Origin of the sequence: Rhizobium sp. AAP43 (assembly GCF_001296045.1) — a bacterium.
Taxonomy (GTDB): domain Bacteria; phylum Pseudomonadota; class Alphaproteobacteria; order Rhizobiales; family Rhizobiaceae; genus Allorhizobium.
In genome coordinates, this window is sequence record NZ_LJHS01000041.1 from 1 (window position 1) to 55,389 (window position 55,389).

Genomic DNA, 55,389 nt, shown 5'->3' on the forward strand with positions numbered 1-55,389 from the left:
CCGAACAGGTTCGAGCGGCCGATGACGAGCGCGTTGAGGCCGGAGAGATCCGTGCCGTGGATCTGGCGGACCAGGATCATCGCGCCGGCCGGCGTGCAGGAGATGAGGCCAGTCTTCAGGTCGCCGGTTGCCAGCTTGCCGGCATTGACGATATGCAGGCCATCGACATCCTTTTCCGGCAGGATCGACTGGATGACGCTCTCGCTGTCGAGGGGCTTTGGCAGCGGCAATTGCACAAGGATGCCGTCAATCTCGGGATCTTCATTGAGGGTGGCGACGAGCGCCATCAGATCGGCCTGCGCGGTTTCGGCCGGCAGCGTGTGCTGGATCGAGGTGAAGCCGCATTGCTTGGCCATGCGGCTCTTTGCGCCGACATAGGCATGGCTTGCCGGATCGTCACCGACGATCACCACGGCCAGGCCCGGCTTGCGGTGGCCACGTGCCTGAAGATCTGCCGCTGCTGAAGTTACCGCTTCGACCACGGATGCGGCCGCTGCCTTGCCATCGATTACCGTCACTGTGCTTGATCCCCGTCTCAGACTGCCGGCAAGCTAATCCCGCATAGCGCGCGGCATTTGCCTGTATCCGTCCCCTATGCGGTCAAAATGCGCTGTATTGCAAGCGGCTGCGTTGCGAAGTCATCGCGACGTCGCTTGCGCGCGGCCCTTGGCCCGGTGGCGCCAGATGTGGAAAAGGAAGACAGGGATCCCGACGACATAGCGCCGCCACAGCCGCGATGGCTCCAGCCACAAACGATAGAGCCATTCGAGACGCAGGCGCCGGAACCGGTTCGGCGCGCGCGGCACATGACCGGAGACGAAATCGAGGAGTGCGCCGACGCTCATGACAACGCGCGCATGGCTTGGCCCGAGATGACGGTCGACCCATTTTTCCTGCAAGGGAGTTCCCATCGCGACGAGAAGAAGATCGAGTTTCGCCGCCGATATACGCTCGACGATGACACCAGGCTCGGCACGATCGAAATAACCGTCGGAGATCTCAACGAAGCTGTGCCAGGGCGCATGGCGACGAAAATTGCGGGCCGCGTCTTCAAGGACGCTCGATGTCGCGCCGATCAAACCCACGCGCAGCGGTGTTTCGATATAGGTCAGGAGTGCGGGGACGAGATCGGTGCCGTTCAGATTGGCGGAAAATCGTGCCCCATGCAGAAGCCGTGCCGCAATATCGACACCGATGCCGTCTGCGAGCACGATGGATCGCTCCAAGACGTCGCGATAGGCGCTGTCGCGGACCATGATATTGGCATTGTTGGCATTGAGAAAGGCGATATGCCCGAAGGATCCGGCCTCTGACAGACGCATATCGAGGAAGTCGAGCCCCTCGGACCAGCTAAGGTCCAACACCGGAAGGCCAAGGATTGGCAGGCTCGCAACCTCGGCAGCCATCATGCTTGCGGGGCGTTCCCCTTCCCGCGCAACCGCGCGGGCCCTGGCCTGTAAGGATGTGGAAGACATGGTGCAATCCCGATGCGAACTGAGGATCGCACCCTATCCGGAACTGCTGAAATTCAGGTAAAGGAAAGCCCTTTAATCGCAGGGGTCGGTCAACCTTGGTTAATCGACCCCCGACGGCAGTGTATGGTGCAACGCCCGCTCAGTGACCAGATGGGGCCTTTTCCTCAACCACTTTTTCTTCGGCGATCTTGGTGCGCTCCATCGGGCCCGGAGCGCCTTCGGCTGCGCGGCGTGCGGCGGCCTGCGACACATAGTCGATTTGCTCGATCAGAACCTTGTCGATGAATTCGCCGCCTAGCCGCGCATTCATTTCGGTCTTGATCTTTCCGCGAAAGGCCTCGAGGTCGAAATTCTCGACATTGTCGAGGTCGACCATCTTCTCACCGGTCAGCATGGTGAAGAGCTGGTCCGTCATCAACTCTGTCAAAGGCAGCGGCTCACCCTTCATCTTCTCCTTGTCAATCATGAAGGAGATGCGGGTCAGGAAGTAACCGGTCACGCCACCCTTGGCCAGAACCGGCACTGTGATCGCTTCGCCGGGAACGAGTTCGAGCGGCTTTGCGGCCTCCTCGGTCGTCTCCTTCGGCGCGGTGGCCATATAGATCGACCCATAGACCGCGCCGAGCGTCACGATGCAGACCCAGAGGCCAATGCCGAGCAGCTTCCCCATCAGAACTCGCTGAACGTGAATTGTTCCTGGGAATAGGTGCCGTCGCCGTCTGCTTCCTGCACTGCATTCTTGAGCAGATCAGCGACTGCGCGAACGGCGTTCAGATGCGCTTCGACGCGTCGGGCGTTGATCGCCAGCTTGCTCTTCAGCGCATGCAGTTGCTCGACATAGTTGACAGCAAATTCAGCCGGATCGGTATCGCGAAACAGCATGGTCAATTCGTAGAGGCAACGGCTCTTATGGGCATTCGACACCTTGAAATCGAACTCCGGATCCTTGCCGATGCGCTCGTTTTCATTGTCGATGATGCGCTCAAGCCGGCTCAAGACCGTTTTGACGCGATATTCGCTTGAAACCACTTCCATGAATTATCACCCTAGTCTTTTTTTGAAATCAGGAATTCTGTTCTTCGCTGGCAAAGCCGAGCGTGCGCCGCTCAAGATCGGTAACCCAGCTCATGGCAATGTTGCGGTCGACCGGGTCGGTCGATGTGTTGACGGCCTCTTCGCCCATGCCGCGCTCACGCTTCAAGGCGTCGGCATACATCTGCTTGGCAATGCCGACACTGCCGGAATCAGCGAGCACGCCACCGATCTGCTCGGCCATCATGCTCTTCCACATCTCGCCTGCATTGCCCTTGCCGTACACTTCCTCGCTTTCGGCGGGCAGCATGGACTGGACGAAATTGGTCAGATAGACGGCCTCGAAGTCGCGGTACGCCTTTGGCGGCTTGCCGGGCGCTTCCGGTCTCTCGGCCAAATTTTCGACCCTCGCCGCCGTCGTAGCGCGGTTGAGAATGTCGACCGTCGCGCCGAAGCCTGCGCCCTTTTCGGCAAGGCTCGTCGCAACGAAATTGGCACGGTTTGTCTTCAAGAGTTCCTGGGCTGCGGCAACTTGCGACGGGTCGGCGGCGCGCACAACATCCAGCACGAGATCGCTCGGAGGGGAAATGGCCACGGTAACATCCTCGATATTGATTTGGGCGACTATCGCTCTTCAACCTTGCTGGAGGCTGGTGTCGCGTAGCGGATATCGAGAAGGTCGTAGATGGCGTCGTCCTCGCCCTTTCGGTCTTCCTGGGCGCGGGCCTCCTTCATGTTTTCCTCGAGCCTGTCGCCTTTGGCACGCTCGCGCATGACCTTCATTTCCTGAACATGCTGAAGGCTGTGCAACTGCTTGTCGGTTGCTGCCAAACGGTCGAAACGGTCGGCATAGTTCTGTGCAAACATCCGGTGCAGAGGATCGAGCGAGCCGATCGCATTCATGACCGTGTCCATCGAGGCAGCGTTTTCCTCGATCCGGCTCCTCGTCAGCCGCACATCGCTTTCGGCCATGCGTTCCATGTGGCGCTGGACCGCAACAAGGCGCTTCAATTTATCGGATTTCTTTTGCGGACCCATGCAAGCCCTCCGGTCAGAAGTCGAAGATCATCGGGAAGTAGCGCGCGAACTGCATGACCATGGCCGAGATCGAGAAGTAGAGCAGCACCAGTCCACCCATCAGCAGATAGGGCGTGGAGATGTAGAAGATCGGAATCTGCGGGGCGAGCTTGTTGACCAGACCAACGCCCACATTGAACATCAAGCCGAAGATCAGGAAGGGGCTGGCGAGCCGCAGCATCAAGATGAAGGTGGCAGAGAGGGTGTCGGTCAGCGTGATCAGCATCTTCTGGGTATCGGGCAAGTCGCCGATCGGCATGACCGAATAGGATTCGGCGAGTGCACGAAAGACGACATGGTGAAAGTCGAGCATGAACAGGATCAGGAGACCGGCAAAGCTGATCATGTTTGTCAGCGCCGTTTCGCTCGTGTCTTCCAGGACGTCACCCGAGCCAGGAGAGCTGAGGCCGATGGCCATAGACATGGATGTCCCGGCAAATTGCAGGCCGAGAACAAAGAAGCGTGGAACGAGACCGTACATCATCCCGATCAGCACTTCCGCGACAATGACCGCGATCATGCTCGCGCCTGTGCCCGAAATCCGCGGATAGACCGTATCGAACAGAAGCGGCGTGAGCGAGATCGAGATGGCCACCGCGAGCAGCAGGCGGATATTCATCGAGATGCGCGCCGAGGAGAAGCCCGGCAGGGTCATGATACAGGCGCCGATCCGACAAAAGATCGCAAACAGCACCAGAACAGTCCCCTGCGGGTCGGCTATCATGAAATGGAACCCAGGATCTTGATCTCGATGCCCTTGGCGAGTTCGACATGCGACAGAACGGGCAAGGTGGCAAAGAGTCGTTCGATGATCATGCGCACATAGGACCGCGTTTCCGGCGACGTGACAAGTACGAAAGGCAACCCCTTATCCATGAATTCACGAACGACGCGGCTTGCCTGTTCGGAGAACTCCTCCAGGCTGCGCGGATCGATGTCGAATTCGACGATCTCGCCCTTGGCATCGCGCTTGAGCGCCTGGTGGAAGACGAGATCCCATTTGGAGCCGAGGCGCAGAACGCGCAACACGCCGTTGTCGGTCAGGTCGCCGCAAAGCTGCTGAGCCATGCGGACACGGACATGCTCGACGATCTGCTCGGTCTTGCGGACATGCGGGGCAAGTTCGGCCACGGCTTCGAGGATCAGATGCAGGTTGCGGATCGACACGCGCTCGGCGAGAAGCAGTTTCAACACCGCCTGCAGGCCTGAATAAGACATGTGCGACGAGCAGATTTCGTCGGCGAGCTTCTTGTATTCCGGGTCGAGGCGATCGATCAGGATCTTGACGTCCTTGTAGGACAAAAGTTGCGGCAGGTTGTTGCGGATGACCTCGCTCATGTGGGTCAAGACGACCGAGACGTTGTCGATCGGGTGGAAACCCTCGCGCTTCAGTTCCTCCGTGAAGGTTTCCAGAACCGAGACGGCCGGCATGCCAAAGGCGGGTTCACGGATCTCGTCGCCCGGCACCTTGGGCTTGCGCCCTGCCCCGGTGACAACAAGAACTTCGCCGACGCGCAGATTGTTCGAGGCGACCGTCGTGCCGTGGATACGTATCTGATAGGATTTTTCCGGAATACCGATGTCGTCGGTGACCTTGATTTCAGGCACGACGAAACCGTACTGGCTGGCGAACTTCTTACGCATTTTGCCGACGCGGAATGCGAGTTCCTGATGGGCTCCCAGAAGTCTTGTCGAAACCATCTTGCCAAGTGCAAGTTCGATTTCGGCGGTCTTGAGCACGGACTTGACGGAGTCCTTCTCGGCTTCCTTGCTCTGGATAACCTGCTTTTCCTCGTTCTCGCGCTTGAGCTTGTTTTCCGCCGCCAGCTGGCGCGGAATGAACCAGGCGCCGAAACCCATGATACCGCCAAGGGCTACAAAGGGGATGAAGGGCAGGCCCGGTACGAGCGCCAGTGCTGCCATCAGCGATGCCGCGACCAGGAGCGCCCGGGGATAGCCGCTCAGCTGATTGATAACGGCCTCGTCGGTGGAGCCTGGCGTGCCACCGCGCGATACGAGCAGACCTGCGGCCAACGAGACGATGAGGGCCGGAACCTGGGAAACGATACCGTCGCCGACCGAGAGCTTGACGAAGACGTCAGCGGCTTCGCCCAGTTCCATGCCGTGGCGGAAGTAGCCGATGATGATACCGCCAACGACGTTGATCGCCGTGATGATCAGGCCAGCGATCGCGTCACCGCGGACGAATTTCGAGGCACCGTCCATGGCACCGAAGAACGAGCTTTCCTGCTCCAGTTCCTTACGCCGGTGCTGGGCTTCCTTCTCGTCGATGATGCCGGCCGACAAGTCGGCGTCGATCGACATCTGCTTGCCGGGAATGGCATCGAGGGTGAAGCGCGCGCCAACTTCAGCGATACGCGTCGCACCCTTGGTGATGACGATGAAGTTGACCGTGATCAGGATCATGAAAACGATCAAACCGATGACGAAGTCGCCGCCCATGACGAGGTTGGCGAAGCCTTCAATCACGCCGCCGGCCGCTCCATGTCCCTCATGGCCGTGGGACAGGATGACACGCGTGGTCGCGATGTTGAGCGACAGACGGATCATGGTCGCGATCAGAAGGATCGTCGGGAACGACGAGAAGTCCAGCGGTCGCCGGATCCACAGTGAGACCATCAGGATCAGCACCGAAAAGGCGATCGAGAAGGCCAGTCCCATATCGATAAGGAAGGGTGGGATCGGCAGGAACAGGATGCAGAGGATGACGACGATGCCGAAGGCAAAGCCGATATCACGGCCCTGAGGGCTGACATTCGGAATTACGAGTGCAGGAGGTTGCGCCATGTCTTACCCGTCTCTTCATGAGAAGTCGGCCGGAATCACACTTTCCGGCAGTCTGCCCAAGACGTAGCGGCCCAAGCTTGCGCGAGGGTGGCAGACACGGGGCTCAGAAGCCCGATTGTATGCGCGAGAAGACGAGATTGGCGAAGAGCGAGATCTGCGCGCCGACAAAGGGGGCAGAGATCCCGATGGTGATCATGATGGCGAGGATCTTCGGAACGAAGGTCAGCGTCATTTCCTGGATCTGGGTGAGCGCCTGTATCAGTGCGATCACAACGCCGACCAGCATGCCGGCGGCAACCGCCGGGCCAGAGGCCACCACGATCGTCCAGATGGCGGCCTGCAGAATGTCGAGTGCATCTGCCTCGTTCATGAGACGGTTCTCCCGGAGTGGCGAATCATGCCCTCCACTCCGGAAGGCCTAGCACTTTTACGAGTCGGTCGTCTCGGTGGTCGTGGTGGTCGCCGGTACGGTTCCGACACGAACGCCGACCACGATCGGGATTTCCTTACCGTCCGTGGTGGTTGCCACCATCGTATCGGAATAGACGCGAACCGAGGCGACAACACCGGATGTCTTTTCATCGGCGCTGGTGATCGTCTTGCCGATGTAGTTGCTGGCATTCGTCAGCGCATTGCCGGTGATCAGCGTTTCCAGGTTCGAATTCATCTGGATGGACTGTTCGACCTGCGAGAAGGTCGCCAGCTGCGAGATCTGCTCGCTGGCATCCATCGGGTTCGTCGGATCCTGGTTCTGCATCTGCGCGATCAGCAGCTTGAGAAAGCTGTCATAGTCAACCGAGGCGCTGGCTGCGGCGGAGGCCGACGAGCTGGTCGTGGTCGTCGTTGTGCTGGTCGCGGAGGTAACTGCGTCTACCGCCATGGTGCAATCTCCTTGCGGATCTGTTCGATCGTCGCCGGCGTCATTTCCTGATTGTTCAGGATCTGATCCTCGATCGGATAAAGCGAGCGAATGGCCTTCAGGGCGTCAAAGGCGCGACCGGACGAAACCATTCCGTCGATGCGCTTCAGTTCGGCGAGGATTTCCTCGTTCTCGAAGCAGGACAGGAGCATGATGACCGACTTGCGGAACATCACGAGCGACTGGTCCTTGCCTTCCGGATTGATCAGCATCATCTGCGCGATGAAATACAGCTGCCGCAGCGGCGTGGTGGCCTGTTCCGGCTGCAGAACATGGTTCTCGAGCAGGAACGTGACATCATTCATGAATTCGAGAGCAACCTTGCGGTCGACGCGAAGAACCGCCCCGTTGATAAAGATACGTTCACCCGACTTGAGGGAGATGCGCAAAGTGCTCTTCATTTAAGTCCATCCCTGATGATGGTTGTCACGTCGATGATGCCCTGGAAATTGGTGGATTGGCGCTTCCGGATGCGGTCGCATTCCTTCAGGATCCAGATGGCTATGGAAATCAGATTGGCCCGAACAGCTTCATCAAGCTGGTTCTCGGGGTTCTGCAGGTCTTCAACAAGGCGGATCCAGACCCGGCGGGTATAGTAGATCGCCTCGATGGCTTCGCGAGAATAGCTGGTCGTGTCGCGGGCCGCGCCGAGAAGCTGGATACAACGGTCGAGGGCTTGTCGTTCGCGATCTTTCGCGTCGGCAACGCCATCCTCCATGATTTCGGCGTATGAGAACTGGTACATTCAGTTGCCCTTCAGTTTCATTTCACCCTTTGCTCATCAAAGGTAGTTTACAAGGGACAGCGCCTGGATCTTCGCGGTCAGAGTGTAGGAAGCTTCCACCATGGAAAGCAGAGAGTTAACGCGAGTCGAGGCTTCGTACGCATCCACTTCAATCTTGCTTGAAAGGCTCGTATCGATGATGTCGATCTGGACCTTGAGCGAGGCATCCGCCTTCTCGATCCGGTTTTCCGACAAGCCAAGTTGCGAGCGCGTCGAGTTGATCCCCGTAATCGCACGGCCGGTGAAGTCGATAGCGGCGTTGATCGCGACGGTCACGGCACTGGCCGGGGCACCGATGGTCATCAATTCCTGCGTCACGACGGCTGCCAGTGCGAAGTTACGGAAGCCGCTGGCGTTGGCCGAGGCGGATGTCGAGACCGTCTCGGACTGGGTGATGCGGCTGGTCATCACCTGATCGGTTGCGCTCGACCAGTCTGTGGTCCAGTCCGTGCCGGAATACATCGGCTCGAGGACGCTGGTGATGAAATCCTCCATGCTCGGCACGCCCGTCGCGGCGATCGTCGCCGTGCCGACCGTGTCCGTCGGCGGAAAGCCGAAATAGGCGGTAAAGGATGCATCGAAGGCTGTCTTGGCGGCAGAAGTCGCGTTGTATTCGGCAAGCGGCTGGACGTCGGTGTTGATGCCGGCAAAGAGAAATTCGCCGTTTGCCGACTGGTTTGCCATGCTGATCATGGTCGACAGCGAGTTCTTGACGGTCATGACGGTCGTCTCGACCGTATCCGTGTTTGACGAGCCGGAGATGGTGATCAGCGCGTTGTTCATGTCCTCGGCCGCCGAAGCGATCTGGGTCAGAGCCTCCTGCGAGGCCGACAGTCGCTGCGTCGCGATCGAATTGTTGCTGACCATCGAGGACAGCCGAAGGCTTTCCCGGTTGAGATCGACAACCGTGGACGTCTTGCTGCCGAGTTCCGCGCCGATGTCGTAGAAGTGCCCGGTGCTGACCTCTTCCTGTGCCTTCAGCAGCTCGGTCTGCGCCTGACGGATGGTCAGTCGCATGGAGGTCTGGATCGAGAGATTGGATACGCTGGACGTCGACATTAGGGATTACCCCGCCATTTCAAGAACAGCCGCCAACATCTCGTCCACCGTCGAAACGAGTTTTGCTGCAGCCTTGTATGACTGCTCTACATCGAGCAGCAGCGACAGTTCCTCATCGAGGCTGACAGCCGTCTTGGAGGAATAGGTCTGGAAGGTTCGCTCGTAGAGAGCGGCCTTGTTCTCTTCCGCCGCTGTCGCGTTTGAGCGCAGTTCTTCGAGCCAGCCGATCGAGTTGCTGGCGAAGGACAGGAGGCTGGACGTGGTCTTCAGATCGGCATCGGCGGAAAAGGCGCGGTCAGCCGAAAGCTGGTCGACATAGGCGTTGATCAGTTCGGTATAGCCGGAGGATCCGGCTGTGTTCTTGACATAGGCCGCGCCGTTGATCCCACCGTCGCGGATCAGGGTCGGATCGCCGCCGGCATCAGACCGGACTGCATCATTGACCTTGATCAGGGCTGCAAGACCAGGCTGAACGGTACCGGTCGTCGGAACGGTACCCGTCGGCCAGGTGAAAAGGCCCGGAAGCGGATTGAGGCCGCCAGCATCAGTTTCCTGGAAAGCTTCAATCAGACCGCGGGCAACTTCGTCCAACTGGTTCTGGAAGGTCGGGGCCACGACATCGCGCAGCTGCACAAGCGCTGCAAGCGAGCCTTCACCGTCGGTGTTGCCACCAACGCCAGCTTTGACTGCCGTGCCATCGATGAAGATCGAATTGCCGGTAACCGTCGCGTCATAGGTATAGGTACGAACGAAGCTGACTTCACGCGGATCGGTCTCGAACAGGGTCGTGCCATCAGACGTGTAGAGGACCATGTCGCTGTTGGCGCGCATGTTGACGCTCACACCGACGATGTCCGAAATTTCCTTGAGCAGGGTGTCCCGGCGATCAAGATAATCGCTGGCATCGCCCCCCGTCGCCGTCATCCGCACCACGGTGTCATTGACCGTCTTGAACTCGGCCAGCAGCTTGTTCAGCGATTCCACCTGCTCGTAGATCTGGGCATCGGATTCCGCGCGCAATGCCTGGGTCGACTTGGTCGCGTCATTGAGCGAGTTGGCGACGTCGATGGCGTCTGTCACCACCGTGGAGGCAAGCGCCGATTCTCCGGGGGCGGCCGCGAAGGACTGCAGACTGCTCTGCAGATTGGCCAAGTAGGTGGAGGTCGACAGCTCGTAGTCGTTGCCGCCGAGCGCGTCCGACAGGCTGGTCAGTCCGTCGAGCAGATTGGTCTGGGCGCTCTGCTGCGACGTGGACGAGGAGAGCTGTCGCAGCAGAGCCATCTGCTGCGAACGCTCGTTCTGCGTGGTCGATGCACCGTAGATCGTCTGGACCACCACCGACTGGCGACGAACATAGTTCTCGTTGCCGTCGTTGGCGATGTTCGTCGAGACCACCGCAGTCTGCTGCGATGTGTTCCGGAAAATCGAATTGGCCGTATTGAGCGACGATGCAAGCGACATAGGACTAACCTACTCTTTCAATTATCTCTTCAGGTTGACCAGGGTTTCCATCAATTCGGAACCGGTCTGAAATACCTTGGAGTTTGCCGTGTAGTTGCGCTGCGATTCGATCATGGCCGTCAGTTCTTCGGCCACGTCGACATTCGAATCTTCGAGAGCGCCGGAGATGATGGAGCCGAAGCCGCTGGAACCGGCATACCCCATAACGATGACGCCCGAGGAGTTCGACTGGGTGTAGAGGTTGCCGGCAACCGGGTTCAGTTCGTCCGGGCTCTGGACGCTGGCAAGCGCCACGCGGAACTTCGGTACCAGATCGCCATTTTCATAGGCGATAGAGACAATACCCGCTTCGTCGATCTCGTAACCCTTGACCTTCGACGCAGCATTACCGTCGACTTCACCTTCTTCCACGGAGAAGTCGGAGGCCAGCTGCGTGGTATTGCCGATCTCCAGCGAAATTCCAGGAACTGTTGCGCCATCAATCGTGAAGGAGGTAAGGCCGAGCGTTCCAGAAGCCGGCGTCGTCAGTTTGCCGTCCGTGTCGAAGACCAGCGGTGTGGAAGCGAGAACGGTGGCAGGCGTACCGGGACCGGTCGCCGTAACCGTCCAGTTGTTCGCGGCGGTCTTCGTGTAGGTGAACTCGATCAGGCGGCTCGAACCCTGGCTATCGAAGACCTTGAGCGACGTCGTCTGAACGAAACCGACGGCCTCGCCATTCGGCAGGTTGACGTTGAGCGTGCCTTCGGTCGACGCAACAGCAGAAATGCCGGAGCCCGACAGGTCGACTGCTTCCAGGCCGTCGAAGCCGTTGACGACGATGGTCGGGTCGGCAGCCGAATCATATTCGTAGCCCATCAGGGTGTAGCCGGCGGTGTTCTTCAGCGTGCCGTCATCCTGCAGCACGAAAGAACCGGCGCGGGTGAGGTAAGGCGTGCCGTCGGTCCCGCTGACGACGAAGAAGCCGTCGCCGTTGATGGCGAGATCGGTCTCCGATGTCGTGTAGCTGAACGTCCCCTGGCTGGAGATCGAGTAGCGGATGTCGGTCTCGACGCCGCCCGAATTGTAGGCGCCGTTGGTGGTCGGCAGAATCATCGAGGAAAACTGGACGGAGGCCTTCTTGTAGCCGACCGTGCTGGAATTCGCGATGTTGTCTGCAACGGTGCCCAGGCGGTTTGCCTGTGCATTCATGCCCGAGACACCTGTTCGCATCGTTCCGTAAAGGCTCATATCAAATCCTCGTTTCCGTAATTAAGGGGAGAGTATTCAGTGGGCCTTGCGTGAAGCTGTCTGACAAAAACGGCCCCGTCCGAACTGATCGGAGGGGCCGGTTTTCGGGGCCCGCATTGCAGGCAGCTTCAGCTCCAGTCGATGCAGTAGCCAAGGAAGCGCTTGGAATCGACCGGGTCGTAGCCGAGCTTCTTGCGCAGCTTCTTGCGCAGCTTGGAGATGTGGCTTTCGACGACGTTCTCTTCGACTTCTTCGTCGAAGATTCCGTAGATCGCATTGAAGATCTGGGTCTTGGAAACGCGACGACCGCGGTTGGCGACCAAATATTCCAGGATGCGGCGCTCACGGCGCGGCAAGGGGAAGACATCGCCGGAGATCTCGGGATCGCGGCCGTCTGAGAACACCTTGATCGGGCCGATTTCGGTGAAGTTGGTGATGGCACGCAGTCTGCGCCGGATGGCGGCAGCCCGTGCCAGGATTTCCCGGGGATGAACCGGCTTGCGCACGACGTCATCGACGCCGCAGTCGAAAAGCGCCAGCGTCGCCTCGAGCGACGGCTGATCGCTGACCGCGATCACTGGTGCCTGCGTCCGGTCACGGATCTGACGGGGCAGTTCGAGCAACATGTCGCCCTGCCCAAGTACAAAAGCCTCAACCGCCGCAATGTCGGAATCCGCCGCCGTGCTGACCCAATCCCCGAATTCTCGAGGGTCGAATCCTGTCGAGGGAATCCCCTCGCGTCCAAATAGAGAAGTATAGCCGTCCTTAACGAGCTCGCGCTCATCAACCACTACGATCATTCGTCCGCCTCCGAATCAGTGTGGTGTTTCGATAGCTATGGGTACGAATCGGGGGATTCACGAACAACTGGCGAAAATTAACCATGGATTTTAATAATTGATTAACCATTGGGGTCCGATTTGATCTACATGTAGTAGATAAGCGACCAATGCATCACTATTTTTCGGTGGAAAAGTTAACGCAAGCTTCGCGCAAGCTATTGGTCTGGTCGCCAGATCACAGTCTCGCCGCATTTCGCAAATCGCCATAATTAAGGCTGTCAATCAACTTTTGATTGTCATTCACCGCAAAATTGTCGCGCCGGCGGTGTCCATTTACCGTAACCTGTCGCCACCAGATTGGCGATGACGCGACAGACATAGCGCTTCTGCGCGGGGTCATTGTTGGGGCCAGCGTGATATCGCGCGACGGCCATGGTCCAGGTTTCATGGCGTCGATGGAGATTGTTGAGGAAGCTGGCCGCATATTCGACATTCTTCTGCGGGTCGAACATGGCCTCCACGGAGGTGAAATGCTCCCCGTGGAAGTGCTGGTTGATCTGCATGCAGCCGACATCGATCAGCTTCGCGCCGGATGAGCGCGCTGTTTCGAAGCCCTCCAATGCGGCGTCCAGATTGTCGAAGTAATAGGCCTTGCCTTCGACATTGATCGCATAGGGCTGAAGGCTGCCTTTGCGACCCGTCTCCGTCAAACCCACCGAATAGAGGATGCCAGCCGGAATGCCGTATCGTGCCGCCGCATCGGTGATTGCGCGCTCACAGGAACCGACATTGGCCAGCGCCGGAGCGCCCAGGTCAGAGGTAAAGCTGACCAGAAGACTGACCGCCAGCACCGGAAGCCTGTGCCGGAAGCTCCTGAGCGCTGCGATCATCGGCCGTCCTCGTCATGTTTCCTGCCGCTTCCCGGCGTTCCTGATTGCCTGCCTGGCTGCCTGATTGCTGTGCCTGCTGGCCAAGCTGCTGGCCGGACGTGCTGCCCTGCCCGGCGGTGTCAGCGCTCTTGTCGGTCGGCGCCAGTTGCAGGGTGACCTGCACCTGATCGACAGTCAGGCCCTGCGCTTTCAGTGCTTTCAGCATGTCCGACTGATCAGACTGGAGCTGACGCAAAGCGGCGTGGTTGTCGACTGTGAGCTGGACGCTCAATTCGTCACCGACGAGCTTCAGGGTCGCTGTGACGCTGCCAAGCTCGATGGGGGTCATCTGGAGCTTCAGCGTGTGGACCACCTTGCCCTGACTGGTTTGCGTGGCCGCATTGGCCAGCTCCGATCCGGGCTGCATGGCATTGACCCATTCGCTGTCACCCAGCATGGCGGCCGTGACCGCTGCACCATTCGACGTCGAGGCCGGCGCAATGAAGCGGCGCGCATCCATGACAGTGACGGTCTCGACCTTCGTCGGCTCCGTCTGCTCAGCCTGGCTCGCGGCCGTTTCGCTGCGCATCGTCAATGCCTGGCCCTTGCCATCGGCACGGACGAAGCGGAAAGTCCGATCTCCATCCGATCCGCCACCTTCAGTGCCAGTGTCAGTCGATCCGCCGGAGATGCGAGCTTCGGAGTCTGCACGTGCCATGGAAAGTTCGGCTTTAGCGTCAACCGCCGTTTTGCGGCCGTCCGCCGTATCGGCCTGCACCGCTTCCGAAACCGCCTCGCCCACTGCCGAGGACAGAAGCTGCAGAACATCGCCGATGCCATCTGTCTTTGCTTCGACGACGACCGTTTCAGCGGTCTCGACATCGGTACCGTCGCCTTCACCGATGCCTTCGAGTGCGCTTTCCAGATCGGACTTGGCCGAGGCATCCGCCTTATCGGCTTTTTCACCCTTGCCGGCGCGGACTGCCGTCTCGCTCTTCTGCGCCTTGCCGTCAGCGGCTTTCACCACCAAACCGGCGAAATGGTCTGCGACCTTTTCCTGAGCCGTCTGCGCGGCCTGCTGATGCTGGCCGGATATCTCGATGATCGGCTTCTTGCCCGTCGCCTGTCGGGTTTCGCCAGGAATTTCGCCGCCCTCGGCGCCATCCTCTGCATCGACCTGGTCATCGGCGGCCTTTTGGTCCCTGCTGTCGTTGCGACCAGCGCTGGACATGACCTTGGAGAAGCCGTCTTCCCCCTGACCATCTGCACGTCCCGCTGTTCCGGAGCGCGATAGGGCGGCATCCGGGCTGGTCGTGCGCGGGGCTACGAGTGCATCCATCATGGTCATGGGCCTTCCTCCTCCAGGAGATCGTCTATCGCGCCAAGTTTGGAGCGTCCTGCTTCCAGAAATGTTGCCAGTTGCGGATCGATTGCGGGGGCTTCCGCCTGTTCGGCAGGAGCTTTGGCTGCGGTCTGCGGCGCCTCGGCAGACGGGGTCGTGGCCGCGCCATCTGCAGCTTGCTTCTCGGCTGTCGGAGCGCTGTCCGGTGCTGCAACCGGTGCGAACGGGTCCTGCAATTCCGGATCAGCCGCAGCTGCGGCGGTCGCGGCCGCGTCTTGTGCTGCGGGCTCAGCGCCAGCCGCACCGTCCGGCGGGCTTTGTGGTGCTTCCGGCTTGCGCAGCACTTCCTTGGCGATGGTCTCGGCCGCCTGGCGCAAAGCCTTGTCGCGCGGAGTGAGCGCCGCCTCGGGGATTGCCGTCAGCGCTGCAATCGCATCACCGACGCCTTCGGTTGGCACCTTGACCAGCGTGCCGTAAAGCTTGGCCATCGCATCATCGCCAGCCGCATCTCCAGCCAGTTTACCGGCCTGTTCGGATGCAAGCAGCGCTAAATCCTTCTGGCCGTCAATGGCGGCACGCCGCGCCATACGCAGATAGACTTCACGGCGGCGGTCGACATCCATGTAGGACAGGGTCGCCTCGATATCCGCCGGCTGAACGGCGCCAACATTGGCCACAACCAGTTCGACAAACAGATCGGCGAACTGGCTCGCATAGGGCGAATAAAGAAAGCGGCGGGCATAGCGGTTCGCATATCCCTTGGCCTTGTCGACCATGCGCGCTTCCACGGCGACCGACAAGGATCTGCGCAAGGCGGCTTCCTCGACGATTGTGCCGGGAGCACTGAGGCGCGCCCAGTCGTAGTGTTTCAACGCTGCTGCCGGATCGAGCGCGATCGTGACATTGCCAGCGACAAGCGCCAGATAGGGGGCGATATCGGTATCCTTGTATTCAACGAGAATCTCGCCAAGCGTCTTTGAGATCAGCGTGCCCTTGCCGCTCAGATATTTGCGCAGGGCATCGGCGACGCGATTGTCGAAGTGGCCGTCAACGTCTCGGGCAACAAGGAATTCGAGCGTCTGGGGATTGCCGCCGCTCATCGCATAGATCAGGGCCGCATCGACATTGCGGGGATCGGCGAAGATGGCCGGATCCGCCTCGCGCAGACGCTGGTCGATGGTGCCGAGCATAAAGCGCTGCATGTCTGCAGCCGAATGGTCGCCCCGCACAACGCTATCCTGCACGAATTGCAAGGATCGCAACATGCGGTAGGGTTCGATATGCTCTGCTCCCTGCGCCATGGCCGGCAAGCTGCCCAAAAGGGCAGCCGCACAACCAGCCAAAGCAATGAGGGAGAAGCACCGCAGAACCATGGATCAGCCCTGCTCTGCCTGGACGAGGATTTCGATGCGACGGTTGGCATCGGCGAGCGGGTCGTCCGGCACCTGCAGACGACGGTCGGCGAAGCCAGAGACCTGCTCGACCCGATTTTCAGACAGGCCGCCACGGACCAGCATGTAATAAGCCGAATGGGCACGCGCCATCGACAGGCGCCAGTTGTCATTTTCCGTGCCACGGAACTGACGACCGTCCGTATGGCCACGGATGATGATCTGGCCGTCGCGTTCCTGCAATAGCTTGCCGATCGCCTCCATCGCGACAACGAGGTCGCGACGAGGAACCGCGGAGCCGACATTGAACATGGGATCTTCGCTCTGGTCGCTGATGGTGACCAGCACGCCGCCTTCGGCCGGGGTGACCACAAGGCCTTCCGGCAGCTTCCCGGCAGCACCGCCAATGGCCTCAACGATCTTTGCGCGCAAGGCTTCCGCATCCGCCGTCTGGGCTTCAAGCTTCTGCTCGGCCGTCTGGGCGGAGTCCTGCTGCGCCTTGTCACCAGCCTTGGCCTCGTCGGCTGTTTTCGCATGATCAGCCTTGGCTGGATCCTGCTTGGCCTCAGGCGCGACATCCGGCTTTTCTTCGGTCGGCGTCACCATTTCCGTCGGCGTCTGCCCATCGAGGATCGGCTTTTGACCGGGAATGACGAGCGCAACTTCGGGCTGGCCTTCGGGCGCAGTGACATCTGTAGTCGGCTGTGTCTGCTGGTCAGAGGGCGTGGCAGCATCGGTCGGCTCGCCCTTAGGGCCAACGGCCGTCTGAACCTGCTGTGTCCAGAAATCGGGATCGAAAGGGTCGCGATAGGCTTCGCCGCCCTGTGCGCCGGTTGACGGGCCAGAATCGGCGGCGCCCCCCTCACCCTTGGCGCTGACATTGGCCTGCTGGCCGACTTCCTGAGCAATTTCAGCCAGAACGGAGTATGGATTTTCGAAGAAATCCGCCTCGGAATAGTTGGAGTTCTCGCCCGACGACGCCGTCAGATCTTCGCCGGTGGCCGCAGCGGAACCAACCTTGTCCTGGTTTTCATCAACCTGGGAGCGCTCCTGCTTCTGCTCACCTTCCGCCTGATCAACGGGCTTCTTCAGCCCTTTTTCGGTTGGCTTTTCGTCGGCCAGCTTGATCGGGTTGAAATAGCTTGCGACGGAGGCCTTGGTTTCCTCATTGGCCGCGTTGACGAGCCACATCACGAGGAAGAAGGCCATCATCGCCGTCATAAAGTCGGCAAAGGCGATCTTCCATGCACCGCCATGGGCGCCGTCGTGATCGCCCTTGTGGCGCTTGACGATGATGATCTCGTTCTTGCCGTGGTGATGATTTTCGTCGCTCATTCCATAACCTTCTTCAGGCTGGCCGCAAATGCCGAGATACGCGTGACAAGGGCGGCGTCGCCGAATTCAGCCGAAAGGTCGAGATCGTCGCCCTCGACGTGGCGCAGCAGGGCTGCATGTTCCGGCATTGCTGCCAGCAATTGGTCAAACAGGCCGCGCGGACCCTTGACGCGAATGGTGCCCGCTTCCCCGGCGAGGATTGCGGCCTCCAACTGGTGGGCAAGTTCTTCGACTGCCTTGGCCGCGACGGCCTCGCTGAACAGCGGGACCAGGGCGCGTGCAACCTGCTCGCTGATGGCGAGCGACATCTGCCGGATCAGGTGCGGCAACTGCTCACCCAGTGTCGTGGAAAACTCTTCGCGCAGGCGCCGGTCGTGTTCGGCCAGCGTTTGCGCATTGCCGATTTCGAGTGCCTGACGATCGACTTCGAAAGCCTGTGTTGCCTCGATCCGTCCTGCCTCGTGACCTTCCGCATATGCCTCCCGTCTGATGGCTTCGACATCCACCGGCTCGGGTTCGGGCAGTGCAGGAAAGTCGAGATCCATACCCTCATCGATCGACAGGTCGAACACCGACGGCACCGGCGCAGGGGGCTCCGGTGGGGCAGAGAAATCCTTGAGGTAGCGTGTCAACGGCATGTTCATCGGCAATCGCCTCCATCGGCGACATGCATCGGCTGGAACAGCCTGGCCGATGCGTCGGGTAAATCAGACATCATGGCTTCCCGAAGGTCTTCACTCATCCTGCAGCCTCGATCTTACTTTCGGGTAAGCGACAGCAGCGCGGCGACTGTGCCATATTCATCCAGGAAGCTAGGGGTTCAAACTTGCGCGAGGGTGAAGGGAACCTCCGGCTGCGGCCATGAAAAGGACCGGCGAACGGGCGTCGCCGGTGCGCTTCCATTACTGCTGGAACAGCGTCAGGAGCTTTTCGGCACTGGTATTGGCAATCGAGAGCGCCTGGATGCCGAGCTGCTGCTGGGTCTGGAGCGCCTTGAGGCGAGTCGACTCTTCGTTCATGTCCGCATCGACGAGACGGCCAATACCCTTGGAAATCACATCCATGAGGTTGGAGACGAAGTTATCCTGCATTTCGATACGGCTGGTGATCGCGCCCAGGGTCGCGGCCGAATCGGTCAACTGCTGAATGAGATCGTCGACGACGCTGATCATGTCGGCCAGGTCTTCGCTGCTTGTCGTCTCATCAATGGCAATCTCGGTTGCGCCTGCTGGTGCCGAGCCCATGTCGAGCAGGAAGTACTCGCGTGGGACACCTGTCGCGGGGTCGATGAGAAGGTCGGCGTCAATCGCCTTGGTCAGGAAGCCACGGCTGGAATCCTGGATGTCGATCAGCACCGAGTCGGCCGTGTCGAAATCGAGTGTCGTGACCTGAACGCTGCCGTCTGCGCCGCGGACGAAGGAGGAGACCACCTGCTTCATGCCAAGGACGCCGGCATCGCTGTTGTAGAGCCAGTTTTCGCCGGAGAAGGACGCAGACTGGGCCGAGGAGACGAGCTGGTTCTTCAGCTGTGTCATTTCCTCGTTGATCTTGTTCTTGTCGACGCCAGGCTCGCTGGCCGCGACCAGCTTGGACTTAATCGTCGACATGACTTCGACAACGTTATCCAGGGCCGTGTAAGCGGTATCAACAGTCGCCGCACCAAGACCCAGTGCGTCCGCCACGGTGGAGAGTGCAGCATTGTCCGAACGCATCGTGGTCGCAATCGACCAGTAACCGGCATTGTCCGACGCGGTTTCGACCCGGTAGCCGGAGGAGACCCGTCTCTGGGTCGTCTCAAGGTTGGTGTCGATCGAACGAAGCGTCTGGAGCGCAGCCATCGCGGCTGCGTTGGTCATAATGCTGGTCATGCGTGATGCCCTTGAGAATTGTTTTGCGCATCCGGAAGCAAGCCGGTCGCGACGGGCGGGCATCATGCAGACCAGCTCTCATCCGAGCGGTCCCCGTCGCATGTTAACAAATCATTAACAGCGCCAGTTAACAAAGGGTTATGGATGATGGCAAGCGCTACGGCCGGGGAATTTTCCCATCGGCGGCAGCGCAGAAAGCCTCACGCAAGGCTCAAAAAGAAATCCGCGCCCCAAGAGGGGCGCGGATCTTGCCGAAAACACTGACGCGGTCAGGGCGGGACGAAGTCATCCCTAGCCGGATGCCGCTTACTGACGGAAGAGCGTCAGGATGCTTTCGGAAGCGGAGTTGGCGATCGAGAGCGACTGGATGGCCAGCTGCTGCTGGGTCTGCAACGCCTTGAGGCGAGTCGATTCTTCGTTCATGTCGGCATCGACCAGACGGCCGATACCGGAGTCGATGGAGTCTGTGAGGGCAGCGACGAAGCTTTCCTGCATCTCGATCCGCATGGAGATCGAACCGAGGGCCGCGCCGGCGCTGGTCATGGACTGCAGGCCGTATTCAACCAGGGCCAGAGCTTCCTGCATGCCAGCATTGGTCAGGGTGGTGATATCGAGTGTGTCGATGGAGACACCGAGGATTTCGACTGGGTTGACACCGGCCGTACCATCATTGTCCCAGTCAACTTCGGCATCGAAGGTTTCGGCAACGCTGCCGATGATACCAGAGGTGTAGTCGATCAGGCCGGTGGCGTCGCCGCCGAACAGGACGGTCATGCCGTCAGCGGTGGTCGCATCAAGCACGTATTCGGTGGTTGCGACCGAAACATTGCCGTTCGAGTCACGGATGAAGCCCGAGACGACCGTGACGTTTTCAGGCGCCGTGATCGTGTCTTCGCCGCCGGCTGCCCAGTTCTCACCGGAGAAGCTTGCGGATTCGGAGATCGAGCGAAGCTGCTCCTGCAGCTGATCGATTTCTTCCTGGATCTTGGACTTGTCGACGCCTTCTTCCGTGGCGGCAACAACCTTTGCCTTGATTTCCTTGACGACTTCAATGGCGCTTTCCATAGCGGCATAGGCCGTATCGATCTTGGCGGCGCCGAGGCCGAGTGCGTCCTGCACCGAGGAGAGCGCCATGTTGTCTGAGCGCATGGTGGTCGCAATGGACCAGTAGGCGGCATTGTCGGATGCATCGCCGACGCGAAGGCCTGAGGACACGCGCGCCTGGGTGTCCTGCATGCTCGAGTCGATCGTGCGGAGAGTCTGGAGTGCAGCCATCGCTGCGTTGTTGGTCAAGATGCTGGTCACGGTCGTGTCCCTTGAATGGCTAGTTTTCGGGGGGACATCCCGGTTCTTCCGGGGACGATGATTGTGGCCTAATGCCTTTAACCAGTTCTTCGTCTTGGTTAATTCATCGTTACATGAGCCCATGTAACGTGCTTATGGTTAACGGCTGGTTAATCGATGATAACAAAAAAAAGCCGCCCCGGAGGGCGGCTTCCATTTAGGAACTGTGCGCGTCTTAACGGAAGAGCGACAGGATGACTTCGGTCGAAGAGTTGGCAATCGACAGGGACTGAACAGCCAGCTGCTGCTGGGTCTGCAGTGCCTTGAGGCGCGTGGATTCTTCGTTCATGTCGGCATCAACGAGACGGCCAACGCCCGAGTCGAGCGAGTCAGACAGCTTGTTGACGAAATCTTCCTGCAGTTCGATGCGGGTGGAGATCGAACCGAGTTCAGCGCCGGCGCTGGTCATGGCAGCGAGTGCTGCATCAACGAGCGTCAGGGCTTCCGCCATGTCGGTGTTGGTGTAGTTGGTGATGTCCAGCGTGTAGACAGATTCGCCAGAAACGGCACCGGCAGCAGCCTGCACACCAGCGGTGGACTGGTCGAAGTCGACGAGTGCCCAGTCGGTTGCAACACTACCGAGGATACCGGTTGCCGTGTCGATGACGCCCGTGGCATCGCCACCGAACAGCAAGGTCATCTGCGGGTCACCAGCAGCAGCCTGCGCGGTTGCGTTCAGGTTATAGGACGTGGTCTTGACCGAAACGTTGTTGTTGGCGTCACGGACGAAGCCGGAAACAACAGTCACGTCAACGGCGGCAGTTACGGTGTCGAGGCCACCGGCGATCCAGTTTTCACCGCTGAACGAAGCCGATTCGGCAATCGCCATCAGCTGTTCCTGCAGCTGGGCAATTTCTTCCTGAACCTTGGCCTTGTCGACGCCTTCTTCAGTCGCGGTGACCAGCTTGGCCTTCATTTCCTTCACGACTTCGATGGCCGATTCCATACCGGCATAAGCCGTGTCGACCTTGGAGGCGCCGAGGCCGAGGGCATCGGAAACGGCCGAGAGAGCCATGTTGTCGGAGCGCATCGTGGTCGCGATCGACCAGTAAGCGGCGTTGTCAGAAGCTTCACCAACCCGCATGCCGGACGATACGCGGCCCTGGGTTTCTTCCATGCCGCTGCTGATCGTGCGCAGGGTCTGGAGTGCCGACATTGCGGCCATATTCGTAAGAATGCTCGTCATGATTGTATTGCCCCTTGAATGGCTGAATAGGAAGGGACATTCCGGTCTCTCCGGGAGCGGCGCACAGCATCATGCCTGCTAACTGGCTGAATTTATTAGTTAGCTCGCTACTCTGATGAGACCTAGATAACGGTATCAAGGTTAATGAAGCGCTAAACGAAAATGAAACTTGGGAAAATTTGCGAGAAAATTTGCAACCCTCGCGCGCATGCGCGCGTAGCAGATTATGTTTAACAAAACGGAAAGGCCGCATCCTTTCGGATGCGGCCTTGTTCGTAGCCCCCTGCCCGGATTCAGCCACCGGACGTTCGAGCATTTCCCGATCCCGCCTCTGGTCAGCCACCAAGGCATACTGGGATGGGTCATTCGAAACCGACTGTTACCAGCCGGAATGCGCTTCCGATTAACGGAAGAGCGACAGGATGTTCTGCGAGTCGTTGTTGGCGATCGACAGAGCCTGGATTGCCAGCTGCTGCTGGGTCTGCAGGGCCTTGAGGCGGGTCGACTCTTCGTTCATGTCGGCGTCGACGAGACGGCCTACGCCCTTCTCGATGGCGTCAGACAGCTTGGACGAGAAGTCCGACTGCAGTTCGATACGAGCAGAGAGCGAACCGAGCTGAGCGCCGGCGCTGGTCATCTTTTCCAGTGCAAGGTCAACCGAAGCCAGAGCCACGTCGAGGTCGTCGTTTTCCACGTCCAGGTCGGTGATCTTGATCGAAGCAACGGCAGCAGCGGCGCCGGCGACGGTAACCTGATCCGTCGAGGTCAGGATCGATTCCTGCGTGTCATCAACTTCGCCCTGGGCGTCGAGACGATACAGCAGGTTGTCCTGGCTCTGGACGTAAGATGTCGTCTTGACACCAACGTTGCCCGAAGCGTCACGGACGAAGCCGGAGACAACGGTCTTGGTTTCAGGCGTTTCAATCGCGAGGAAGTTTTCGCCGTTGAAGGACGAGCTCTTTGCGATCGACTCAAGCTGTTCCTTGAGCTGAACGATTTCTTCCTGAACCTTGGCCTTGTCGACGCCCTGTTCCTGAGCTGCGACTACCTTGGCCTTGATCTCCTGCATAACGTCGATTGCCGATTCCATACCGGCATAACCGGTATCGACCTTGGCAGCGCCAACGCCGAGCGCGTCGGTGACAGCGGACAGAGCAAGGTTGTCAGATTTCATCGTGGTCGAGATCGACCAGTAGGCAGCGTTGTCCGAAGCCTTGGAAACCTTCAGGCCGGTCGAAATGGCGCTCTGCGTGGATTCCATGCTCGAGGAGATCGAACGGAGAGTAGAAAGCGCAGACATAGCGCTGGAGTTGGTCAGAATGCTGGCCATAGGTCTTGTCCCTTTGAACTAAATACTGATTGGGGACATACCGGACTTCAAGATTTACCGGTCAGCGACGGTTCGGCTTCATGCCATTTGGTATTTTCTATTTGGTACCAGACCCGTCGTGTGAGGACCAAATTCGCAGCCAATTCTTGCCAACCCCTTAATCTCGCAGGGGCGTGCCGGGATTCAAAAACCTATGGTAAACAAGGGCGTAATGGTTAACGCACCATCGTCCCAATCGTTAAACAAACGATCGGACGAGGCTCCCGACCAGGAGGTTCCAGCCGTCGATCAAGACAAAGAACAAGATCTTGAATGGCAGTGAAATTGAGGTCGGTGGAAGCATCATCATACCCATGGCCATGGTAATTGTTGCCACCACCATATCGATGACCAGAAAGGGCAGAATGATCAGGAAGCCGATCTCGAAACCGCGACGGATTTCCGAGAGCATGAAGGCCGGAACGAGGACGCGGTAGTCGACCTTGCCATCCACGACCGTCGTCTGGCCGCGCTCGTTGGCGAGGTCGACAAAGAGGCGCAAGTCCTTGTCCCGGGTGTTTGCCGTCATGAAGGTGCGGAAGGGCTCGGCTATGCGTGCCACTGCTTCGGCTTCGGTAATCTGATTGTTCAAGAGCGGTTGCACGCCATCGCGCCACGACGTGTCCATGGTCGGCGCCATGACGTAAAAGGTCATGAAGAGCGCCATGCTGGTCAGGATCATGTTGGATGGGGTGGTGGCCAGTCCCATCCCTGAGCGCAGGATGGCAAAAGCAATCAGAAAGCGCGGAAAGCTCGTGACCATGATCAGGATGCCAGGCGCTACAGAGAGCACCGTGAGCAATCCGAAAGTACGAATGATCCAGGCCGCCACCGATCCATCGATCGGGGTGTTGAAAATATCCGTCGGGAACTGCTGCGCGTGAGCCAGTTCCGGCGCCATCATCATGACGGCGACGAGGAGGAGGATTCGAATCATTCGATCACAAACGTTCTGAACATCACTTTCGATACGCGCCCTTCCGAACGAAGGTCAACACGCTCTTCTATGTCATCCTTGAGATATTGAAATCCGCGCGGCCCCTCGATCTGCTGGAGAGACACAGTGCGCAGATAACTGAGAATATCCTGGTGGACGTCCTCGGCGACTTTGACGTCCGGCGGGCCGTTGAAAAGGATCGCAACCTCAAGCCGGACCCAGTTTTCCGAAGGGTAAGCGAGATTCGTGGTGATCGGCTCCAGCGCGACCACCCCATTCGCTTCCGTCGAGATTGGAGGAATGCCTTCCTCCTCCTTCTTTCCAGCCTCGCCGCCTTCCGCAGCAGCCTTGGCCTCTTCCGCCGCCTTGGCTGCTTCCGCTGCCTGTTCGACACGCGGCGCCAGCATGCCGCCAATGACCCAACCACCGCCGGCGCCGACCACGGTCAACAGAATGAGCGGCACGAGAAGTCCCATCAATCCGGACTTCTTCTTGCCTGTGGCTTCCTGGTTTTCGTCCAAGCTCATGACGTCCCTGCCCTTCCGTTCGGATCAGAAGGGCGAGTAGATGTCGACGACCTGCTGGCCGATCGGCGGCTGCTGCACTTCCGTCAGGCGACCACGGCCGCCATAGGAGATGCGGGCTTCTGCGATCTTCTCGTAGGAGATCGTGTTGTCGGCATCGACATCCTGCGGACGCACAATACCAGCCACGTTCAGGATACGCAGTTCGTGGTTGACGCGCACCTCCTGCGATCCGCTGATCAAGAGATTGCCGTTCTCGAGAACGCCGGTCACGACTGCCGCCACGAGCAGCGTAAGCTTTTCGGAGCGTTCGGTCGAACCCTTGCCCGATGAACTGGTGTTGGAGTCCGTCGACAGATTGCCCGTGGTCCCGGTATCTGTCGAGAAGCCAAGGAAATTCGAAATTTCCGCACCCCAGGTCAGGCCGGTCGAATTGTCGCGACTGCGGTCCGTCTCATTGCTGAAGTTGGCTTTGTCATTGATCTGAATGTCGATCGTCAGGATATCACCCACATTGAGCGCGCGTGCATCCTTGAACAGGGCCGACTGGCTGTCGCTCCAGAGCGAATAGCCGCTGGCCGTTTGCGCGGCTTGCTTCGGGTACATGGCCATCTGTGGCGTCTGGCTGTAACGCAGGCCGGAGCCGATTGGGCTCATCGACGGCGCGTTGCCGATCTCCTTGACGGTCTGGCTCTGGCAACCTGCCAGAAGGAGAATGGCCATGAGAGCCGGGATGCGCTTCGTCATGATGGGTCCTTCGATGTATTGCGATCGGAAGCACTCGACATGATCGAGGCAACCTTGGCCGCCTTTTCGGGGCTCATTTCCGTGAGAATCAGGCTCGACTGGCGCGGCGGGAGCTTCATGATGATCGCAGCAGCCAGGATGACATCCGTCTGCTCCAGCTGCGGCGCGGCTGCGTCCGGTGCCATCTTCTTGTAGATCTCAAGAAGCTGCCCCTCCGCCTGCTTCATGAAATCGTTGCGGCGGGTCAGCCAGTCTTCGTATTCGGCGCGGCGCTTCTCCAGAACCGCGATGCGGCCATCGACATCCGCCTGGAGCTTGTCCAGTTCCTGTTTTTGCAAGAGGTAACGCTGGTCGCGTGCCGCATCGGCAATGCCGGTGCAGAATTGCTGAATTTCAGCTTCGGAGGCGCTTTCGAGTGGTGCTTGCTGGCCAACTGCCGTGCCGGCAAAGGCCGGAAGTGTGGCAATCAGGCCGACAATTGCCAGATTGCGCAGCGCCGTGGACGAGGTCACGATATCAAGCTTCTTGATCATTGCAGAACGAGCTCCGCTTGCATGGCGCCGGCGGACTTGATGCCCTGAAGGATCGCGATGATGCCATCCGGCTTCACGCCGATGCTGTTCAGGCCGCTGACAAGGGTTCTCAGGTCAGGACCGTCGACGATGGCGATCTTGTCGCCTTCCTTCTGCACGAAGATATCCGTCTGCGGCTGTACCGCCGTTTCGCCGCGCGAAAAGGGTTCGGGCTGAACAACCTGGGGCGATTCCGTGACCTGGACGGTCAGCGTTCCGTAGCTGACGGCAACCCTGGACACCCGGACATCGGCGCCGATGACGATCGTACCGGTGCGTTCGTTGATCACCACGCGGGCGGGCGAGTCCGTTGCCACGACCAGATTTTCCACATCGGCCATCAGCCGGGCAAGATCCGCCGTGCGCGGCTTCTGGACCACGATTTCCTGACTGTCGCGGGCTTCGGCAATCGGGCCACCGTAATTGGCAGCGGCATAGGCATTGATCGTGTCAGCGATCCTGAGCGAGGTGGTGAAGTCCGGATTGCGCAGTTGCAGGACGAGGTTGACCGCATCCTTGAACCGGGAGGGAAGCTCGCGCTCGACGATCGCGCCATTTGGCACGCGGCCCGATGTCGTGATCCCTTCCTGGACGCTTGCAGCATCACCCTGGGCGTTGAAGCCGGAGACGACCACGGAGCCCTGGGCGACGGCGTAGATCTGGCCGTCAGCGCCGGTCAGCGAGGTCATGACGAGCGTGCCGCCACGCAGCGAACTCGAATCGCCGAGCGAGCTGACTGTCACGTCGATACGGCTGCCGGGGCTGGCAAAGGGCGGCAGGTTCGCGGTGACCATGACGGCCGCCACGTTCTTGGCATTCGACTGACCGCCTTGCGTGGAAATGCCGAGGTTTTGCAGCATGGCGCGCATCGACTGGTCGGTGAAAGGCGAGGACCGCAGGCTGTCGCCGCTTCCCTGCAGGCCGACAACGAGACCATAGCCGATCAGCTGGTTATCCCGACCGGATTGCAGCGATGCGATGTCCTTGATCCGCGAATTGGCGGCGATGACGGGCTCGAGAGGCGCGATCACCAGAGAGAGCGCGCAGACTGCAAGACGCAAGAGAGCAAGCGGTTTCATTTCGCCATCACCTGTATGGAACCATCGGCCATGACCGTGCCGGTTACGACGGAGCCGGAATCGATGTTTCGGACCTTGATCAGATCGCCGACCATCGCGTCTGTGAGGGGTGTGCCGGAGGCGCTGATCAACATGTTGCCGATCGTGAAGGTCAAACGCACACTGGCGCCGCGCTTGATGGCGTAGGCTTCGCGCAGACCTGCAACCGGGATGGTGCGCCCCGGCAGAAGGGTCCGCTTGGCGACGCGGCCGACCACTTCGTCCTTGCTGCGGGCATAACCGCCAGCAAGGTTGGGATTGGTCACCGAGACGATATCGACCTGTTCGGCGGCAATGGTTTCGCCCGGATAGATCACCTGCTTCGGGATCACGGCGGTATCGGCCGCCGCAGCCGCGACGGCACCCATTGCCAGGAATGCGGCGGCGAATTTCACCGCACGCAGCCCGTTGCGGAATGATCGGCGAAACCTCATGTTTGCCTCCAGTTGCCGTTACTTCAGGTTCTTACTGACGATCTGAGCCATCTCGTCGGCGGTGGTGATGACCTTGGAATTCATCTCGTAAGCGCGCTGGGCAGAGATCATGTCGGTGATCTCTTTCACAGCGTCGACGTTGGACGCTTCCAGGTAAGACTGCTTGATGTAGCCGAAGCCGGGGTCTTCAGGGGCTGCGACGATTGCTGCACCCGAGGCGGCCGTTTCGGAGAAGAGGTTGTCACCGAGTGGCTTCAAACCGGCTTCATTGACGAAGTTTGCAATCGTCAGCTGACCCAGATCGGTGAAATCGGAATCATTGCCGATACGGGCCGAGACCTGGCCTGTGCGGCTGACGGTGACCTCGGTTGCATCGCCGGGTATGGTGATCTGCGGGGTCACGAGATAGCCGTCGATCGTCACCAACTGGCCTTCGGCATTCATGTTGAACGCGCCGGAACGGCTGTAGAAGGTCTGACCATCCGGGGTCTGAATTTGGAAGTAGCCGCGGCCGATCAGCGACAGATCGAGCTCGTTGCCGGTCTGGACAAGCTCGCCCTGGGTGTGGATCTGACGAATGGCGGACGTCTGAACGCCGAGACCGATGTTCGCGCCTTCCGGCACGATGGCCTGGTTGGCGCGGTTCGGCACGCCCTGAGCCCGCTCGGTCTGATAGAGAAGGTCGGAGAATTCCGCACGCGCCCGCTTGAAGCCGGTGGTGTTGATATTGGCGATGTTGTTCGCAATGACCTCAAGATTGGTCTGCTGGGCATCCATACCCGTGGCTGCGATGGCGAGCGCTCTCATAGGCGATACCCCTGCTAAATCTGCATCTTAGTGATTTCGAGATAGGCACTGACGATCTTGTCGCGGAAGGCAATCGCTGTTTGCAACGACTGCTCCGCCTGCATGACCGCGTCGACGACTTCGCGTGTGTTCGCCTTGCCGGTCAGTCCGTCGAACGACGCCTGTTCGCTGCGCTTCAGGCTGTTGGCCGCGTCGACCGCGACATTGCCGAGCGCCTGCATGAAGGTTTCGCCGGTCGCCGTGCCCGGCGTCGTTCCCTGCAATGTTGTGCCAGGGCTTTCGAAGAGGCTGGTCAGCGCTTCGGTCGACTTGGTCCCGGAGAGCGCGCTCAGTTTGGAAATGCTTTCAATCATTGCGAGGCCTTCAGCAGGGAAATGGTCTGAGAAATCATGTCGCGGGTCTGCTTGATGGTCTGCAGATTCGCTTCGTAGGACCGGTTGGACTCGCGCATGTCGCCCATTTCGATCAGGACGTTGACGTTCGGCATCTTGACGACGCCACGCGCATCAGCCGCGGGGTTGCCCGGGTCATACTCATTGATGAAATCCGACTGATCGACGCCGAGTTTCTTGACCTTCACCTCTTCGGCGCCCGATACGCGATCGAGTTCGCTGCCGAAGGTGATGGTCTTCCGGCGATAGGGATCTGCACCGGGGGTGTCTCCGGTGGTGCGCGCATTCGCAATGTTTTCGGATACGATGCGCATACGGGTGGATTGGGCCTCAAGGCCACTTCCAGCGATTTTAAGGGCTGCGCTCAAAGGGTCGGTCATCAGCGTTTCACCGTCATCAACATCATGCGATGGAAGGAGGACATCAGCGAAGTGTTCAGCTCGTGCTGACGCTTGATCTCGCCTGTCTTGGAAAGTTCTTCGGCAATGGCGACGGAGTTGCCCGATTCCTGCAGGCCGATCTCATCATTCAGTTCGGATTCTTCGATGCCGATGTTCTGATCGCTGAGGTCGTTCGAGGCCATGTGACCCGGCTGGGTCACCGCCATGCCCTGCACCATGGCCGTCCGATCCAAGACCGCGCTGAAGGGCGTGACGTCCTTGGCGAGGAATTTCGGCGTGTTGACATTGGCAATGTTGGTCGCGACCACCTGCTGGCGGGCCGAGAGCCACGCTGCCTGTCGCGATGCCAGATCGAACAACTGGATGGGGTTCATGGCGATACTCCGTCTAATACAATGCGGAGCCTAGGCCAGTAATCTTGCGTGGGACTTGCCCAGTTTGCCTTTTACTGATTTTCGTAGATTGCGCCGGTAGAGGTGACAATCACCCACTTGCCATCGCGCTGCTCCAGCGTGGCAACACGGCTTTCATCCGGCAGTATCGAACCAACCCGAACCAGGTACATGCCGTCTGTATCCTCAATCAGCGCACGACCATTGGCGACATGCAGAAGGCGGAACCCCTTCTGACCCGGGAACGGCTGGGACAGCTCCTTTTCAGGCCCGACGGCCTGCTCGCGACCCAGTGTCGGAACCGTAGCGGTAATGATCTGGTCGACAGGCGCCTCGGGCGGCGTGCCACTATCATCCTTGTCAACAAGCGCCAGGGGAGACACGCTGAACACATTACGCCCGGGTCCTTCGGGAAGGTCGCGCGTGCTGGCCCATTCGGCAGGACGTATGCCAAATTTCTCGGAATTGAAAAAGACGTACCAAGGAAACATCGCGGCGGCAAAGGCCATGGCGACGCCTGTCAGACCAAGCAGACGGTCAATCGTCGGAACGCGGCGAGATTCACGCGTCGACTTGATTGGCATCACGGGTTCATCGGCATCGAAATCGGTCATGATCAGCCCCTTTGTCTCATACCGGCGCCGCCCGCCGCCGCCTTCAAGGCGTTGGCGAGATCGGCATAGGCGTCGGCTGCCGGCTTGTCGCCGGGTGTCTGTTTCAGAATTTCATAGATCACCGGGACCTGCTTGATCGCCATATCGAGATCCGGATCGCTGCCGTTTCGGTAACCACCGATCAGGCGCAGGTCGCGTGTTTCCTCGAAACGGTGAATGAGTGCCTTCAGGCGGGAAACCAGCTTCTCTTGTTCGCCCGTCCAGGCTTTGCGGGCCAGACGCGAAATCGAGGTCAGCGGATTGATCGGCGGATAGCGGCCCTCATCCGCCAACGAGCGGTCGAGGACGATGTGACCATCAAGGATACCACGGGTCGAGTCGGCAATCGGGTCGTTGTGGTTGTCGCCGTCGACGAGGATCGAGATGATCGCCGTAATCGTGCCCGCCCCCTCGGCCCCCGGCCCTGCCCGCTCAAGAAGGCGCGGCAGCTCGGTAAAGACGGAGGCCGGATATCCGCGGGCGATTGGCGGCTCGCCGGCAGCCGTCGCGACCTCGCGGATGGCATGGGCAAATCGGGTGACGCTATCGACGATGAACAGGACGTTCTCGCCGCGATCGCGGAAATGCTCAGCGATGGTCATGGCCGTCAGCGGCGCCATCTTGCGCAGCATCGGGCTTTCGTCGCTGGTGGCCACGACCGCGATCGATTTCGCCATGTTGTCACCAAGCGTATCTTCGATGAATTCACGCACTTCGCGGCCACGTTCGCCGACGAGTGCAATCACGACCTTGTCGAAGGCATCCGCCCGCGCGAGCATGGACAGCAGGGTCGATTTGCCGACGCCAGAGCCTGCAAAGATGCCGAGGCGCTGGCCCAGGCAGAGCGGAGAGAAGATATCGATCGCACGAACGCCCGTCTTGAAACCGGTGTCGACACGGCTGCGCGTCATCGACGGAGGTGCGGTCGTGGAGATCGGCCTGCGTTCGGTACCGGGCACAAGAGCCGGCCCTTGGTCGATCGGGTCGCCGAGTGCATTGATGGTGCGGCCGCACCAGCTTTCGTCGGGTGCGACGCGGAAAGCGCCCTTGCGGATGACCACATCATGAATGCCGATCGGCTCACCCGGCTCGATCGGGCAGACATAGCAGACATCCGGTTCAACGCGAACGACCTCGCCGAGGTGAATGCCCGTGGCCGACCGATGAGCGACGAATTCACCGAGGCGCACATGCTTCGACAGGCCGGCGACGGTATAATGGCCCGCTGCAATCGTGCGGACATGGCCACCCTCTGCCACCGCGTGTTCCGGACGCGCATAGCGTTCCGCAAGCCCTGCCACCTGGAGGAGCTGGGCTGCGATCGGAAAGTCACCGGCGGCTGGGTCCGTTGTCATCAAGTTTCAGGCCTTATGTTCCACCGCCAAGGACCTTAATGGCCTCGCTCAACGAACTCTCGCTGTCACGGATCATCGCGCTGACACTTTCGAAGGCGCGATTGACCTGGATGAGCTGCGTCATCTGGCTGATGCCGCTGACATTGGAATTTTCGACATAACCCTGCATGACGGAAATCTCGGGATTGTCGGCGACCGGCTGCGGCGGGTCGACTGTGGTTACGCCGCTGTTTTCATAGCGCACGAAACCGTTGCGCACGTCAGCGGTAAAGACGCCGAGCGTTGCGACCACGCGTCCGTCCTGCATGATGCGGCCATCCGCGCCGACTTCTGGCGGGCCTCCATTGCGGTTTAGCTGGATTGCGCCACCGCCAGAATCGAGAACCGGATAACCGCGTACGGAGACGAGGTTGCCCTGCTCCGTCATCGTGAAGCGACCGTCGCGGGTCAGAACCTGTCCAACCGGCGTATCGATAGCGAACCAGGCATCGCCCTTCACCGCGAAATCGAGCGGATTGCCGGTTTCGGCAAGTTCACCATTCTTGGTCGAAAGATAGTCATTGCCTTGGCTGACGAAGGCGACCTTGGCGTTCAGTTCATTGCCGGTCCGGCTGAGCATCTCGTCGAACTTCACCTCCGTGCCACGAAAGCCAACAGTGTTCACGTTGGCCATGTTGTCGGCGATGGTGGTCAGTCGGCGCTCAAGCGCCATCTGGGACGACAAGGCTACATAAATTCCGGATTGCACTGAATCTGCCTCCGCACGTGATGAATTTCAGCAAATCATTATCCAAGGCGGAATATCCTGCCCTGACATGGCTCGTTCTTGCGGCAAAAGCCTTGCGCGAACCTGTCGGCCACGTTCTCTTCGAAATGGCTGGGTCGGTCTTGTAGCCGCGTCCCCGTGGATCAGCCTCACGCAAGGCACGAGCCGTATCGCTCAGGCTGCGAAGTAACGTTCAGGTGCGGGCAAATGAATATCATCATCGGATTTGTGATCACTGTCGGCTGCGTGATCGGCGGCTACATGGCGATGGGCGGGCATGTCGACGTGCTCTTTCAGCCTTTCGAGCTGGTGATCATCGGCGGCGCCGGCGTCGGGGGCTTCATCATGGCCAACCCGATGAAGGTGGTGAAGGATACAGGCAAGGCGCTGGGCGAGGCCTTCAAGTACAAGGTACCGAAGGAGCGCGACTATCTCGACGTTCTCGGTGTTCTCTATTCTCTGATGCGTGACCTGCGCACCAAGTCACGCAACGAGATCGAAGCCCATATCGACAATCCCGAAGAGTCATCCATCTTCACCGCAGCGCCGAACCTGCTGAAGAACAAGGAACTGACATCCTTCATTTGCGACTATGTCCGCCTGATCATTATCGGCAATGCCCGCAGCCATGAGATCGAAGCGTTGATGGACGAAGAAATCGACACCATCCACTACGACAAGATGAAGCCCTACCACGCCATGACCGCCATGGGTGACAGCTTCCCGGCGATCGGTATCGTCGCGGCGGTTCTCGGCGTTATCAAGGCGATGGGCAAGATCAACGAGTCGCCGGAAGTGCTCGGCGGCCTGATCGGCGCCGCACTGGTCGGTACCATGCTCGGCATCTTCCTGTCCTACTGCCTCTGCAATCCGCTGATCGCGCAGATCAAGGGCGTTCGGACCAAGCAGCACCGCCTCTACATCATCGTGAAGCAGACGCTGCTGGCCTACATGAACGGCTCGGTTCCGCAGGTGGCACTCGAATATGGCCGCAAGACCATCTCCTCGCATGAACGTCCGTCGATCGACGCCGTCGAGCAGGAAATGATGAACCCGGGCGGCGGCGGTGAAAGCAAGGCGGCTTGATCATGAGTGAAGCAATCACGTCCGAAACGGTACCGACCATAGACAAGTCACTTCTCGCTCGTCTCACGGGTGGTCTTGGCGACACAAAGACATTGCAGCGGATCTGCGCCGACTTCGGTCAGCTCTACACGGAATTCCTGCCCGACGTCGTTCACAGCGAAACCGGCATGGTGATCCAGGTTCACTATAACGGCTATGACAGCGGCATGATGACCGACCTGATCGCCGAACTCGGAGACAATGTCGTGCTGGCCGATGGCCAGTTGCGCAACTGGTCGCCCAATTTCGTCCTGGCATCCGGCAATGGTTTTGTCATCACCCTGATGGAAAACCTTCTCGGCGCGCTACCGGAAACCATCACCGAACCGATCGAGCGTCCCCTGTCGCAGATCGAGCTCGATCTTTCGGTCATGGTCTTCGACAAGATCGCCAATGTGCTGCGCAGCGGCGTCAATGCCGCGGGCGGTTTCGAACCACTTCTGGAAAAGCCGCATAATGCCGAGGACCGACCCAAGCTCGATGAGGACCATGTCGATGAATATGCCGTCACCATCAAGATGGGCATCACGCTCGGCCCGGTAACGTCGGAGTTCTACCTCGTCATCCCGCAGAGGGCTCTCCTGAAGACCGTCGTAACCCTGCCGAAATCGGCCGGACAGGGCGGTCGTGGCCGCAAGGAATGGCAGGAACAGATAGCCGAGCAGGTGCGCCGTTCACAGGTCACGCTTGAAGCCCGCATTCGGCTGGAATCGCTGACACTCGATACCATCTCGCGGCTGATGGCCGGCGACGTCATCCCGTTCCGCGACAAGGCCGACGTGATGGTGGACGTCAGCGCCAACGGCAAGGACCTTTATCGTTGTGAATTTGGTCGCGCGGGCGATCGCTACACGGTCAGGGTCAAGGACAATGTCAGCAGCGAAGACGACATCCTCAGGCATTTGATGACGTAAGCATTTGCCGAGGCGGGTCCACGGCAGTTTGACGCAAGTTTAAACAGGAATAATCACTCCATGGCTACGAAAAAGACCCCACAGACGGATGATGCGTTCGCAATGCCGGGCGCCAGCGACAGCGATTTCGATCAGGCCGTCGACGATCTCCGTGGTGTGCTGAAAGCCGATGCAGACGGTGGGCTGCCGGATATCGGTTCGGACTTCGGCACCGGTTTCGGCGGACTCGATGACAGCGCCTCGGACCCGCTCGCCGCGTTCGAATCGGATTTTGGCGGAAGCGCTGCGGCGCCCGCCGGTGATTTCGGCAGCGACGATTTCGGCGGCGGTGATTTTGGCGGAGGCGCCCTGGGCGGCGCTGGCGATTTCGGCGGCGGTGATCTTGGCGGCGACCTGGGCGGCGGCATGGATTTCGGCGGCGGCGCCAGCACGCAGCAGGCGCCGGGAAGCGGACTGACGGCCAATCTCGACCTGATCATGGACATTCCGATCGAGGTCCAGATCGTGCTCGGATCAAGCCGAATGCAGGTTTCGGGCCTGATGAGCCTTGAGGAAGGCGCGATCATCGCGCTCGACAAGAGGATCGGCGAGCCCGTCGAGATCATGGTCAATGGCCGGCGCATCGCGCGCGGCGAGATCACGGTTCTCGAAAACGACGATACCCGATTTGGCGTCAAACTGATTGAAGTGATGGCGACGAAGACATCCTGACCCATGAAGGGCCAGAGAGGAAAAGACCATGATGGACTTTGAAGATTTCGGCGGTGCACTCAGCGGCAAACCACTTTCCCAGGCAGACAAGGCGGCCGCCGTGCTGCTGGCCATGGGAAAGGGGGTCGCTGGAAAGCTGCTCAAATATTTCACCCAGGCCGAATTGCAAATGATCATCGCGTCGGCCCAGACGCTCCGGACGATCCCGCCGGACGAACTGACAGGCCTGGTGAACGAGTTCGAGGACCTGTTCACCGAAGGCGCGGGCCTGATGGACAATGCACGCGCCATCGAAGCCATTCTCGAAGAAGGCCTGACCCCGGAAGAAGTGGACGGCCTGCTTGGCCGCCGCACGGCTTTCCAGGCCTATGAAGCCTCCATCTGGGACCGTCTGCAGGACGCTGATCCGGATTTCATTGCCAAATTCCTCACGCGCGAGCATCCCCAGACGGTCGCCTATATTCTGTCGATGCTGCCGTCGACCTTCGGCGCGAAGGTTCTCCTGAAGCTGCCGGAAAGCCGGCGCGCCGACATCATGAACCGCACCGTCAACCTGAAGAATGTCAGCCCCAAGGCCGCGCAAATCATTGAGAACCGGGTTCACGACCTGATTTCCGAAATCGACGCCGAGCGCAACTCCACCGGTTCGGCGAAGGTTGCCGAACTGATGAACGAGCTCGACAAACCCCAGGTCGACACCCTGCTGCAGTCGCTCGAATCGATCAGCAAGGAATCGGTCAACAAGGTTCGCCCGAAGATCTTCCTCTTCGAAGACCTGCTCGCCATGCCGCAGCGCAGCCGCGTCATGCTGCTCAACGACATCGCAGGCGACATCCTCACCATGGCGCTTCGCGGTGCCAACCCGGAAATCAAGGAAATCGTGCTTTCCTCGATCAGCCCGCGTTCGCGCCGCATGATCGAATCGGACCTTCAGGCCGGCACGGCCGGAATCAATCCGCGCGAGATCGCGATCGCCCGGCGCGCCGTGGCCCAGGAAGCCATCCGGCTTGCCAATGCCGGCCAGATCCAGCTCAAGGAAACCGAAGGCGAGAATCAGGCGGCCTGAGACGCCGGGTCTGTTGAAAACACCACCTCTCGAACGCCCGCCGATTGAACCCCGATCGGCGGGCGTCTACGTTCCCGTCATGGCGGCCGTTGAAGGGCCAAGCCAGCGGATCGTGATTGCACCGGTCACCCGGCGGATCTAGCGGCCGTAAACGCCTTCGAGGATTGCGGCACATATGGCCGACGATGAAGACCAGGACAGCAAAACCGAAGACCCGACCGAGAAGAAGCTGCGTGACGCGCGCGAGAAGGGCAACATTCCATCCTCTCGCGAACTCCCTCTCTTCGCGACGTCGCTCGGTTTCTATGTCTATTCGGTGTTCTTCATGCCGGATGGGGTCAACCGTCTCTCCGAGACGCTGAGGGATATTTTTGAACGGCCTGAGCAATGGCGGCTCGGGACGGCCACCGACACGGTTTCGCTCTTCACCCATCTGGCATGGGAAATCAGCGCCTTTCTGGCTCCACTCATGCTGTTGGTCATGTTGCTGGGCGTTGCGGCGAATGTCGCGCAGCACCTGCCCGCCTTCGTGCTGGAACGTATTCGCCCGCAAGCCAACCGAATCTCGCCGATGAAGGGGTGGGAGCGTCTCTTCAGCATGCAAGGCATGGTCGAATTCGGCAAATCCGTATTCAAGATCGTGATCATTTCGACAATCATGGTGTTCATGCTGCGCCGCGACTACTTCGGCATGATTGATGCCATGTTCTCCGATCCGCAGGTCATCTTTGTCAAATTCTCCGAGATCCTGGAGAAGATGATGCTGATCATCGTTATGTCGACCGGACTGCTTGCGGCCATTGACGTGTTCTGGACCCGGCACCACTGGTACGAACAGCTCCGCATGACCAAGCAGGAGATCAAGGAAGAGTACAAGCAGGCTCAGGGCGATCCGATCGTCAAAGCGCGCCAGCGCTCCATCGCACGCGACAGGGCCCGCAAACGCATGATTGCCAATGTGCCACGCGCCACGCTCGTGATCACCAATCCCACCCATTATGCCGTGGCGCTGCGCTATGTGCGTGAGGAAGGCGATGCGCCGGTGGTGGTCGCCAAGGGCCAGGATCTCGTTGCGCTGAAGATTCGCGAGATCGCCCGCGAGAACGACATTCCGATTTTTGAAGATCCGCCGCTCGCTCGCTCCATGTTTGCGCAAGTCTCGGTCGATAGCGTCATTCCGTCGATATTTTACAAAGCCGTGGCCGAACTCGTTCATCGAGTCTACGCGTCGCGCGCCCCGAAGAGACGGATACGCTAGCGACAATGAAAAAGTGCTCCTATACCGACCAGCGTGAGCGTATCGTGGCCGAGGCAATCAGCCCGGTGGCCAGCGAATTGCGGCTTCTCGATGCGGCAGACCTGATTTCGCTGCTTCGGTTCGAGCTCAATGGCAATTTATCCGACCTCGTCTCGTCGGCAGCCGAACTTTATTTCCATCCCGGCACTGTGGTCTTCGGAGCAGGTGGCGAATATCGACTGGAATGGGGCGGACCGCCAGAAATCATTCTCGATATCGAGATCAAGCCACGCGACATCACCATCTATGCCCAGCTCGTGCTGACGGATGCCCATGCGGCGATCGACATCAAGCATATTGCTTTCCACAAGAGTGCCGGCGATCCGGATGCAAACACACGCATGCTCACCGAGCGGCTTCAGGAAGCACGCTTCGTCAAGGGACAGGCGACCCCAATCTACGGGTAAGGCAGGTGATCAGGTGATGTAGCCGAGGCGAATCGCCTTGGCGATTGCCTGAATGCGATTGACCGAATCAAGCTTGATCGTCGCCGAACCAAGATAGGCGTTCACCGTATGCACGGAGAGGCCGAGACGCTCGGCGATTTCCTCGCTGATTCGGCCATCACCAGCGAGCTGGAGGCAGGCAATCTCACGCTCGCTGAGCGTTTCGGCTGGCGCAGAGCGACGCTCGTCGAGCGAGAGGATTTCCGTCATGACGCGGTAGCAACGGCTATGCACGGCAAGGATGAGTTCGCCCGGAAGATCCGCGCCACCAGAGGTCGGAAAGACAATGAAACCATTGCCAACCGCGCCCAGCCTGATCGGAAATGCGATCCCCGAATAGGGCAGAAGCCGCTCGTCGAGCTGGGTTACAAAGGGCGTAAAGTCGGAGGCATCGAGAAAGCCGGTCTTCTCCTGGGCGCTCCACAGGATCGGAAGGGTCGATCCATCGATCTGATTGAGCAATGTCTCTCCATAGGCCGCGATGAAAGCGTCGCGTCCGCTTGCCAGCGCCGGGCTCCAGCTTTCGAATTCGGGATGGAGGCGCCGCTTGTGCGGCAGGCTCGCACCGACAATCCGGAAGGCAGCAAAACCGCGTGCATTCAGCGAGCGCTGAAGGGAGACAAGCTTGGGGAAAATGTCGGAGCGCGATGTCGGAAGGCGCTGACCGGTCCAGGTCGCATCTTCCAGAACGGATCCGCCCGACCTGCTCTGACTGGCCATTGCTGTTCCCTTATACCAGGTTGTTGCGGACGGCATAGGCAATCGCTTCCGACCGCGTCTTTGTCGCGGTCTTGCGCATGACGCTGGTGATGTAGTTGTTGATCGTGTTGCGCGAGATCCCGAGGATCGTCGCAATTTCGTCGCTCGTCTTGCCTTCTGCGATCCAGTAGAGGCATTCCAGCTCGCGCTCCGTCAAATCGAATTCGCGATCCGGCTTCTGCGATTTGGAGTAGGAGAGGCTCACAGCATAGCCGGTCAGAAGGCCCGTTTCGCGCAGGCGCTCCGGCGACAGGACGAGATCCTGGCGAAACAGCAGCAGCAGCGCCAGGCGATTGCGGCCAACGGTCAGCGTCAGCGTGCAGTATTGGCGGCTCAGGCCCGCGGGCACAAAGGCGTCATCCGGCAGGATCGCATATTTCGGCTGCAGGACGGACAGGCATTTCTCCAGTTCCGTGGACTGGGAATAGGTCGTCGCCAATTCGCTTTCGAGGCGCCGCACCAGATCGAAGGGCCAGTCAGAGGCAACGACGAAGTCCAGACCCATTTCCTGGACGAGATCGTAGCGCGCAAGCAGGTAATGGGATGCACCGACATATTCACAGAGCAACCGCAGGCAATGCGCGATGTCCCGCGACAGCGCAGGCGAAGCCAGCTTCCGGATCAACATGTCTTTTGACGACGCGCCGCCTAGCGATCCACCAGGGACCGCAGCCGTCGAGCGTCCATCCGCTTCACCTGTCGTGAGCTCGGCATCCATTCAATAGCCCCTTTGAACTGATCGCCTTGCAAGATCAATGCTTTTACGCGCCCCAAGCGGAAATCGAATCACTGCAACCACCGCTTTCACGCCTACCGAATCATGCGCATTGTAAAATATAAAGTGCCATAGATCACAGAGCAGGTCGGCATCCCACACTGCATCGAACATGCGTGGTCCACAGGCTCATCTCAACCATAATAATCTAGGGGTAAACGCAGAAAGCCGCACCTCTCGGTGCGGCTTGTACAATTTTTGCGAGTAGATCAGGCTGCGTTGTCCACCGCCCATTTGCGGAGAATCTTGGCGGCGCGCTCTTCGGAGATCTCCACCATGCGTGCCAGGCGGCGCTCCGGACCTTCCTTGACCCGGCGGTTGAAGCCACCATTCGGATCGTCGTCCATCGTCAGCAGGTCGTCGGTGGAATCGAAGCCGAAGTCGGCACCGAAGCCATCCATCAGGCCGCCGCCACCGCCGCCACCCAAAGCCGGCGAGAAGTCTGGCAACTCCAGGCCAGCCGCCTGTTCGCCGATACCGCCCGCCAAAGCGGTCTCTCCTGCACCGCCGCCACCGGCCGTGCGGATCATCGGGCGGATGCCCATCCAGACAATCAGGAAGGCGACGGCAACAAAGGCAAGCGAGTTGATAATGCCGCCAACGTTCCGGCTGAGGATTTCCATCACGCCGGGACCCGTGGCAGATTCTGCCAGAAGCTGGTTTTCGAGGAAGTCCATCGCCGTCAGCGTGACGACGTCGCCGCGGGTCGTGTCGAGGCCAGAGGCGGAGGTTACGATCTTCTGCATCTCTGCCAGATAGGCATCGATCTTGGCCTGGTCGACAGGCTCGCCGACCATGGTTGCAATGCGCCCGCGGTTGACCACGACAGCAACGGACAGTTTTTCGACGGTGTAGCTGTTCTTGACCGTAGCGACCGTCTTGCTGTTGATCTCGTAGTTGGTTTGCTCTTCCTTCTTGTCCTGTTCATCGGACGATTCAGGTCCAGCACCACCAGATTGCGGAGCAGCCTGGGGAATGTTCTGCTCGACGGTGGCTGCAGTGTCGGACTGACGCTGCAGCGACTTCTGTGCCTCTTTCGTCACACGGACAGACCGTTCGACGCGCGATTCAGGATCGTAGATCGTTTCCTGGATCTGCTGGCTGTCGGTGTTGATCTGGGCAGTCACGCTTGAGCGGAAGTTGTCCATGCCGAGGAAGGGCGCCAGCGCCTTGTCGATATTGGTCTCGATCTCGCGCTGGACCGACTGGACGACGCCGAGCGAGCGGGTCGCTTCGCCGCCGCTTTCGTCGCCGGCGGCCAGAAGCTGGCCGGTGGAATCCAGGATTGTTACGTCCTCGACATCGAGGCCGGGAACCGAGGAGGCGACCAGTTGCCGAATCGAGGCTGCGGCCTTGCGGCCGGCGTCCGATGAGGCGCGGACCATGACGGACGCGGTCGGCTTCTGTTCGCCGCGGCGGAAGTTTCCGACGTCCGGCATGACGATATGAACGCGTGCGGCCGCGATGCCGCTGATCTGCTGGATGGTGCGTGCGACTTCACCTTCCAGAGCGCGGACACGGGTCACTTCCTGCATGAACGAGGTCAGGCCGAGCGAACCGACATTGTCGAACAGCTCGTAGCCGGCATTGGCGCTGTTGGGCAGACCACGCTCTGCAAGGAGAAGACGCGCCTTGCCGGTCATTCCGGCAGTCACACTGATGCTCTGGCCGTCGCTACCAGTCTCGAAATCTATTCCGGACTCGGCAAGCGCAATGCTGATCTGATTGAGATCAACGGGTTCCAGGCCGACATAGAGCGTCTCGTAGGAAGGCTTGTTGACGTAGAGAGCGCCTGCAAGAATGATCGCAAAAGAAACAATAGTGACGCCGGCCATGGCGAGCAATTTCGCCTGGCCCATCGCGGCAAAATTCTTTGATACCTGAAGTAACTGATTTAACAGATTCATTCTGTCTCGCACCATCAACGACAAAGGTCAGGGCGTTCTTGCCCTCGGTGCGAACATAGAAACCGAAACTTGTGCGAGCGTTTCGCGGGAGGGGGGTGCCGAAATCATTTCGGCAAGTCGTCACCAGAGAGCCGGTTCTACCGGCATCGCGCTTCTTCAGAAGAAGTCGAAGTCGCCAGCCACTTTGGCCAGCGGCTGGGAATGGCCGTGGCGCAAGCCGGCGCCAAGGGCTTTCTGCATATCGGCAAGCTTGACCAGGCTCAATGCCGTGGTCATGTCGATCATCCAGTCAGACGGAATAGTTGCCGTAATCGTATCAATGAATTCCGCCAGGCCGCGCGCTTTCTGCACGGCCAGGTCAATACCTTGCAATACTTTGAGGCCGTCCGGGTGCTCAAGCACCTGGGGGCCACCCAGGTCGAGGAGATGAGGTTCCACACGCTCGATCAGGTAAGCTACGTCGTGCAGCTCGCTGACGATGCGCATAAGGATCTCCGGGAGCTCCTCTTGGAAAACTTGGTTCCCAGCAGTTGAATCTTTATGCATCCGATTTCCAGTTTTAGAAGAACTCGATTGATGTTTCCACGGGCTTCGACACAGGTGCGGGACGCTGCTCCATTGCGACCGTCTTCTGCGTTTCCGCGCCCGTAAGCGGGTACTGCCGAGCCCGGCCGCTGACGGGCCAGAACTCTAGCTTACGACCATGATCGCCACCCGTTGACGAACCGACAACCTTAATGCCTTCATCACGCAAGAATTGCATGGCAAAGGCCGCATTCTGTTCACCGACATTCGAAAAAGTCGCAATCGTCTTGGCGCCACCGAAGATCTTGGCTTCCAGACGATCCCTCCGTGCTCCCTTTTTCAGGAGGCCGTTGATCAGAAGTTCCATCAGATGGACCCCATAGCGGGTGGCGTCGCCGCCCCCGGCTCCAGGGACTGCCGAGCCCGGCAGGAGGAAGTGGTTCATGCCGCCCACCCCTGCAATCGGGTCCCGGATACAGGCAGCAACGCACGAACCAAGGATCGTCGACAAGACCACATTGGGATCATTGACGACCTTCCATTCGCCCTGAATGATATGGACGCGCTTTGCTGCACTGTCGTCAATCATTTTAGTGCTCCGAATACAGCCTCGATGGCCGCCTTCATCTTTTCGATTGTGAAGGGCTTTGCGAGAACGTTGTTGGCGCCGAGCTGGGCGGCCTTCTGAACCAGCGCGCGGTCACCCTGCGCAGTCAGAATGATGAATGCCGCCTTCTTGGTGTTCGGGTTGGTCCGAACGGCCTGAAGGAGACCGAGACCATCCATCTTCGGCATGTTGAAATCGGAAATGACCAGATGATGGGGCTGCTGCTCCATGATCTTCATCCCCTGCTCGCCGTCGCCGGCAGCGGTGATCTGCTTGAAGCCGAGCTGGGTCAGGGCGTCGCTGAGGAGGAGGCGACTGGTGACCTGATCGTCGACGATCAGAACTTTGATTTTTTCGGCTAGTGACATTATTCGATACCTTCTTTTCGGGCGGCAGTTAGCTTGAGGATTTCCTCCCCAATGGATCCGAGGGGTAGTTGGTGCTCGACGGCGCCGAGTTCGTAGGCGACGCGTGGCATTCCGTAGACCACACAGGTCTTTTCGTTCTGGCCGATGGTGCTCGCACCGGAGTGGCGCATCTTCAGCAGGCCGGACGCGCCGTCGCGTCCCATGCCGGTCAGGATGACGCCAACGGCATTGCGTCCGGCAAGTTCAGCAACCGAATCGAACAATACATCCACCGATGGCCGGTGTCCGTTGACGGGAGCGCGCTCCACCAGTCGGCAGCAGGGCGCAGATGGATTGGACACCTGCATGTGGCGGTCGCCACCAGGGGCCAGATAGATCTTGCCGATCTCGAGGCGTGCGCCATCCGTCGCTTCCTCGACAACCGGGGCGCAGAGGCGGTTCAACCGCTCTGCGAAGCTCTTGGTAAAGGTCGACGGCATGTGCTGCGTGATCACCGTCGGCGGGCAATTGCGCGGAAACTTCTGAAGAACCGAGATCAGCGCCTCGACACCGCCGGTCGACGAACCGATCGCGACGATCTTGCGCCCGACGCGGAAGTCTTTGGCAGGCGCCATCGGAGCGGCGGTCGGCTGTGTCGGCTGGACCCGCTGGAAGCGATGCTGCGAACGTGCCGCCGCCTTGACCTTGTCCGCAAGCTCGCCAAACGGGCGCGGCTCGCCGGGCTGCGGCTTGGCAACACAGTCGAATGCGCCGATTTCGAGCGCAGCCAGCGTCGCTTCCGCGCCGCGATGGGTCATGGTCGAGACCATGATCACCGGCATTGGCCGGAGCTTCATGATCTTTTCCAGGAATTCGAGGCCGTTCATATTCGGCATCTCGATGTCGAGCGTGACGACATCCGGGTTGAGCTGCTTGATTGCGGCCCGTGCCTCCATGGCGTCGCCCGCCTGCCCAACCACATTGACGTCCGGGTCCTGGTTCAAGACAGCCGTAATCAGACCACGCATGGTCGGGCTATCATCGACAACGAGGACGCGTGCCGGAGTTCCCATTATTTACGCCCTCCGTGCTTGCCGAGATAGCGATAGGTCGTGATCCCGATGTTGTCGAAATCGTTCTTGATGTCTCCAGAGACGCGCTCGGAATGGCCGATATAGAGATGGCCGCCAACCGGCAGAAGGTCAGCAAAACGGGTCCAGATCCGCATCTGTGTCGGCTCGTCGAAATAGATGACAACGTTGCGGCAGAAGATCACGTCGAACTGCCCCTTGAATGGCCACTGAGCCATCAGGTTGAGTTCGTTGTACGTAATCAGCCGCTTGAGACGATCATCGACCTGGTGCTTGCGCCGGCCGCCGATCTCGACCTCCGAGAACCACTGCTTGCGGATCGCGGGCGATACCGTTTCCAGGGCCTGGTCGTCATAGGCACCCTGCCGCGCAATCGCGAGGATCTTGGGATCGATGTCGGTCGCCAGGATCTTGAAGTCGTAGTCTAGCACCTGCGGGAAGGCCTGGAAGACCGTCAACGCGATGGAATAGGGCTCCTGGCCATCCGAACTCGCGGCCGACCAGATCCGGACCCGGCCGCCGGATTTCGCCCGGGCGATAAGCCCTGGAAGAACCTCGTCGCGCAAATGCTCGAAATGGTGGTTCTCGCGAAAGAACCGCGTGAAGTTTGTGGTCAGGTGCGACAGCATCTCACGACGCTCGGCCGCACCTTCAGGAGAAGACACGAGCTGGCAATAGGCCCGGAATCCGGACAGGCCAAGATTGCGGATGTGCTTCGATAGCCGCGAGTAGACGAGCGACGCCTTCGAGTCGTTCAGAGCGATGCCCGCATCCGAATAGATCATCGCTGCAATCTCGTTCAGATCGCGACGCGTCAGCGGATACTCGCCACTGGCCAACACCTCATCGTCCGAGAGGCGAGAACTTGGCATTTTAAGGTTCGTCGTCATGCGGCCTCGCTTTCGGTGTCGTTAAACAAGGCACTCAGTTCGATCAGACAGATCATGCGGTTCTCGATGGCGAGGATTCCGCGTGCATACTGCTTTTCGAGATCGGAGGAGACCTCGGGTGTCGGCTGAATGTTATCATCCGTCACGGTTAGAATGTCGGACACGGCATTGACCAAAAGCCCGACAATCCTCGATTTCACTTGGGCCACGATGATGACGTGGCGTGCTGTCGGTTCGGCCGGCTTCATGCCGAGGCGCAATGACAGGTCCATGATCGGAAGCACGGCACCGCGCAGATTGATCACGCCCATCACATAATTCGGTGCGTGCGGTAGAGGTGTGGCCTTCGTCCAGCCACGGATCTCACGCACCGACATTACGTTCACGCAAAATTCCTGGTCACCGATGCGGAATGCGATCAGTTCGCGATTCCCTGGCCCCAAGTTTTTTACCGCATACGACATCCTGTTACCCTGCTACGGCCAACGACATTTCCTGCCTCAGGGACTGACCGCGCGAGGCGGCAACGACCGCATCCACATCAAGGATCAGAGCGACGCGGCCATCACCGAGGATGGTTGCGGCGGCAATACCCGGAACGTGGGTGTAGTTGGCTTCCAGAGACTTGATAACGACCTGGCGCTGACCCTGGATGGCATCGACCATCAGAGCGCGCTGACCGCCGCCTTCGGACTCGACCAGCAGAGCAACACCCTCGACCGGATTGGCCTGTGTGCCGCGGAAGTTCAGGATCCGGCCAACATCCACCAATGGGCAGAAGGAGTTACGGATCGAGATCAGGCGCTGGTTGGCGCCGAAGGAGTGGATGTTCTGTGCCTCGGGCTGGAGCGTTTCGACGATCGCCGTCAGCGGGACAACCAGCGTCTGGCCGGCAACCGTGACCACCATGCCGTCGAGAACGGCGAGCGTCAGCGGCAGGCTCATGGTGAAGGTCGAGCCCTGGCCCGGACGCGAGGTGATCGAGATACGACCGCCGAGAGCCTGGATGGAGCGCTTGACCACGTCCATGCCGACGCCGCGGCCGGAAATGTCGGAGATCTTGTCCGCGGTCGAGAAGCCGGGCGCGAAGATCAGGTTGTCGATCTCTTCGTCCGTCAGGTTCGCATCGGCTGCGATCAGTTCGTTGTCGATCGCCTTCTGCTTGACGCGCTCGCGGTTGATACCGGCACCATCGTCGACCAGTTCGATGACGATACGGCCCGAGCGATGCTTTGCCGTCAGCTTGATCGTGCCTTCCGGCTCCTTGCCAGCGGCCGCGCGCTTCTCAGGGCTTTCGATGCCATGGTCGACGGCATTCCGGATCATGTGGGTCAGCGGCTCGGCGAGCTTGTCGATGACCGTCTTGTCGACTTCGGTGTTTTCACCTTCCGTGACCAGGCGGATCGACTTGCCGACCATGTCGGCGACTTCGCGAACGATACGCGACATGCGCTGGAAGACCGGCTTCACCGGCTGTGCGCGGATCGCCATAACCGAGTCCTGGATCTCGCGGGTGAGCTGCTGCAGCTCTTCGAGGCCCATGTTGACAGCGGAGGTGCCGGTCGCATCGTTTTCGATGACGCTCTGCGAGAGCATCGCCTGGTTGATGACGAGCTCGCCGACGAGGTTAATCAGGCGGTCAACGCGATCGAGATCGACGCGGATGGTCTGACCGGCGGTCGAATTCGCCTGGGCTGCGGCTGCGGCTGCGGCTGCAGCGGCGGCAGCGGCCGGCGATTCCTTCTTTTCAGCCTTTGCAGCACCGGACGTCACCTTCATGACGTTGCTTGCCGTCTGAGCGGCTTCTACGGCATCTGCAACGACCTGGCTCGGCGCTTCACTGGCTTCGGAGCCTTCATCCAGCATCGAGAGGTCGAAGGGAACGGCGACCATTGGCGGCTCTTCGCCCGGGGCCTTCTCTTCTACGAACGGCGTGACCTCAAGGTCGCAATCCCATTCGGCGAACTCAAAGACTTGGCGGATCGCGTCTTCACCCTTCTCGGCCGAAATCTTGATCTTCCAGCCGAAATAGGAGCCTTCCGGATCGATGTCGTCAAGCGACGGCAGCTCATCCATGTTGCAGTTGATGGTCATCTCGCCGAGACGAGCGAGATCACGCAGCAACAGGGTCGCTTCATTGCCCTTGGCATAGAGATCGCGGCGCGGCTTGAAGCTGACCTCGAATATTGAAGCAGCCGGCGCTTCGTCTTCCCCATCAAAACTGTCGAAGGTGAATGGAATCGGCTGGAAACCACTATCGTCGGACGGGGCCGGAGCCAGTGCAGCAGCCTTCGGAGCCGCAACAGGAGCGGCGGAAGCTGCAGGCATCTCACCATTGGCCAGCGCTTCCAGTTCCTTGACCAGTCCGCTCGAACGGCTTTCGTCGACGCTGCCGCCGTCGCGAGAAGCGGTGACCAGGTCGGCGAGCACGTCGGCCGACTTGAGCATCACCTTCATGACTTCCGGGCCGGGTTCCAGCTTGTTGGATCGAACGCAATCAAGAGTGGTCTCGAAGACATGTGCGAAGGCGACCAGGTCGTCGAGACCGAAGGCACCTGCACCGCCCTTGATGGAGTGGACGGCACGGAACACGGCATTGACCGTCTCCGGATCGCGATCCCCATCGTTCATTTTCAGAAGACCGGATTCCAGTTCGGCGAGCTGTTCCTCGCATTCCTGGAAAAAGATCTCTTTGATTTCGTTCATATCCATAGGATAAATTCCCGGCTTAGGCGGTTACACGCTCGATGGCATCGATCAGCTTGGTCGGGTCAAACGGCTTGACGATCCAACCAGTCGCACCGGCCTGGCGGGCACGGTTCTTTTTCTCTGCGTCGCTCTCCGTGGTCAGGACCAGGATCGGAACCGCGCGGTACTTGTCGTTCTTGCGGACGCCCTCGATGAAGCCGAAGCCATCCAGACGCGGCATGTTGATGTCGGTCACGATGACATCAGGGTTGCACTCTTCGAGCACTTCCAGACCTTCAATGCCGTCTTCGGCCTGGATGGTCTCGAAACCTGCATTGTTGAGCGTGACCAGAAGCATGTTCCGTATGGTTCTGGAGTCATCGACGGTGAGCACTTTTTTCTTCATTTGCGGATCTCCTTGGCGAGCAGATGATCGATGTTGACGCCGATTAGTTGCAATGTCTTCGAGAAGGCCTCCGAGGCCTTTTCAAACGAGAGGGGATGCTTGTCTGATTCCCATGCCTTGGCTGCCGCCATCAGGACCTGGACGCACTGTGTGCCGAGCCGCTCTACCCCCGACGCGTCGATCACCAGAGGCGCACCGCGCAAAGACAGAAGATTGGCCTTGAGGTTGGAGGCCTCATTCAGGTCCATCACCGCCGGAAGTTTCAAGCCCTTCCGTTCGCCCTTCTTTGTTGCCATCATTCGTTTCCTTGTCTCACGAGGCAGGTTCCGTCGTAGCCCAACAGCCGTCTGGGCTGTGCCCATCTCACGGTGAAACTGTTCGCCCTGTCCGCCCCTGGGTTTTCTATGTATCGCAAGGTGGTAAACAATCTTCTCAACGGCCCAGCCCCGCGATCTGGAGGGGGTAGGCCAGTTCGACCTCAAAAGCGTCAGAAGACGCTCCGAAGGGGTCCTGACGCGCTAGATCCGCTTCACCATGCAACCCGACCTGACCGCTATGGGTCCTTCCGGTTGCCGTGCGTGGAGCGCGGTGCTGGCGCTCGATCTGGAATTCGCGAATCGTTGCGCCCAGTTCGAGGATGACCTTGTGCAAGTCCTCAGCGCCGTCCCGCGACCGACCGGCAATTTCGACGGTTGTCGCGAGTTCCCGACCAAGGCCGGCAACCGTGCCGGTCAGGCCGGAGAGATCACTGGCCTGGCGGCCAGTGTCGCCGGCGATGCCCGAGACTACAGTGCTGATCTCGCCGACCTGGACGACGATGTCAGCAATGGCGCCTTGTGTCTTTGCCACCATGTCGACACCGGCCTCGACCTGGTTCTTGGTGGTCGAGACCAGGGTCTTGATTTCGCGCGCGGCATCGGCGGAACGTTGGGCAAGCGCCCTCACCTCCTGAGCAACGACCGCGAAGCCGCGTCCGCTGTCGCCGGCGCGGGCAGCCTCAATGCCGGCATTCAGCGCCAGGAGGTTGGTCTGGAAGGCAATTTCATCAATCGCGCCAATGATATGGCCGATCTGTTCGGCCGAGGCCTCGATATCGGCCATGGCGGAGATCGCCTGACCGACGACCTGACCGCTTGCCTCGACGGAATGCTTGGTAGCGGCGACGGATGTTTCGGCGCGGCGTGATTTATCGGCCGTTTCGCGAATGCCGGCGCTGATCGCATCCAGCGCGTCGCTGGTCTCGCCAAGTCGGTCGGACTGGATCGAGGCGCGATCAGCGAATTCGCGCGCAGCCTCCGAAGCATTGCTCGTCGCCCGAGCAGCATGGCCGAGCTTCTCCTCCGAGGCGAGGAAGGCCGTCTGGAGCTGTTCGATGGCCGCGTTCATTCGTGAGGCAAGATCAGCGAAGGCTTCGGGAACGTCAGGAGCCATCCGCACCGTCAGATCGCCCTCGGCCAAAGCATCGACGACCGGACGGAAGATATCTTCGACGGCCGCTCGATCACGCTCTCGCTGCTGGGCGAGATCACGGTGGTGCTTCAAGCGCAGTTCGTTGAAGCGCAGCGACACGGCGATTTCGACATCGACCATGACAAGGCGCAGGAGTGAAGCAACAAGGTCGGCCACTTCGCGCTGGCGGCGGCGGCTCGATGGCAGAATCCCCCCCGCACCCGGCTCGGTGATCAGCGCGGTAATCATGTGTTCGAGAACGACGGCGTGACCGGCGATATGCCAGCGCGGATCAAGGTCCATGCGGCTTTCGGTGTCGGCCAAAACCTTAACGCGCTCGGCATAGAGCGCATCGAAGCGCGCATCGGTCAGAACGTCCCAATGGGATGCCAGAAGATCATGCAGTCGATCGTAATGACGTTCGCTGGTAAAGGCGCGCGAAGCATCGGGCGAGCTTTGCAGGCGCTGGAACAGGTCGCGCAGCGCCGTCGGCACCGGCGCTGTCAGGGCTGACCGGTTCTGTCGCAGCATTTCGCGCTGGCTCTCGTCGAGCCCGGCAAAGCGCAAGCGATCCCGCAGGCTACCCGCCTGTGCGCCCGTCGCCTTCTCCGTGGACATGTCCTGACCTGCCATAACACCCGCATCACGGCCGACCATTCAAGGTGGCCAAATGAGCGAACTCGACTCTAGCTGACGGATGCCCTTGCAAAAGCTGCACATGTTGAAGCTCAAGCCCGCACCACGGCCAGCCGCTGTCGCGCTGCTCCATGATCATTTCAGACCGGACCGATACCGGTACGACGGGACGGCTTCATGCCCGAAGGAAACCACTCAAGAGGTCCCACTCCGACGTGTGCATCAATGTTTATGGTTAATTCCTTGCCTGAAGGTTAATAATGTCTCCACTTCAAACGTTTGTGTCTAATATATTTCCATATTCTTTACTTCCGGTATGCCCACGCGGATCCGAACACGGGACGCGGGAACCTCATGCGCCACACAGCGTTTCTCGCATTGAATTGGACCCCGATGCGCCACCGCGCCCGTTGCGTGGCAAATTCTCAAAGTTGCAAAGGGAACCAATCGCTCGCCAAGACGTTTCTGTCCTGCCCTGCTTCCAATGAACGAGAGTGCCAGGGACGTCCGCGATGGGGGTCGTGACGTCCGGCTGCCGACGGTGCTTCTGCTCCGCCGAACCTCGGCCATGCGCGGGCCTGAGCGGCGACGACGGAGACATGACATGGCAGATCGAGACTATGATTGGATTGCACGCCGAGCCTATGCGCTCTGGGAGGAAGAGGGGCGGCCGCATGGGCGCGACGACGCCCATTGGCAGGTCGCGGTGAAAGACTACGAGATTCTCTATCGTTCCGCCCGCGAAACCGTCGAAAACGCCGAGCGTCGGATCGCGGAAGCCCAGGTGTCGGCAGAACGCGAAGACCTTTCCATCCCGGACATGCCGGACGCCACCACACGCCAACCAAGGAGGCGGTCATGACATCCATGGCAGGAACACATATTGGCCTCGCCCTTGGCCGCGCGCAGTTCATTCAGCGTATTCGCGACGCTTACACCTTGGACGAAGTCCCCTCCCCGACCCGGACAGGGTTCCCTGGCAAGCATCTGAACGTGCTCGCCGTGACCTCCGAAATCTTCCCGCTGGTGAAGACTGGTGGACTGGCGGACGTGACGGGCGCGTTACCGAAGGCGCTTGCCCGCTTCGGCATCCGCACACACACGCTGGTCCCAGGCTATCCTTCGATCCTGGCTCTTGCCCGTCTGCACCCGCCGCTTATGGAATTCGACAGCCTGCTGGGCGAACGCGCGACGCTGCGCCATCTCGAAATCGACGGCTTGAGCCTGTTCGTGCTCGATGCTCCCTCGCTCTATGAACGTGCGGGCGGGCCTTATGTCGACGAACATGGCCATGATCATCCGGACAACTGGAAGCGCTTTGCCGTACTGTCTCTGGCCGGCGCCGAGATCGCAGCCGGCGCTTTGCCTGGCTGGAAGCCGGATCTGGTCCATACGCATGACTGGCAGTCGGCACTGACATCGGTCTATCTCGAGCATATGGGCAGCGATGTGCCCGTTGTGCTGACCATCCACAATCTTGCCTTCCAGGGCCAGTATTCATCATCGCTGCTGTCGCAGATTGGCCTTCCACCAGAAGCTTTTACCACCGAATGCATGGAGTATTACGGTGACATCAGCTACCTCAAAGGTGGCCTGACCACGGCTGAACACATCACCGTCGTCAGCCCGACCTATGCGCGCGAGATTCTCTCGTCCATCTTCGGTATGGGGTTGGATGGTGTGTTGAATGCGCGGATGGATCGCCTGCAGGGGATCGTCAACGGCATCGACACCGAGATCTGGAATCCGGCGACGGACCCATATCTGCCACATCGTTTTGACCTGAAGACCGTGCGCAATAAGCGGCACAACAAGGCAGTTCTGCTGGAGCGATTCGGCCTTGAACCCGGTGAAGGTCCGCTGTTTTCGGCGGTAACGCGGGTAACATGGCAAAAGGGCATGGACATGCTGGCCGAGGTGGCGGACGAGATCTTCCACTTTGGCGGCAAGCTGATCGTGCTTGGCCAGGGCGACCATGACATCCAGGCCGCTCTGCAGGAAACGGCGCGCCGCTTCCCCGGGCGCATGGCCGTTTCTGTCGGTTACAACGAGCCGACGGCACACCTCATCCATGGCGGCTCCGACGCGATCATCCAGCCATCGCGCTTCGAGCCCTGCGGTCTCACTCAGCTGTATGCGATGCGCTACGGCTGTGTGCCGGTGGTATCGCGCACAGGCGGCCTCTCCGAGACGATCATCGATGCGAATGATGCCGCCTTGTCGGCACGGGCCGCGACTGGCTTCCAGTTCCACCCGGTTCGGGCGGAGGGTCTGCGTCAGGCCCTCAGACGTGCGGCCGAGACCTATCGTGACAAGCGCAAATGGGCACGACTGCAGATGCAGGCCATGCGGGCGGATTATTCCTGGGACCGCAGCGCCGAACGCTATGCCGAGGTCTATACCCGCTTGACCGGCGAAGCCGCACAACGCGCATCCTGAACATCAAGGCCGATCTGCGCTTCACGCGTAAGATGGCTCAAACATCAAGGCGATCATCTATGGAGAGTTCTGCACCGACACTCGAGGGCCGTCTCAACGCCCAGCGCGAGATCCTGATCGCGCTGGTTGCTCAGGTAATGCTGCACCCCGATGCCGGACCCGGATTGATCCGCAGCCTGGAGGAGGAGGTGTTGGCGCAGGACGGGTCGGAAGATCCAGGCGCAACGCCATCTGCAGGGCTGGCCAGAACCGGGGAAAAGAGCGCCGAGATCCGAGAGATTCTCGAAACGGCAAAGGCAAGGGCGTCCGCCATTCGGCGCACCGCCGACCGGATCGCGGATCTTTGACGGTTGCAAGGATCGCGACAGAGGCGTTCCGATCCGTGGCAGAAAGTTGAGTCGGCTTTACAACCGGCTCCGACCGTTATTGACCGCTATTGTCCTTAGGATCAAAATTTGCGTCCCAATCCGCCGGCGGATCTTTCTTGCCAGGCGGCCACTTGTGCATGGTAGCATCGTCAGATCCGGTGATCACCGTTGGTTTGGCACTTGCGACACCATTGTTGTGGCCACCGTGCTGGGTGCCGACGAATTGACCCTCGGCATCCTTATGGATCTGCTTCACTTCTGGGGTCGTGCCCCTCTCCACCGTGCGGTCGCGTGCGTTCCCGTTGCTCATGCTCTCAACTCCTTCGTGCTTCGTCTCGAAGGAGAACCGGACATGAGGAACTAAGTTCCGCCGTCAGGCAGTCCCCATAAAAGCGGACAGGGGTGCGACCAGTGTCCAGCGCAGGCCTGCCGGATCGAAGTCCATCGTCACCTTGCCGCCAAAGGCGCTGGATGCATGCCTTTCAATCACAGTAGAGCCGAAACCGCGGCGCGTCGGCTTCTCGACCGGCGGGCCGTAACGCTCGCTCCAGGCCAGATGCAGCATGGGCTGATCCGCATCGGGGTCCTCGATCCACCATTCCACCGAAATTCGACCCTCGATGACCGAGAGCGCGCCATATTTCATCGAATTGGTCGCCAGTTCATGCAAGGCAAGACCGAGGTTCTGCACGGCATTGGCATTGGCCAGGATATCCGGCCCAAGTTTTTCGACCCTGTCGGTCGATCCGACGACGGTTTGCAGATGCAGGTCGATGAGTTTGGCCAAGGGGATACCGCCCCATTGTTGCCTGGCCAGCGCTTCGATCGACCCGGCGAGACCCGCGAGACGTCCGCTGACGGCCTGATGATAGGCTTCGACGCTGTCGCTGCTTCGGGCCAGCTGTCGCATCATTGCCTGGACGAGCGACAGGATATTCTTCGTGCGATGCACGAGCTCCTGCAGGATGAAGTGGACCCGCTCCTCCGCTTCGGCGCGATCGAAGGATGCGTTCGACAAGGCGACCGCCACCTGGTTCGCCTCGACGATCTTGGTGGTTTCGGGCGAGACGATTTCACCCTTGCCTATTCGCTCGGCCATGCCCGCAATTCTGCGAATGGACGCCCGCAATTGGTGGGCCGCCACCAGAACGACGCCGAGGCTCAGCGTGAGGAAGACGAGGCTGCCGATGAGCAGAGATCGCCAGATGCTGACGAAAGACCCTTTGGTGCTGGCCACCGGCCCCCAGGCCACCACATGCCAGGGCCAGTCGGCCACGCGGGCATAGCCCATCAGATATTGCTCGGCCTCCCGGTAGAAGACAGCACTGTTGTTGGCGCCGAACAGAAGATCGAGCTTGTCCCGATCGAAGTTACTGCCCGAGGGGCGATTGTCCGGGCCACTTGAAACGATGATCCGACCAGCAGCATCAATGAGTGCCGCCGTCCATTCCGGCGGCAGGTTTTCCCGATAAGTCAGGTCCCCGAGCGTCGCTGCATCCTGCGTGAGGATAATGGCTTCAGCACCGCCGGGCAGGTTGCCAGCTGGCAGGGGCCTGGTCAGATTGACGACCCAGCGCTGGCTCGTCGCGCCGAAAAACACCCCCGACAATTCAGTGCGGCCCGAGGCGATGGCTGAGCGGACAGAGGCGGGATTGGAAACCGGTCGAAGAGGCGCACCCCAGGCGACCCGTGTATTCAAAACCTGTTGGCCGTCCCGGGTGGACAGGATCACATAGAGCGAACTGTCCTTCAGGCTACCGCCGATCCGGTTGTGGAAGGCTTCCAGATTTCCCTGTTTGAGTTCGGGGGCATCCGCAATCACCGACAAGGTGGTGGTAAGGTCGGTGAGCCTTCGCTCCACACTGCGGCTGATCGTTTGCGCATCCTGCGCGGTACTCACCCGCAAAGCCTGGAATTGTGATCTTTCGAGTTCAAGAAGGAGAAAGACGACAAAGCCCAGGAGCGGCAGGGTGGCGAGTGCCGCCATCGTCGCCAGATAGGTGCCGATGGATGCGGTGGGAAATGAGCCCAGCAGAAGGCGAGCGAGTTTGCTCATATCCGTCTTCCGCGCGTCATGCAGAACCCAAGTCGGTGCCATTCCCGCTGCAGCGATGCGAACCAAATTGCCCGTCGGGCGTTGTTGTTGATCGAGACAGAATTGATCGACACCCGAGGAGCGAGATCATGATCTTCAAGCCGCAGACCTTTCACGGCGAAGAGCCGGTCGTTGCGAACGAGACCCCCATCGGGGCCATGCCGGTGGATGCGATACTGGAAGAAGAGGCTGCCCAGGCGCTTGCACTGACTGAGGGGGTGGATGCAACAGCCCTGACCGTGACGGCGAGCAAGGGGGAGATATTTTTGCTCGGTAGAATTGGATCGCGCGAGGAAATCGATCGGGCAATCGAAGCCCTGCTGGCCGTTCCGGGCGTCAGGAAAGTTACGGTGCAGCTGGAGACGGAAGACTTGCCCTGACAAACTTGCCGGCGTTTTCTCCGCCGGCAAAACAACAGGCGG

General features: G+C 59.8%; 63 protein-coding genes. 10 read left to right on the plus strand and 53 right to left on the minus strand.

Going from position 1 to position 55,389, the window contains the following annotated elements; genetic code table 11:
- From IP76_RS18120 to flgF, 38 genes are all read right to left on the minus strand, one after another.
- Positions 1-518, minus strand: a 518-nt coding sequence (locus IP76_RS18120; RefSeq protein ID WP_306765494.1) for a tetrahydrofolate dehydrogenase/cyclohydrolase catalytic domain-containing protein, incomplete at its 3' end; no start/stop codon positions are given.
- A gap of 120 nt (positions 519-638) precedes the next feature.
- On the minus strand, positions 639-1,475 hold the full coding sequence (locus IP76_RS18125; RefSeq protein WP_245281506.1) for a WecB/TagA/CpsF family glycosyltransferase: 837 nt from the start codon (positions 1,473-1,475) through the stop codon (positions 639-641).
- A gap of 139 nt (positions 1,476-1,614) precedes the next feature.
- Positions 1,615-2,145, minus strand: a complete 531-nt coding sequence (locus IP76_RS18130) for a flagellar basal body-associated FliL family protein (protein WP_054159650.1) — start codon at positions 2,143-2,145, stop codon at positions 1,615-1,617.
- Positions 2,145-2,510, minus strand: a complete 366-nt coding sequence (locus tag IP76_RS18135; RefSeq protein ID WP_054159651.1) for a hypothetical protein — start codon at positions 2,508-2,510, stop codon at positions 2,145-2,147. Before IP76_RS18135 ends, IP76_RS18130 begins: the two co-directional genes overlap by 1 nt.
- 28 nt (positions 2,511-2,538) lie before the next feature.
- Positions 2,539-3,102 carry a rod-binding protein gene (locus IP76_RS18140; RefSeq protein WP_054159652.1) on the minus strand — a complete coding sequence of 188 codons (564 nt, stop codon included), beginning with the start codon at positions 3,100-3,102 and terminating at the stop codon, positions 2,539-2,541.
- A 29-nt stretch (positions 3,103-3,131) separates the two neighbouring features.
- Positions 3,132-3,545 carry a hypothetical protein gene (locus IP76_RS18145; protein ID WP_054159653.1) on the minus strand — a complete coding sequence of 138 codons (414 nt, stop codon included), beginning with the start codon at positions 3,543-3,545 and terminating at the stop codon, positions 3,132-3,134.
- A 13-nt stretch (positions 3,546-3,558) separates the two neighbouring features.
- Positions 3,559-4,308, minus strand: coding sequence for a flagellar biosynthetic protein FliR (fliR, locus tag IP76_RS18150; protein ID WP_054159654.1), 750 nt, complete (start codon positions 4,306-4,308; stop codon positions 3,559-3,561).
- Entirely contained in the window at positions 4,305-6,392 is a 2,088-nt protein-coding gene (flhA, locus tag IP76_RS18155) for a flagellar biosynthesis protein FlhA (protein ID WP_054159655.1), read from the minus strand. The genes fliR and flhA overlap by 4 nt, the downstream gene beginning before the upstream one ends.
- Before the next feature lie 103 nt (positions 6,393-6,495).
- The gene (gene fliQ / locus IP76_RS18160; protein WP_054159656.1) at positions 6,496-6,762 is read right to left on the minus strand and encodes a flagellar biosynthesis protein FliQ; all 267 of its coding nucleotides are present in this window, start codon (positions 6,760-6,762) and stop codon (positions 6,496-6,498) included.
- Positions 6,763-6,819: 57 nt separating this feature from the next.
- Positions 6,820-7,272 carry a flagellar hook assembly protein FlgD gene (gene flgD, locus IP76_RS18165; RefSeq protein WP_054159657.1) on the minus strand — a complete coding sequence of 151 codons (453 nt, stop codon included), beginning with the start codon at positions 7,270-7,272 and terminating at the stop codon, positions 6,820-6,822.
- Positions 7,263-7,712, minus strand: coding sequence for a flagellar biosynthesis repressor FlbT (gene flbT / locus IP76_RS18170; protein ID WP_054159658.1), 450 nt, complete (start codon positions 7,710-7,712; stop codon positions 7,263-7,265). Before flbT ends, flgD begins: the two co-directional genes overlap by 10 nt.
- Positions 7,709-8,056: a flagellar biosynthesis regulator FlaF gene (flaF, locus tag IP76_RS18175; RefSeq protein WP_054159659.1), complete on the minus strand. Its 348-nt coding sequence runs from the start codon at positions 8,054-8,056 to the stop codon at positions 7,709-7,711. The genes flbT and flaF overlap by 4 nt, the downstream gene beginning before the upstream one ends.
- Before the next feature lie 36 nt (positions 8,057-8,092).
- The gene (locus tag IP76_RS18180; protein ID WP_054159660.1) at positions 8,093-9,154 is read right to left on the minus strand and encodes a flagellar hook-associated family protein; all 1,062 of its coding nucleotides are present in this window, start codon (positions 9,152-9,154) and stop codon (positions 8,093-8,095) included.
- A gap of 6 nt (positions 9,155-9,160) precedes the next feature.
- Positions 9,161-10,615 carry a flagellar hook-associated protein FlgK gene (gene flgK / locus IP76_RS18185; protein WP_054159661.1) on the minus strand — a complete coding sequence of 485 codons (1,455 nt, stop codon included), beginning with the start codon at positions 10,613-10,615 and terminating at the stop codon, positions 9,161-9,163.
- A gap of 21 nt (positions 10,616-10,636) precedes the next feature.
- Positions 10,637-11,842 carry a flagellar hook protein FlgE gene (locus IP76_RS18190; protein ID WP_054159662.1) on the minus strand — a complete coding sequence of 402 codons (1,206 nt, stop codon included), beginning with the start codon at positions 11,840-11,842 and terminating at the stop codon, positions 10,637-10,639.
- Positions 11,843-11,970: 128 nt separating this feature from the next.
- Positions 11,971-12,642 (minus strand): winged helix-turn-helix domain-containing protein, encoded by a 672-nt coding sequence (locus tag IP76_RS18195; RefSeq protein ID WP_054159663.1) that lies wholly within the window; start codon positions 12,640-12,642, stop codon positions 11,971-11,973.
- A gap of 278 nt (positions 12,643-12,920) precedes the next feature.
- On the minus strand, positions 12,921-13,514 hold the full coding sequence (locus tag IP76_RS18200; protein WP_054159664.1) for a transglycosylase SLT domain-containing protein: 594 nt from the start codon (positions 13,512-13,514) through the stop codon (positions 12,921-12,923).
- Positions 13,438-14,841 (minus strand): flagellar hook-length control protein FliK, encoded by a 1,404-nt coding sequence (locus IP76_RS18205; protein WP_054159665.1) that lies wholly within the window; start codon positions 14,839-14,841, stop codon positions 13,438-13,440. Before IP76_RS18205 ends, IP76_RS18200 begins: the two co-directional genes overlap by 77 nt.
- The gene (gene motC, locus IP76_RS18210; RefSeq protein WP_054159666.1) at positions 14,838-16,208 is read right to left on the minus strand and encodes a chemotaxis protein MotC; all 1,371 of its coding nucleotides are present in this window, start codon (positions 16,206-16,208) and stop codon (positions 14,838-14,840) included. Before motC ends, IP76_RS18205 begins: the two co-directional genes overlap by 4 nt.
- 3 nt (positions 16,209-16,211) lie before the next feature.
- Positions 16,212-17,561 (minus strand): MotB family protein, encoded by a 1,350-nt coding sequence (locus tag IP76_RS18215; RefSeq protein WP_054159667.1) that lies wholly within the window; start codon positions 17,559-17,561, stop codon positions 16,212-16,214.
- Complete coding sequence (locus IP76_RS18220; protein WP_054159668.1) at positions 17,558-18,205, minus strand: GTPase; 648 nt, start codon at positions 18,203-18,205, stop codon at positions 17,558-17,560. The genes IP76_RS18215 and IP76_RS18220 overlap by 4 nt, the downstream gene beginning before the upstream one ends.
- A gap of 258 nt (positions 18,206-18,463) precedes the next feature.
- Positions 18,464-19,429 (minus strand): flagellin, encoded by a 966-nt coding sequence (locus tag IP76_RS18225; RefSeq protein WP_054159669.1) that lies wholly within the window; start codon positions 19,427-19,429, stop codon positions 18,464-18,466.
- A 306-nt stretch (positions 19,430-19,735) separates the two neighbouring features.
- Positions 19,736-20,734 (minus strand): flagellin, encoded by a 999-nt coding sequence (locus tag IP76_RS18230; protein WP_054159670.1) that lies wholly within the window; start codon positions 20,732-20,734, stop codon positions 19,736-19,738.
- Positions 20,735-20,948: 214 nt separating this feature from the next.
- Complete coding sequence (locus IP76_RS18235) at positions 20,949-21,959, minus strand: flagellin (RefSeq protein ID WP_054159671.1); 1,011 nt, start codon at positions 21,957-21,959, stop codon at positions 20,949-20,951.
- 403 nt (positions 21,960-22,362) lie between these two features.
- Complete coding sequence (locus IP76_RS18240; protein ID WP_054159672.1) at positions 22,363-23,289, minus strand: flagellin; 927 nt, start codon at positions 23,287-23,289, stop codon at positions 22,363-22,365.
- Positions 23,290-23,527: 238 nt separating this feature from the next.
- A complete protein-coding gene (fliP, locus tag IP76_RS18245) occupies positions 23,528-24,265 on the minus strand; it encodes a flagellar type III secretion system pore protein FliP (RefSeq protein ID WP_054159673.1) in 738 nt (245 codons plus the stop codon).
- Positions 24,262-24,792, minus strand: a complete 531-nt coding sequence (locus tag IP76_RS18250; RefSeq protein WP_054159674.1) for a flagellar basal body-associated FliL family protein — start codon at positions 24,790-24,792, stop codon at positions 24,262-24,264. The genes fliP and IP76_RS18250 overlap by 4 nt, the downstream gene beginning before the upstream one ends.
- A 24-nt stretch (positions 24,793-24,816) precedes the next feature.
- A complete protein-coding gene (flgH, locus tag IP76_RS18255) occupies positions 24,817-25,536 on the minus strand; it encodes a flagellar basal body L-ring protein FlgH (RefSeq protein ID WP_054159675.1) in 720 nt (239 codons plus the stop codon).
- Positions 25,533-26,069: a MotE family protein gene (locus tag IP76_RS18260; RefSeq protein ID WP_054159676.1), complete on the minus strand. Its 537-nt coding sequence runs from the start codon at positions 26,067-26,069 to the stop codon at positions 25,533-25,535. The genes flgH and IP76_RS18260 overlap by 4 nt, the downstream gene beginning before the upstream one ends.
- Positions 26,066-27,187, minus strand: coding sequence for a flagellar basal body P-ring protein FlgI (locus tag IP76_RS18265; protein ID WP_054159677.1), 1,122 nt, complete (start codon positions 27,185-27,187; stop codon positions 26,066-26,068). The genes IP76_RS18260 and IP76_RS18265 overlap by 4 nt, the downstream gene beginning before the upstream one ends.
- Positions 27,184-27,660 (minus strand): flagellar basal body P-ring formation chaperone FlgA, encoded by a 477-nt coding sequence (gene flgA / locus IP76_RS18270; RefSeq protein ID WP_054159678.1) that lies wholly within the window; start codon positions 27,658-27,660, stop codon positions 27,184-27,186. The genes IP76_RS18265 and flgA overlap by 4 nt, the downstream gene beginning before the upstream one ends.
- Before the next feature lie 18 nt (positions 27,661-27,678).
- On the minus strand, positions 27,679-28,467 hold the full coding sequence (gene flgG, locus IP76_RS18275; RefSeq protein ID WP_054159679.1) for a flagellar basal-body rod protein FlgG: 789 nt from the start codon (positions 28,465-28,467) through the stop codon (positions 27,679-27,681).
- Between the two features lie 14 nt (positions 28,468-28,481).
- Positions 28,482-28,820, minus strand: coding sequence for a flagellar hook-basal body complex protein FliE (locus IP76_RS18280; protein ID WP_054159680.1), 339 nt, complete (start codon positions 28,818-28,820; stop codon positions 28,482-28,484).
- Positions 28,817-29,239 (minus strand): flagellar basal body rod protein FlgC, encoded by a 423-nt coding sequence (gene flgC, locus IP76_RS18285; protein ID WP_054159681.1) that lies wholly within the window; start codon positions 29,237-29,239, stop codon positions 28,817-28,819. Before flgC ends, IP76_RS18280 begins: the two co-directional genes overlap by 4 nt.
- Complete coding sequence (gene flgB / locus IP76_RS18290) at positions 29,239-29,634, minus strand: flagellar basal body rod protein FlgB (protein ID WP_054159682.1); 396 nt, start codon at positions 29,632-29,634, stop codon at positions 29,239-29,241. The genes flgC and flgB overlap by 1 nt, the downstream gene beginning before the upstream one ends.
- Positions 29,635-29,705: 71 nt before the next feature.
- Entirely contained in the window at positions 29,706-30,266 is a 561-nt protein-coding gene (locus IP76_RS18295; protein ID WP_054159683.1) for a hypothetical protein, read from the minus strand.
- Between the two features lie 2 nt (positions 30,267-30,268).
- Positions 30,269-31,660 carry a flagellar protein export ATPase FliI gene (gene fliI / locus IP76_RS18300; RefSeq protein WP_054159684.1) on the minus strand — a complete coding sequence of 464 codons (1,392 nt, stop codon included), beginning with the start codon at positions 31,658-31,660 and terminating at the stop codon, positions 30,269-30,271.
- Positions 31,661-31,673: 13 nt separating this feature from the next.
- Positions 31,674-32,408: a flagellar basal-body rod protein FlgF gene (gene flgF / locus IP76_RS18305; protein WP_054159685.1), complete on the minus strand. Its 735-nt coding sequence runs from the start codon at positions 32,406-32,408 to the stop codon at positions 31,674-31,676.
- Positions 32,409-32,633: 225 nt separating this feature from the next.
- Here flgF and motA point away from each other — a divergent pair, with 225 nt between their 5' ends.
- The 6 genes from motA (at position 32,634) to IP76_RS18335 (ending at position 37,946) form a co-directional block, all read left to right on the plus strand.
- Entirely contained in the window at positions 32,634-33,512 is an 879-nt protein-coding gene (gene motA, locus IP76_RS18310) for a flagellar motor stator protein MotA (protein ID WP_054159686.1), read from the plus strand.
- A gap of 2 nt (positions 33,513-33,514) precedes the next feature.
- On the plus strand, positions 33,515-34,465 hold the full coding sequence (locus IP76_RS18315; protein ID WP_054159687.1) for a FliM/FliN family flagellar motor switch protein: 951 nt from the start codon (positions 33,515-33,517) through the stop codon (positions 34,463-34,465).
- 60 nt (positions 34,466-34,525) lie between these two features.
- Positions 34,526-35,176 carry a flagellar motor switch protein FliN gene (gene fliN / locus IP76_RS18320; RefSeq protein ID WP_054159688.1) on the plus strand — a complete coding sequence of 217 codons (651 nt, stop codon included), beginning with the start codon at positions 34,526-34,528 and terminating at the stop codon, positions 35,174-35,176.
- A 28-nt stretch (positions 35,177-35,204) separates the two neighbouring features.
- On the plus strand, positions 35,205-36,242 hold the full coding sequence (gene fliG / locus IP76_RS18325) for a flagellar motor switch protein FliG (protein ID WP_054159689.1): 1,038 nt from the start codon (positions 35,205-35,207) through the stop codon (positions 36,240-36,242).
- 175 nt (positions 36,243-36,417) lie between these two features.
- Complete coding sequence (gene flhB, locus IP76_RS18330) at positions 36,418-37,500, plus strand: flagellar biosynthesis protein FlhB (protein ID WP_054159690.1); 1,083 nt, start codon at positions 36,418-36,420, stop codon at positions 37,498-37,500.
- 5 nt (positions 37,501-37,505) lie between these two features.
- Positions 37,506-37,946 carry a hypothetical protein gene (locus tag IP76_RS18335; protein ID WP_054159691.1) on the plus strand — a complete coding sequence of 147 codons (441 nt, stop codon included), beginning with the start codon at positions 37,506-37,508 and terminating at the stop codon, positions 37,944-37,946.
- 9 nt (positions 37,947-37,955) lie between these two features.
- Here the strand turns inward: IP76_RS18335 and IP76_RS18340 are convergent, their stop codons facing one another.
- From IP76_RS18340 to IP76_RS18400, 13 genes are all read right to left on the minus strand, one after another.
- Positions 37,956-38,705, minus strand: a complete 750-nt coding sequence (locus IP76_RS18340; protein WP_054159692.1) for a LuxR C-terminal-related transcriptional regulator — start codon at positions 38,703-38,705, stop codon at positions 37,956-37,958.
- Positions 38,706-38,715: 10 nt separating this feature from the next.
- Complete coding sequence (locus tag IP76_RS18345; RefSeq protein WP_245281508.1) at positions 38,716-39,372, minus strand: helix-turn-helix transcriptional regulator; 657 nt, start codon at positions 39,370-39,372, stop codon at positions 38,716-38,718.
- Positions 39,373-39,728: 356 nt separating this feature from the next.
- Complete coding sequence (gene fliF, locus IP76_RS18350) at positions 39,729-41,426, minus strand: flagellar basal-body MS-ring/collar protein FliF (protein WP_054159694.1); 1,698 nt, start codon at positions 41,424-41,426, stop codon at positions 39,729-39,731.
- A 156-nt stretch (positions 41,427-41,582) separates the two neighbouring features.
- Complete coding sequence (locus IP76_RS18355) at positions 41,583-41,972, minus strand: hypothetical protein (RefSeq protein ID WP_054159695.1); 390 nt, start codon at positions 41,970-41,972, stop codon at positions 41,583-41,585.
- Between the two features lie 13 nt (positions 41,973-41,985).
- Entirely contained in the window at positions 41,986-42,540 is a 555-nt protein-coding gene (gene cheD, locus IP76_RS18360) for a chemoreceptor glutamine deamidase CheD (protein WP_054159696.1), read from the minus strand.
- Entirely contained in the window at positions 42,537-42,926 is a 390-nt protein-coding gene (locus IP76_RS18365) for a response regulator (protein ID WP_006726293.1), read from the minus strand. The genes cheD and IP76_RS18365 overlap by 4 nt, the downstream gene beginning before the upstream one ends.
- Positions 42,926-43,978 carry a protein-glutamate O-methylesterase CheB gene (gene cheB, locus IP76_RS18370; RefSeq protein WP_054159697.1) on the minus strand — a complete coding sequence of 351 codons (1,053 nt, stop codon included), beginning with the start codon at positions 43,976-43,978 and terminating at the stop codon, positions 42,926-42,928. The genes IP76_RS18365 and cheB overlap by 1 nt, the downstream gene beginning before the upstream one ends.
- Complete coding sequence (cheR, locus tag IP76_RS18375; RefSeq protein ID WP_054159757.1) at positions 43,978-44,868, minus strand: protein-glutamate O-methyltransferase CheR; 891 nt, start codon at positions 44,866-44,868, stop codon at positions 43,978-43,980. The genes cheB and cheR overlap by 1 nt, the downstream gene beginning before the upstream one ends.
- A 14-nt stretch (positions 44,869-44,882) precedes the next feature.
- A complete protein-coding gene (locus IP76_RS18380) occupies positions 44,883-45,350 on the minus strand; it encodes a chemotaxis protein CheW (RefSeq protein WP_054159698.1) in 468 nt (155 codons plus the stop codon).
- Positions 45,351-45,354: 4 nt separating this feature from the next.
- On the minus strand, positions 45,355-47,598 hold the full coding sequence (locus tag IP76_RS18385) for a chemotaxis protein CheA (protein ID WP_054159699.1): 2,244 nt from the start codon (positions 47,596-47,598) through the stop codon (positions 45,355-45,357).
- 16 nt (positions 47,599-47,614) lie between these two features.
- Entirely contained in the window at positions 47,615-47,980 is a 366-nt protein-coding gene (gene cheY1 / locus IP76_RS18390; RefSeq protein WP_054159700.1) for a chemotaxis response regulator CheY1, read from the minus strand.
- Positions 47,977-48,276: an STAS domain-containing protein gene (locus tag IP76_RS18395; protein WP_054159701.1), complete on the minus strand. Its 300-nt coding sequence runs from the start codon at positions 48,274-48,276 to the stop codon at positions 47,977-47,979. Before IP76_RS18395 ends, cheY1 begins: the two co-directional genes overlap by 4 nt.
- A 136-nt stretch (positions 48,277-48,412) precedes the next feature.
- The gene (locus IP76_RS18400) at positions 48,413-50,047 is read right to left on the minus strand and encodes a globin-coupled sensor protein (protein ID WP_054159758.1); all 1,635 of its coding nucleotides are present in this window, start codon (positions 50,045-50,047) and stop codon (positions 48,413-48,415) included.
- Between the two features lie 622 nt (positions 50,048-50,669).
- On the opposite strand from IP76_RS18400, the gene IP76_RS18405 reads away from it, so the two are divergent.
- From IP76_RS18405 to IP76_RS18415, 3 genes are all read left to right on the plus strand, one after another.
- Positions 50,670-50,927 (plus strand): DUF2934 domain-containing protein, encoded by a 258-nt coding sequence (locus IP76_RS18405; RefSeq protein ID WP_054159702.1) that lies wholly within the window; start codon positions 50,670-50,672, stop codon positions 50,925-50,927.
- Positions 50,928-51,052: 125 nt separating this feature from the next.
- Positions 51,053-52,504 (plus strand): glycogen synthase GlgA, encoded by a 1,452-nt coding sequence (gene glgA, locus IP76_RS18410; RefSeq protein WP_054159759.1) that lies wholly within the window; start codon positions 51,053-51,055, stop codon positions 52,502-52,504.
- A 59-nt stretch (positions 52,505-52,563) separates the two neighbouring features.
- Positions 52,564-52,851, plus strand: a complete 288-nt coding sequence (locus IP76_RS18415; protein WP_054159703.1) for a hypothetical protein — start codon at positions 52,564-52,566, stop codon at positions 52,849-52,851.
- A 76-nt stretch (positions 52,852-52,927) separates the two neighbouring features.
- On the opposite strand, the gene IP76_RS18420 is transcribed toward IP76_RS18415, so the two are convergent.
- Both IP76_RS18420 and IP76_RS18425 read right to left on the minus strand, forming a co-directional pair.
- Positions 52,928-53,182 (minus strand): hypothetical protein, encoded by a 255-nt coding sequence (locus IP76_RS18420; RefSeq protein ID WP_245281507.1) that lies wholly within the window; start codon positions 53,180-53,182, stop codon positions 52,928-52,930.
- Between the two features lie 63 nt (positions 53,183-53,245).
- The gene (locus IP76_RS18425) at positions 53,246-54,928 is read right to left on the minus strand and encodes a sensor histidine kinase (protein WP_054159704.1); all 1,683 of its coding nucleotides are present in this window, start codon (positions 54,926-54,928) and stop codon (positions 53,246-53,248) included.
- Positions 54,929-55,056: 128 nt separating this feature from the next.
- Between IP76_RS18425 and IP76_RS18430 the strand changes: the two genes are divergently transcribed.
- Positions 55,057-55,347, plus strand: coding sequence for a BON domain-containing protein (locus IP76_RS18430; RefSeq protein ID WP_054159705.1), 291 nt, complete (start codon positions 55,057-55,059; stop codon positions 55,345-55,347).
- Positions 55,348-55,389 lie beyond the last annotated feature (42 nt).

Excerpts from the sequence above, each read along its gene's own strand:
- flgC (WP_054159681.1), bottom strand. The coding sequence starts at position 29,239 with ATGACCGACCCTTTGAGCGCAGCCCTTAAAATCGCTGGAAGTGGCCTT.
- IP76_RS18235 (WP_054159671.1), bottom strand. The coding sequence starts at position 21,959 with ATGACGAGCATTCTTACGAATATGGCCGCAATGTCGGCACTCCAGACC.
- IP76_RS18280 (WP_054159680.1), bottom strand. The coding sequence starts at position 28,820 with ATGATTGAAAGCATTTCCAAACTGAGCGCGCTCTCCGGGACCAAGTCG.
- motA (WP_054159686.1), top strand. The coding sequence starts at position 32,634 with ATGAATATCATCATCGGATTTGTGATCACTGTCGGCTGCGTGATCGGC.
- IP76_RS18215 (WP_054159667.1), bottom strand. The coding sequence starts at position 17,561 with ATGAGCGACGAAAATCATCACCACGGCAAGAACGAGATCATCATCGTC.
- IP76_RS18195 (WP_054159663.1), bottom strand. The coding sequence starts at position 12,642 with ATGATCGTAGTGGTTGATGAGCGCGAGCTCGTTAAGGACGGCTATACT.
- fliI (WP_054159684.1), bottom strand. The coding sequence starts at position 31,660 with ATGACAACGGACCCAGCCGCCGGTGACTTTCCGATCGCAGCCCAGCTC.
- IP76_RS18380 (WP_054159698.1), bottom strand. The coding sequence starts at position 45,350 with ATGTCGTATGCGGTAAAAAACTTGGGGCCAGGGAATCGCGAACTGATC.
- flgH (WP_054159675.1), bottom strand. The coding sequence starts at position 25,536 with ATGACGAAGCGCATCCCGGCTCTCATGGCCATTCTCCTTCTGGCAGGT.
- IP76_RS18125 (WP_245281506.1), bottom strand. The coding sequence starts at position 1,475 with ATGTCTTCCACATCCTTACAGGCCAGGGCCCGCGCGGTTGCGCGGGAA.
- IP76_RS18405 (WP_054159702.1), top strand. The coding sequence starts at position 50,670 with ATGGCAGATCGAGACTATGATTGGATTGCACGCCGAGCCTATGCGCTC.
- flgA (WP_054159678.1), bottom strand. The coding sequence starts at position 27,660 with ATGAGGTTTCGCCGATCATTCCGCAACGGGCTGCGTGCGGTGAAATTC.
- IP76_RS18225 (WP_054159669.1), bottom strand. The coding sequence starts at position 19,429 with ATGACCAGCATTATGACCAACGCAGCCGCGATGGCTGCGCTCCAGACG.
- IP76_RS18205 (WP_054159665.1), bottom strand. The coding sequence starts at position 14,841 with ATGACCATGATGGATGCACTCGTAGCCCCGCGCACGACCAGCCCGGAT.
- IP76_RS18145 (WP_054159653.1), bottom strand. The coding sequence starts at position 3,545 with ATGGGTCCGCAAAAGAAATCCGATAAATTGAAGCGCCTTGTTGCGGTC.
- IP76_RS18365 (WP_006726293.1), bottom strand. The coding sequence starts at position 42,926 with ATGTCACTAGCCGAAAAAATCAAAGTTCTGATCGTCGACGATCAGGTC.
- IP76_RS18335 (WP_054159691.1), top strand. The coding sequence starts at position 37,506 with ATGAAAAAGTGCTCCTATACCGACCAGCGTGAGCGTATCGTGGCCGAG.
- IP76_RS18190 (WP_054159662.1), bottom strand. The coding sequence starts at position 11,842 with ATGAGCCTTTACGGAACGATGCGAACAGGTGTCTCGGGCATGAATGCA.
- IP76_RS18385 (WP_054159699.1), bottom strand. The coding sequence starts at position 47,598 with ATGGATATGAACGAAATCAAAGAGATCTTTTTCCAGGAATGCGAGGAA.
- fliF (WP_054159694.1), bottom strand. The coding sequence starts at position 41,426 with ATGAATCTGTTAAATCAGTTACTTCAGGTATCAAAGAATTTTGCCGCG.
- IP76_RS18420 (WP_245281507.1), bottom strand. The coding sequence starts at position 53,182 with ATGAGCAACGGGAACGCACGCGACCGCACGGTGGAGAGGGGCACGACC.
- cheB (WP_054159697.1), bottom strand. The coding sequence starts at position 43,978 with ATGGGAACTCCGGCACGCGTCCTCGTTGTCGATGATAGCCCGACCATG.
- IP76_RS18265 (WP_054159677.1), bottom strand. The coding sequence starts at position 27,187 with ATGAAACCGCTTGCTCTCTTGCGTCTTGCAGTCTGCGCGCTCTCTCTG.
- cheR (WP_054159757.1), bottom strand. The coding sequence starts at position 44,868 with ATGCCAAGTTCTCGCCTCTCGGACGATGAGGTGTTGGCCAGTGGCGAG.
- IP76_RS18295 (WP_054159683.1), bottom strand. The coding sequence starts at position 30,266 with ATGACCGATTTCGATGCCGATGAACCCGTGATGCCAATCAAGTCGACG.
- fliN (WP_054159688.1), top strand. The coding sequence starts at position 34,526 with ATGGCTACGAAAAAGACCCCACAGACGGATGATGCGTTCGCAATGCCG.
- motC (WP_054159666.1), bottom strand. The coding sequence starts at position 16,208 with ATGGTTCTGCGGTGCTTCTCCCTCATTGCTTTGGCTGGTTGTGCGGCT.
- fliG (WP_054159689.1), top strand. The coding sequence starts at position 35,205 with ATGATGGACTTTGAAGATTTCGGCGGTGCACTCAGCGGCAAACCACTT.
- IP76_RS18425 (WP_054159704.1), bottom strand. The coding sequence starts at position 54,928 with ATGAGCAAACTCGCTCGCCTTCTGCTGGGCTCATTTCCCACCGCATCC.
- IP76_RS18130 (WP_054159650.1), bottom strand. The coding sequence starts at position 2,145 with ATGGGGAAGCTGCTCGGCATTGGCCTCTGGGTCTGCATCGTGACGCTC.
- fliP (WP_054159673.1), bottom strand. The coding sequence starts at position 24,265 with ATGATTCGAATCCTCCTCCTCGTCGCCGTCATGATGATGGCGCCGGAA.
- flgG (WP_054159679.1), bottom strand. The coding sequence starts at position 28,467 with ATGAGAGCGCTCGCCATCGCAGCCACGGGTATGGATGCCCAGCAGACC.
- cheD (WP_054159696.1), bottom strand. The coding sequence starts at position 42,540 with ATGATTGACGACAGTGCAGCAAAGCGCGTCCATATCATTCAGGGCGAA.
- flgD (WP_054159657.1), bottom strand. The coding sequence starts at position 7,272 with ATGGCGGTAGACGCAGTTACCTCCGCGACCAGCACAACGACGACCACG.
- IP76_RS18135 (WP_054159651.1), bottom strand. The coding sequence starts at position 2,510 with ATGGAAGTGGTTTCAAGCGAATATCGCGTCAAAACGGTCTTGAGCCGG.
- IP76_RS18340 (WP_054159692.1), bottom strand. The coding sequence starts at position 38,705 with ATGGCCAGTCAGAGCAGGTCGGGCGGATCCGTTCTGGAAGATGCGACC.
- IP76_RS18180 (WP_054159660.1), bottom strand. The coding sequence starts at position 9,154 with ATGTCGACGTCCAGCGTATCCAATCTCTCGATCCAGACCTCCATGCGA.
- IP76_RS18250 (WP_054159674.1), bottom strand. The coding sequence starts at position 24,792 with ATGAGCTTGGACGAAAACCAGGAAGCCACAGGCAAGAAGAAGTCCGGA.
- IP76_RS18395 (WP_054159701.1), bottom strand. The coding sequence starts at position 48,276 with ATGGCAACAAAGAAGGGCGAACGGAAGGGCTTGAAACTTCCGGCGGTG.
- fliR (WP_054159654.1), bottom strand. The coding sequence starts at position 4,308 with ATGATAGCCGACCCGCAGGGGACTGTTCTGGTGCTGTTTGCGATCTTT.
- IP76_RS18355 (WP_054159695.1), bottom strand. The coding sequence starts at position 41,972 with ATGCATAAAGATTCAACTGCTGGGAACCAAGTTTTCCAAGAGGAGCTC.
- IP76_RS18260 (WP_054159676.1), bottom strand. The coding sequence starts at position 26,069 with ATGATCAAGAAGCTTGATATCGTGACCTCGTCCACGGCGCTGCGCAAT.
- flgB (WP_054159682.1), bottom strand. The coding sequence starts at position 29,634 with ATGAACCCCATCCAGTTGTTCGATCTGGCATCGCGACAGGCAGCGTGG.
- fliQ (WP_054159656.1), bottom strand. The coding sequence starts at position 6,762 with ATGAACGAGGCAGATGCACTCGACATTCTGCAGGCCGCCATCTGGACG.
- IP76_RS18400 (WP_054159758.1), bottom strand. The coding sequence starts at position 50,047 with ATGTCCACGGAGAAGGCGACGGGCGCACAGGCGGGTAGCCTGCGGGAT.
- IP76_RS18315 (WP_054159687.1), top strand. The coding sequence starts at position 33,515 with ATGAGTGAAGCAATCACGTCCGAAACGGTACCGACCATAGACAAGTCA.
- IP76_RS18220 (WP_054159668.1), bottom strand. The coding sequence starts at position 18,205 with ATGAACATGCCGTTGACACGCTACCTCAAGGATTTCTCTGCCCCACCG.
- flhA (WP_054159655.1), bottom strand. The coding sequence starts at position 6,392 with ATGGCGCAACCTCCTGCACTCGTAATTCCGAATGTCAGCCCTCAGGGC.
- IP76_RS18345 (WP_245281508.1), bottom strand. The coding sequence starts at position 39,372 with ATGTTGATCCGGAAGCTGGCTTCGCCTGCGCTGTCGCGGGACATCGCG.
- IP76_RS18430 (WP_054159705.1), top strand. The coding sequence starts at position 55,057 with ATGATCTTCAAGCCGCAGACCTTTCACGGCGAAGAGCCGGTCGTTGCG.
- flhB (WP_054159690.1), top strand. The coding sequence starts at position 36,418 with ATGGCCGACGATGAAGACCAGGACAGCAAAACCGAAGACCCGACCGAG.
- flgK (WP_054159661.1), bottom strand. The coding sequence starts at position 10,615 with ATGTCGCTTGCATCGTCGCTCAATACGGCCAATTCGATTTTCCGGAAC.
- cheY1 (WP_054159700.1), bottom strand. The coding sequence starts at position 47,980 with ATGAAGAAAAAAGTGCTCACCGTCGATGACTCCAGAACCATACGGAAC.
- IP76_RS18415 (WP_054159703.1), top strand. The coding sequence starts at position 52,564 with ATGGAGAGTTCTGCACCGACACTCGAGGGCCGTCTCAACGCCCAGCGC.
- flaF (WP_054159659.1), bottom strand. The coding sequence starts at position 8,056 with ATGTACCAGTTCTCATACGCCGAAATCATGGAGGATGGCGTTGCCGAC.
- IP76_RS18240 (WP_054159672.1), bottom strand. The coding sequence starts at position 23,289 with ATGGCCAGCATTCTGACCAACTCCAGCGCTATGTCTGCGCTTTCTACT.
- IP76_RS18200 (WP_054159664.1), bottom strand. The coding sequence starts at position 13,514 with ATGATCGCAGCGCTCAGGAGCTTCCGGCACAGGCTTCCGGTGCTGGCG.
- flbT (WP_054159658.1), bottom strand. The coding sequence starts at position 7,712 with ATGAAGAGCACTTTGCGCATCTCCCTCAAGTCGGGTGAACGTATCTTT.